The organism is Mycobacterium sp. IS-1496 (assembly GCF_001499995.1).
In the GTDB taxonomy this organism is placed as follows: Bacteria; Actinomycetota; Actinomycetes; order Mycobacteriales; family Mycobacteriaceae; genus Mycobacterium.
The window spans coordinates 57672-113900 of record NZ_LQIU01000075.1 but is presented as its reverse complement, the minus strand read 5'-3'; the positions used below and the strand labels follow the sequence as shown (position 1 = coordinate 113900).

The 56229-nt window shown below is 68.1% G+C and carries 61 protein-coding genes (2 of these 61 running past the window's edge); 28 read left to right on the top strand and 33 right to left on the bottom strand.

All coding sequences use genetic code 11. The features are described from left to right. The 8 genes from AU195_RS24005 to AU195_RS23970 all read right to left on the bottom strand — a co-directional run. Positions 1–673, bottom strand: partial view of an acyl-CoA dehydrogenase family protein gene (locus AU195_RS24005; RefSeq protein ID WP_059161506.1) — the 5' portion only. Its footprint begins 509 nt before the window's first position; only the first 673 of its 1182 coding nucleotides appear in the window; it begins with the start codon at positions 671–673; its stop codon lies off the left edge, out of view. Continuing rightward, complete coding sequence (locus AU195_RS24000) at positions 674–1726, bottom strand: acyl-CoA dehydrogenase family protein (protein WP_059161505.1); 1053 nt, start codon at positions 1724–1726, stop codon at positions 674–676. Next, complete coding sequence (locus AU195_RS23995; RefSeq protein WP_059161504.1) at positions 1726–2559, bottom strand: amidohydrolase family protein; 834 nt, start codon at positions 2557–2559, stop codon at positions 1726–1728. The genes AU195_RS24000 and AU195_RS23995 overlap by 1 nt, the downstream gene beginning before the upstream one ends. Beyond that, positions 2556–4181: an acyl-CoA synthetase gene (locus AU195_RS23990; protein ID WP_059161503.1), complete on the bottom strand. Its 1626-nt coding sequence runs from the start codon at positions 4179–4181 to the stop codon at positions 2556–2558. Before AU195_RS23990 ends, AU195_RS23995 begins: the two co-directional genes overlap by 4 nt. A 1-nt stretch (position 4182) precedes the next feature. Continuing rightward, positions 4183–5388 carry an amidohydrolase family protein gene (locus AU195_RS23985; protein WP_059161502.1) on the bottom strand — a complete coding sequence of 402 codons (1206 nt, stop codon included), beginning with the start codon at positions 5386–5388 and terminating at the stop codon, positions 4183–4185. Then, the gene (locus AU195_RS23980; RefSeq protein WP_059161501.1) at positions 5385–6215 is read right to left on the bottom strand and encodes an enoyl-CoA hydratase; all 831 of its coding nucleotides are present in this window, start codon (positions 6213–6215) and stop codon (positions 5385–5387) included. Before AU195_RS23980 ends, AU195_RS23985 begins: the two co-directional genes overlap by 4 nt. 119 nt (positions 6216–6334) lie before the next feature. After that, entirely contained in the window at positions 6335–7132 is a 798-nt protein-coding gene (locus AU195_RS23975) for an SDR family NAD(P)-dependent oxidoreductase (RefSeq protein WP_059161500.1), read from the bottom strand. Positions 7133–7136: 4 nt separating this feature from the next. Next, a complete protein-coding gene (locus tag AU195_RS23970; protein WP_157531247.1) occupies positions 7137–7898 on the bottom strand; it encodes a crotonase/enoyl-CoA hydratase family protein in 762 nt (253 codons plus the stop codon). Between the two features lie 226 nt (positions 7899–8124). On the opposite strand from AU195_RS23970, the gene AU195_RS23965 reads away from it, so the two are divergent. After that, a complete protein-coding gene (locus AU195_RS23965) occupies positions 8125–8877 on the top strand; it encodes a TetR/AcrR family transcriptional regulator (protein WP_059161499.1) in 753 nt (250 codons plus the stop codon). A gap of 12 nt (positions 8878–8889) precedes the next feature. Here the strand turns inward: AU195_RS23965 and AU195_RS23960 are convergent, their stop codons facing one another. The 3 genes from AU195_RS23960 to AU195_RS23950 form a co-directional block, all read right to left on the bottom strand. Next, positions 8890–10065, bottom strand: a complete 1176-nt coding sequence (locus tag AU195_RS23960; RefSeq protein ID WP_059161498.1) for a thiolase family protein — start codon at positions 10063–10065, stop codon at positions 8890–8892. A gap of 102 nt (positions 10066–10167) precedes the next feature. Next, on the bottom strand, positions 10168–11046 hold the full coding sequence (locus AU195_RS23955) for an enoyl-CoA hydratase/isomerase family protein (RefSeq protein ID WP_059161497.1): 879 nt from the start codon (positions 11044–11046) through the stop codon (positions 10168–10170). Positions 11047–11079: 33 nt separating this feature from the next. Further along, entirely contained in the window at positions 11080–11727 is a 648-nt protein-coding gene (locus AU195_RS23950; RefSeq protein ID WP_059161496.1) for a hotdog family protein, read from the bottom strand. Between the two features lie 181 nt (positions 11728–11908). Between AU195_RS23950 and AU195_RS23945 the strand changes: the two genes are divergently transcribed. The 6 genes from AU195_RS23945 to AU195_RS23920 are packed head-to-tail and all read left to right on the top strand — an operon-like array spanning position 11909 to position 18887. After that, entirely contained in the window at positions 11909–12661 is a 753-nt protein-coding gene (locus AU195_RS23945; protein ID WP_172800711.1) for an enoyl-CoA hydratase/isomerase family protein, read from the top strand. A 28-nt stretch (positions 12662–12689) separates the two neighbouring features. Further along, the gene (locus AU195_RS23940; RefSeq protein WP_059161494.1) at positions 12690–13502 is read left to right on the top strand and encodes an enoyl-CoA hydratase/isomerase family protein; all 813 of its coding nucleotides are present in this window, start codon (positions 12690–12692) and stop codon (positions 13500–13502) included. Beyond that, positions 13499–14281 (top strand): enoyl-CoA hydratase/isomerase family protein, encoded by a 783-nt coding sequence (locus AU195_RS23935; protein ID WP_059161565.1) that lies wholly within the window; start codon positions 13499–13501, stop codon positions 14279–14281. Before AU195_RS23940 ends, AU195_RS23935 begins: the two co-directional genes overlap by 4 nt. After that, entirely contained in the window at positions 14281–15774 is a 1494-nt protein-coding gene (locus AU195_RS23930) for a class I adenylate-forming enzyme family protein (RefSeq protein ID WP_059161493.1), read from the top strand. The genes AU195_RS23935 and AU195_RS23930 overlap by 1 nt, the downstream gene beginning before the upstream one ends. Continuing rightward, positions 15767–17323: a class I adenylate-forming enzyme family protein gene (locus AU195_RS23925; protein ID WP_059161492.1), complete on the top strand. Its 1557-nt coding sequence runs from the start codon at positions 15767–15769 to the stop codon at positions 17321–17323. The genes AU195_RS23930 and AU195_RS23925 overlap by 8 nt, the downstream gene beginning before the upstream one ends. Continuing rightward, positions 17310–18887, top strand: a complete 1578-nt coding sequence (locus AU195_RS23920) for a class I adenylate-forming enzyme family protein (protein ID WP_059161491.1) — start codon at positions 17310–17312, stop codon at positions 18885–18887. Before AU195_RS23925 ends, AU195_RS23920 begins: the two co-directional genes overlap by 14 nt. Here AU195_RS23920 and AU195_RS23915 read toward each other — a convergent pair. The 4 genes from AU195_RS23915 to fabG are packed head-to-tail and all read right to left on the bottom strand — an operon-like array spanning position 18862 to position 22673. Further along, a complete protein-coding gene (locus AU195_RS23915) occupies positions 18862–19530 on the bottom strand; it encodes a GntR family transcriptional regulator (RefSeq protein ID WP_059161490.1) in 669 nt (222 codons plus the stop codon). The genes AU195_RS23920 and AU195_RS23915 overlap by 26 nt on opposite strands. Position 19531: 1 nt before the next feature. Next, on the bottom strand, positions 19532–20722 hold the full coding sequence (locus AU195_RS23910) for an acyl-CoA dehydrogenase family protein (RefSeq protein ID WP_059161489.1): 1191 nt from the start codon (positions 20720–20722) through the stop codon (positions 19532–19534). Continuing rightward, positions 20719–21933: an acetyl-CoA C-acetyltransferase gene (locus AU195_RS23905; RefSeq protein WP_059161488.1), complete on the bottom strand. Its 1215-nt coding sequence runs from the start codon at positions 21931–21933 to the stop codon at positions 20719–20721. Before AU195_RS23905 ends, AU195_RS23910 begins: the two co-directional genes overlap by 4 nt. After that, positions 21933–22673 (bottom strand): 3-oxoacyl-ACP reductase FabG, encoded by a 741-nt coding sequence (fabG, locus tag AU195_RS23900; RefSeq protein WP_059161487.1) that lies wholly within the window; start codon positions 22671–22673, stop codon positions 21933–21935. The genes AU195_RS23905 and fabG overlap by 1 nt, the downstream gene beginning before the upstream one ends. Positions 22674–22793: 120 nt before the next feature. On the opposite strand from fabG, the gene AU195_RS23895 reads away from it, so the two are divergent. Both AU195_RS23895 and AU195_RS23890 read left to right on the top strand, forming a co-directional pair. After that, complete coding sequence (locus AU195_RS23895) at positions 22794–23963, top strand: acyl-CoA dehydrogenase family protein (protein WP_059161486.1); 1170 nt, start codon at positions 22794–22796, stop codon at positions 23961–23963. Then, a complete protein-coding gene (locus AU195_RS23890; protein WP_059161485.1) occupies positions 23960–24778 on the top strand; it encodes a mycofactocin-coupled SDR family oxidoreductase in 819 nt (272 codons plus the stop codon). The genes AU195_RS23895 and AU195_RS23890 overlap by 4 nt, the downstream gene beginning before the upstream one ends. On the opposite strand, the gene AU195_RS23885 is transcribed toward AU195_RS23890, so the two are convergent. From AU195_RS23885 to AU195_RS25850, 5 genes are all read right to left on the bottom strand, one after another. Continuing rightward, positions 24765–25706 carry an alpha/beta hydrolase gene (locus AU195_RS23885; RefSeq protein ID WP_059161484.1) on the bottom strand — a complete coding sequence of 314 codons (942 nt, stop codon included), beginning with the start codon at positions 25704–25706 and terminating at the stop codon, positions 24765–24767. The genes AU195_RS23890 and AU195_RS23885 overlap by 14 nt on opposite strands. Then, complete coding sequence (locus AU195_RS23880; protein WP_059161483.1) at positions 25703–26335, bottom strand: TetR/AcrR family transcriptional regulator; 633 nt, start codon at positions 26333–26335, stop codon at positions 25703–25705. The genes AU195_RS23885 and AU195_RS23880 overlap by 4 nt, the downstream gene beginning before the upstream one ends. Positions 26336–26337: 2 nt before the next feature. Next, positions 26338–27690, bottom strand: a complete 1353-nt coding sequence (locus AU195_RS23875) for a flavin-containing monooxygenase (RefSeq protein ID WP_059161482.1) — start codon at positions 27688–27690, stop codon at positions 26338–26340. 82 nt (positions 27691–27772) lie between these two features. Further along, positions 27773–28225 carry a MaoC family dehydratase gene (locus AU195_RS23870; protein WP_059161481.1) on the bottom strand — a complete coding sequence of 151 codons (453 nt, stop codon included), beginning with the start codon at positions 28223–28225 and terminating at the stop codon, positions 27773–27775. Positions 28226–28270: 45 nt separating this feature from the next. Next, positions 28271–28411, bottom strand: coding sequence for a hypothetical protein (locus tag AU195_RS25850; RefSeq protein WP_157531246.1), 141 nt, complete (start codon positions 28409–28411; stop codon positions 28271–28273). A 993-nt stretch (positions 28412–29404) separates the two neighbouring features. On the opposite strand from AU195_RS25850, the gene AU195_RS23865 reads away from it, so the two are divergent. The 3 genes from AU195_RS23865 to AU195_RS23855 are packed head-to-tail and all read left to right on the top strand — an operon-like array spanning position 29405 to position 34106. Next, the gene (locus tag AU195_RS23865) at positions 29405–30154 is read left to right on the top strand and encodes a hypothetical protein (protein WP_059161564.1); all 750 of its coding nucleotides are present in this window, start codon (positions 29405–29407) and stop codon (positions 30152–30154) included. After that, positions 30154–32280, top strand: a complete 2127-nt coding sequence (locus tag AU195_RS23860; protein WP_059161480.1) for an Rv1355c family protein — start codon at positions 30154–30156, stop codon at positions 32278–32280. The genes AU195_RS23865 and AU195_RS23860 overlap by 1 nt, the downstream gene beginning before the upstream one ends. Continuing rightward, positions 32277–34106: a putative bifunctional diguanylate cyclase/phosphodiesterase gene (locus AU195_RS23855; RefSeq protein WP_059161479.1), complete on the top strand. Its 1830-nt coding sequence runs from the start codon at positions 32277–32279 to the stop codon at positions 34104–34106. Before AU195_RS23860 ends, AU195_RS23855 begins: the two co-directional genes overlap by 4 nt. On the opposite strand, the gene AU195_RS23850 is transcribed toward AU195_RS23855, so the two are convergent. Next, positions 34068–34937 (bottom strand): FAD-dependent oxidoreductase, encoded by an 870-nt coding sequence (locus tag AU195_RS23850; RefSeq protein WP_059161478.1) that lies wholly within the window; start codon positions 34935–34937, stop codon positions 34068–34070. The two genes, AU195_RS23855 and AU195_RS23850, sit on opposite strands and share 39 nt — an antisense overlap. 393 nt (positions 34938–35330) lie before the next feature. Between AU195_RS23850 and AU195_RS23845 the strand changes: the two genes are divergently transcribed. Then, entirely contained in the window at positions 35331–36008 is a 678-nt protein-coding gene (locus AU195_RS23845) for a TetR family transcriptional regulator (protein WP_059161477.1), read from the top strand. Between the two features lie 54 nt (positions 36009–36062). After that, complete coding sequence (locus AU195_RS23840; protein ID WP_059161476.1) at positions 36063–36713, top strand: ScbR family autoregulator-binding transcription factor; 651 nt, start codon at positions 36063–36065, stop codon at positions 36711–36713. Between the two features lie 6 nt (positions 36714–36719). Here the strand turns inward: AU195_RS23840 and AU195_RS23835 are convergent, their stop codons facing one another. After that, the gene (locus AU195_RS23835; protein WP_172800710.1) at positions 36720–37082 is read right to left on the bottom strand and encodes a PAS domain S-box protein; all 363 of its coding nucleotides are present in this window, start codon (positions 37080–37082) and stop codon (positions 36720–36722) included. Positions 37083–37232: 150 nt separating this feature from the next. Between AU195_RS23835 and AU195_RS23830 the strand changes: the two genes are divergently transcribed. Continuing rightward, positions 37233–38465, top strand: a complete 1233-nt coding sequence (locus tag AU195_RS23830; RefSeq protein WP_059161474.1) for an acyl-CoA dehydrogenase family protein — start codon at positions 37233–37235, stop codon at positions 38463–38465. Then, positions 38466–39608 (top strand): acyl-CoA dehydrogenase family protein, encoded by a 1143-nt coding sequence (locus tag AU195_RS23825; RefSeq protein WP_059161473.1) that lies wholly within the window; start codon positions 38466–38468, stop codon positions 39606–39608. A gap of 22 nt (positions 39609–39630) precedes the next feature. On the opposite strand, the gene AU195_RS23820 is transcribed toward AU195_RS23825, so the two are convergent. Together AU195_RS23820 and AU195_RS23815 are read right to left on the bottom strand one after the other, a co-directional pair. Then, on the bottom strand, positions 39631–40254 hold the full coding sequence (locus AU195_RS23820; protein WP_082703198.1) for a nucleoside/nucleotide kinase family protein: 624 nt from the start codon (positions 40252–40254) through the stop codon (positions 39631–39633). A gap of 102 nt (positions 40255–40356) precedes the next feature. After that, on the bottom strand, positions 40357–41331 hold the full coding sequence (locus AU195_RS23815) for a mechanosensitive ion channel family protein (protein WP_502687378.1): 975 nt from the start codon (positions 41329–41331) through the stop codon (positions 40357–40359). A gap of 189 nt (positions 41332–41520) precedes the next feature. Here AU195_RS23815 and AU195_RS23810 point away from each other — a divergent pair, with 189 nt between their 5' ends. Further along, positions 41521–42174 carry a hypothetical protein gene (locus tag AU195_RS23810; RefSeq protein ID WP_059161470.1) on the top strand — a complete coding sequence of 218 codons (654 nt, stop codon included), beginning with the start codon at positions 41521–41523 and terminating at the stop codon, positions 42172–42174. A 1-nt stretch (position 42175) separates the two neighbouring features. Here AU195_RS23810 and AU195_RS23805 read toward each other — a convergent pair whose 3' ends face one another. Genes AU195_RS23805 through AU195_RS23790 form a run of 4 tightly spaced genes read right to left on the bottom strand, consistent with a single transcriptional unit; the run spans position 42176 to position 46374 of the window. Beyond that, on the bottom strand, positions 42176–44557 hold the full coding sequence (locus AU195_RS23805) for an excinuclease ABC subunit UvrA (RefSeq protein WP_059161469.1): 2382 nt from the start codon (positions 44555–44557) through the stop codon (positions 42176–42178). A gap of 3 nt (positions 44558–44560) precedes the next feature. Next, positions 44561–44971 carry a VOC family protein gene (locus tag AU195_RS23800; protein ID WP_059161468.1) on the bottom strand — a complete coding sequence of 137 codons (411 nt, stop codon included), beginning with the start codon at positions 44969–44971 and terminating at the stop codon, positions 44561–44563. A 4-nt stretch (positions 44972–44975) separates the two neighbouring features. Next, positions 44976–45356 carry a helix-turn-helix transcriptional regulator gene (locus AU195_RS23795; RefSeq protein ID WP_172800709.1) on the bottom strand — a complete coding sequence of 127 codons (381 nt, stop codon included), beginning with the start codon at positions 45354–45356 and terminating at the stop codon, positions 44976–44978. A 49-nt stretch (positions 45357–45405) separates the two neighbouring features. Beyond that, entirely contained in the window at positions 45406–46374 is a 969-nt protein-coding gene (locus tag AU195_RS23790) for a PE-PPE domain-containing protein (RefSeq protein ID WP_082703189.1), read from the bottom strand. Between the two features lie 145 nt (positions 46375–46519). On the opposite strand from AU195_RS23790, the gene AU195_RS23785 reads away from it, so the two are divergent. Further along, positions 46520–46693 carry a helix-turn-helix transcriptional regulator gene (locus AU195_RS23785; protein ID WP_231737667.1) on the top strand — a complete coding sequence of 58 codons (174 nt, stop codon included), beginning with the start codon at positions 46520–46522 and terminating at the stop codon, positions 46691–46693. Between the two features lies 1 nt (position 46694). Here the strand turns inward: AU195_RS23785 and AU195_RS23780 are convergent, their stop codons facing one another. Beyond that, on the bottom strand, positions 46695–46910 hold the full coding sequence (locus AU195_RS23780) for a hypothetical protein (RefSeq protein ID WP_059161466.1): 216 nt from the start codon (positions 46908–46910) through the stop codon (positions 46695–46697). An 85-nt stretch (positions 46911–46995) separates the two neighbouring features. On the opposite strand from AU195_RS23780, the gene AU195_RS23775 reads away from it, so the two are divergent. The 4 genes from AU195_RS23775 to AU195_RS23760 all read left to right on the top strand — a co-directional run bounded on the left by AU195_RS23775 (position 46996) and on the right by AU195_RS23760 (position 50406). After that, positions 46996–47397, top strand: coding sequence for a nuclear transport factor 2 family protein (locus AU195_RS23775; RefSeq protein WP_059161465.1), 402 nt, complete (start codon positions 46996–46998; stop codon positions 47395–47397). Between the two features lie 86 nt (positions 47398–47483). After that, positions 47484–48044, top strand: coding sequence for a hypothetical protein (locus AU195_RS23770; protein WP_059161464.1), 561 nt, complete (start codon positions 47484–47486; stop codon positions 48042–48044). Between the two features lie 21 nt (positions 48045–48065). Then, positions 48066–49385 (top strand): Dyp-type peroxidase, encoded by a 1320-nt coding sequence (locus tag AU195_RS23765; RefSeq protein ID WP_059161463.1) that lies wholly within the window; start codon positions 48066–48068, stop codon positions 49383–49385. 7 nt (positions 49386–49392) lie between these two features. Next, complete coding sequence (locus AU195_RS23760; protein WP_059161462.1) at positions 49393–50406, top strand: hypothetical protein; 1014 nt, start codon at positions 49393–49395, stop codon at positions 50404–50406. Between the two features lie 27 nt (positions 50407–50433). Here AU195_RS23760 and AU195_RS23755 read toward each other — a convergent pair whose 3' ends face one another. After that, entirely contained in the window at positions 50434–50925 is a 492-nt protein-coding gene (locus AU195_RS23755; protein ID WP_286149469.1) for a hypothetical protein, read from the bottom strand. Positions 50926–51056: 131 nt separating this feature from the next. Then, the gene (locus tag AU195_RS23750) at positions 51057–51425 is read right to left on the bottom strand and encodes a heme-binding protein (RefSeq protein WP_059161461.1); all 369 of its coding nucleotides are present in this window, start codon (positions 51423–51425) and stop codon (positions 51057–51059) included. Positions 51426–51825: 400 nt separating this feature from the next. Between AU195_RS23750 and AU195_RS25525 the strand changes: the two genes are divergently transcribed. The 5 genes from AU195_RS25525 (at position 51826) to AU195_RS23740 (ending at position 54391) form a co-directional block, all read left to right on the top strand. After that, on the top strand, positions 51826–52200 hold the full coding sequence (locus tag AU195_RS25525; protein ID WP_082703188.1) for a hypothetical protein: 375 nt from the start codon (positions 51826–51828) through the stop codon (positions 52198–52200). Positions 52201–52844: 644 nt separating this feature from the next. Then, positions 52845–53120 carry a hypothetical protein gene (locus AU195_RS26075; protein ID WP_059161460.1) on the top strand — a complete coding sequence of 92 codons (276 nt, stop codon included), beginning with the start codon at positions 52845–52847 and terminating at the stop codon, positions 53118–53120. Between the two features lie 265 nt (positions 53121–53385). After that, entirely contained in the window at positions 53386–53592 is a 207-nt protein-coding gene (locus tag AU195_RS25515) for an excalibur calcium-binding domain-containing protein (protein ID WP_286149468.1), read from the top strand. A 200-nt stretch (positions 53593–53792) separates the two neighbouring features. Beyond that, positions 53793–54026, top strand: coding sequence for a PASTA domain-containing protein (locus AU195_RS25510; RefSeq protein WP_082703197.1), 234 nt, complete (start codon positions 53793–53795; stop codon positions 54024–54026). An 8-nt stretch (positions 54027–54034) separates the two neighbouring features. After that, positions 54035–54391 carry a DUF732 domain-containing protein gene (locus AU195_RS23740; RefSeq protein ID WP_059161459.1) on the top strand — a complete coding sequence of 119 codons (357 nt, stop codon included), beginning with the start codon at positions 54035–54037 and terminating at the stop codon, positions 54389–54391. A gap of 79 nt (positions 54392–54470) precedes the next feature. On the opposite strand, the gene AU195_RS25845 is transcribed toward AU195_RS23740, so the two are convergent. Then, positions 54471–54881 (bottom strand): DUF2510 domain-containing protein, encoded by a 411-nt coding sequence (locus AU195_RS25845; protein ID WP_172800704.1) that lies wholly within the window; start codon positions 54879–54881, stop codon positions 54471–54473. Positions 54882–55026: 145 nt separating this feature from the next. Next, a complete protein-coding gene (locus AU195_RS26420; RefSeq protein WP_059161457.1) occupies positions 55027–55254 on the bottom strand; it encodes a tyrosine-type recombinase/integrase in 228 nt (75 codons plus the stop codon). 887 nt (positions 55255–56141) lie between these two features. Between AU195_RS26420 and AU195_RS23725 the strand changes: the two genes are divergently transcribed. Further along, on the top strand, positions 56142–56229 hold the beginning of the coding sequence (locus AU195_RS23725) for a Fic family protein (RefSeq protein WP_059161456.1). It continues 1121 nt past the right edge of the window; only the first 88 of its 1209 coding nucleotides appear in the window; the start codon lies at positions 56142–56144; its stop codon lies beyond the right edge, outside the window.

Sequence of the window (56229 nt, the reverse complement as noted above, 5' to 3'; positions counted from 1 at the left end):
AGCGGTCGTCGACCCGCACGTCGCTGTAGTAGACGATGTTGGTGCGGTCGCCGTCGACGGTGCGGATGCCCTGGATCTCGATGCCCGGCGAGTCGAGCGGCACCAGGAACATCGTCAGGCTCCGGTGTTTGGGCGCCGTCGGATCGGTGTTGGTGATGAGGAAGACGTACTGGCAGTTGTGCGCCCCCGTGGTGAACATCTTCGAGCCGTTGATGATCCACGTCGATCCATCCGCTTCCCGCACCGCACGGGTCTTGCAGGTCGCGATGTCGGATCCGCCTTCGGGTTCGGTGTAACCGAGGCACAACCGCACATGACCGCTGAACACCCGCGGCAGGACTTCTTCGCGGACCTCGGGCGTGGCGAACCTGTCCACCGAGCGCGCCACCATCGACGTCGTCCCCCACGTCACCCACGGCACGTGGAACCGGCGCTTCTCCTGTTCCCAGATGCGCCTGCGGACACGGCTGAAGCCGCCGTCGGCCTCCGGCTTCCACTCGCGCTCGAGGTATCCGGCCGCGCCGAGGGCCAGGTGGACGCCTTCGTCGAAGTTGTCGCCGGTCTCGCGGTCGCGCCGTTTCACCTCCTCGGTCACGTGCTCACGCAGGAAGGCGCGCACCTCGTCACGAAATCGCGCATCCTCGTCGGACAGTTCGACCCGGGAGAAATCCATCTACTCGCTCCGTCCTGCGCGGCTCTCACGCTCGGCGACGATCGCGGCGATGCGTTGGGCGGCCAGCCCGGGATCGCCGCCGGCCAGCGGCCATCCGCGGGCGCGGACGAGATACGCCGTGGCCGCCGCCTCCGCCGACACCCCGAGGCCACCCTGAACGTGCACGGCCATGGTCGCGGCCTTGGCGGCCTCCTCTGCCATGAACACGAACGCCGACGGCGCGAGTTCCGGACGTTCGTCGGGTTCGTTGTCGAGGAACCAGGCGGCGCGCCGTACCAGGTTGCGCCCGCCCTGCACGACGATCGCGATGTTGGCCAGCGGGTGCGAGATGCCCTGAAGCGTCGAGATGGGCACACCGAGCGTGTACCGGTTCTTGGCGAACTCCGCGGCGATGGTCATGGTCTCTTCGACGAGTCCGACGAGCGCGGCCGCGGTGAGCAGCCGCCATTCCATCAGCGCGCGGCCGTAGGCGGCGACCGCGTCCGAGCCTGCGGCAAGGACCGTGCGGGTGTCGGCCGAGCCCGGATCCACCCACGCCATCGGGAGCTTGCCGATGTTGTCCACGCGCCCCGGGCGGGTGCCGAAGCCCAGCCGCACGACCTCGTCGCCGTCCCGCACGATGATGTGGTCGGCGATCGATCCGCCGGTGATCAACCTCGGCCCCGGCGCTGCTTCGAGGCGCAGGTCGATGGCGGCCAGTTCCTCCCCGGCGACGACGCCGGATTCCATCCCGTCGAGCGCGGCCAGCAGGCGGGCGGCCACCAGGTGCTCGATCCACGGCACGGGTGCCAGTGAGCGACCGATCTCCTCGGCCACCAGCGTCAGATCGACCAGCGTCGCGCCGTCACCGCCGGCCGACTCGGGCAGCGCCATCGTGGTCGCACCCATGGCGCACAACCGTTCCCACAGGCTCTTGTCGAAACCGGACGCTTCGGCGGCCCGCACGGTCTCGATCGGGCAGTGCGTCTTGAAGAACTGCCGGTAGGCGGACTGCAGGTCGACGTGGTCCTCGGAGAGGCTGTAGTCGAGTCTGCGCAGTTCGTAGCGGTCCATCACAGCTCCTGTTCGGAGAAGAAGAACTCCTGGGCGTTGTTGTACAGGTAGTTCTCGAGCACGTCGAGGGGGAGATCCAGCGCCAGCGCCTCGGGTACCACGCGGCTCTGGCGCAGCACCGGCCAGTCGGAGGCGAAGATCACCTTGTCCTTGCCGCGGGTGCGCATGTAGTGCAACAGACTGTCGGGCAGGCGTTTCGGGGACCACGCCGAGGTCATCAACCGCAGGTTGCGGTATTTGATCATCAGCCGGATCGCCACGTCCCACCACGGGTCGGCGCCGTGGATCATGCAGAGCTTCAACTCGGGAAAACGGACGCACACCCGGTCGAGGTGGATGGGGTTCTGCACCTCGCCGGGGATCGGCGGGCCGGGCAGTCCGGTGTTGACGCACAGCGGCAGACCGAGTTCGGCGCACTTGGTGTAGAGCGGGTAGTAGACGGCGTCGCTGGGTGGGTACAGGCCGTCGCCCCAGAAGCTGGGCCCGACAACGGCATACGCGACGGGTAGGTCGGTGGCCACGGCCTGCAGTTCACGCAGCGACGGCATCGGCCGGAGCAGGTTGATCCCGCCGACGGCGAGGGCGAACCGGTCGGGCCGTTCCTCGACGAACTTGCGTGCGGTGACCGAGGGTTTGGCCAGGTTGTCCATCAGGACGGCCTTCTCGACACCGTGCTCGGCCATCTCGTCGAGCAGCGCGGGCAACTCGACCTGGTCATAGAGCGACCGCGGGCCCTTGAAGTAGTCGTCGCGGACCTTGAGCATGAACTCGGGTTGCTTGGCCGTCTCGCCGAAGTGCACGTTGACGAGGCAGTCCAGGACCTTCGGGCTCACAGCCGGCCCGTCATCGAATCCGGTTGTGCGACCTGGCTCTTGGCCCATCGGTAGTCGGCTTTCCCGTTACCCAGCCGGCGCACCCGGTCGACGAAGATGAACTCTTTCGGGGCTTTGAACCGGGCCAGGGCCGATGTGCACGCCTCGCGCAGCGCCCCGGGCTCGAGGTCGACACCCGGCTGCTTCTCGATCAGCGCGACGATCTCCTGCCCCCAGCGCTCGCTGTCCCGGCCCACCACCAGGGCGTCGGCCACACCGCTCTGTGCGCGCAGCACTTCTTCGACCTCCTCGACGAACACCTTCTCGCCGCCGGTGTTGACCACCAGTGCGTCCCGCCCGAACAGGCGCAGGGTGCCGTCGGCCTCCAGCGCCGCCCGGTCCCCCGAGATGACGACGCGGCGTCCGTCCACCCGGGGGAAGGTGCGCCGCGTGGCGCCGGCGTCGTCGAAGTATCCCAGCGGGATCCGCCCTTCCCTTGCCACCCAACCGATCTCGTCATCGCCGGGCTGCAGGAACCGGCTGCGGTCCTCCGAGAGCACCACGACGCCGTCACGACGCTCGAACGTGTCCTTCCGGTCGTCGCGCAAACTGCGCCCGAACGCCATGTTGCCGGTCTCCGAGGACCCGTATCCGTTGATGAGCGTGATCTGCGGGAGGAGTTCGAGCAGTGCGTCCTGATGGCGCTGATTGGTCGCCGCACCGCCGGTGCCGATCGCGAACAGCGAGGACAGATCGTAGTGGCGGCGGCGCAGTTCGGCGATCAGTGGCCCGGCGTACGCGTCCCCGACCATGGTCATCAGGCCGACCTTCTCCCGCTCGGCGGTGGCCAGCACCGCGGCCGGGTCGAGGGTGGGTTTGTCGTAGAGGATCACCGTCTGGCCGTTGAGCAACGCGGCGAACGCGGTCCACATGCCGGCGGCGTGCATCAGTGGGGACACCGCGAACCACGGCGGGCCCGCGTGCTGGACCTTGTCGTGGATCTCGGAAACCGACTCGTGGTCTGCCCCGTTCATCGACACCACGTAGGTGTCGGACTGTCGCCACATCACGCCCTTGGGACGGCCCGTGGTGCCGCCTGTGCAGATCATCATCACGTCGTCCGGTGACGGGGTGACCTGCTGGTCCGCCTCACCGCCGGCGAGCGCGTCCTCCAGTGGGACCGCGCCGGTCAGCTCGGGCACTTCGCTGCCGTCGTCGATCGAGATCATCACGTCCACCCCGTCCCGGGGCAGCACGTCGGCGAACTTGGCGCCGAGCGAGCGATGGTAGACGACCGCGCGCGGGCGCAGGTAGCCCAGCAGTTCGTCGACCTCGTGCGGGGTGTAGTTGAAGTTCACGTTGACGGGTACGGCGCGCGCCTTGAGGGCGCCGATCACGATGTCCGGGTACAGGTCGTTGTGCATGATCAGGGCGACCCGGTCCTGTCCGCACTCCCACCCGTCGAGCGCGGCACGCTCCTGATGGGCGCCGATCCCGTTGGCGAGCAGGTAGTTCGCGAGTCGGCGAGTGCGGTCGGCGGTCTGCGCGTAGGTGCTCCTGCGCTGGCCGCAGACCGTCATCAACCGGTCCGGTATCGCTTCGGCGATGGCGTCGACGACACCGCCGATGGTCCACTCCCCCATGTCAGGCCGTGGTGACGTGCGCGCCGACGAGGGTGAGGGCGTTGTCGCGCATCACCTTTCGGGTGTCCTCGGCGCTGAACTCCGGGAACTGCGGGATGTCGGCGGTGAAGGTCATCGGGTCGGCGAGACCTTCGCCGTGCGGCCAGTCCGAGCCGAACAGGATCTTGTCGACACCGATGGTCTCGGCGAGCAGTTTCACGTCGTCCTCGTAGTACGGCGCGATCCAGACGTTGTTCTTGAGCTGCTCCACCGGGTCTTCCTTGTAGTGGTAGGGCACCGTGTTCGCGGACTTCTTGAGCCGCTTGATCAGCCGGTACACGAAGTAGGAGCCGTTCTCGATGCTCGCCACCTTCAGCGTGGGGTGGCGGGTGAACACCTGGTGCACGATCATCGAGGCCATCGAGTCGTGGATGGCCCGATCGTCGAGTAGCACCTGGTCCAGTGGGTCCTTCTTGCCGAAGCCCTCGAACGTGGCCTGCCCACCCCACAGCGCCGCGATCGCGAGGTACCCGCTGTCGGAGAGGTGGAAGACCACTGGGACGCCGGCCTCGGCGAGCCGGGCCCACACCGGATCGTGGACCGGGTCGCCCAGTGAGCGCGGCTTGACCAGCCCCGGCACCGGCGCCGGCCGCACGCACACGATCCTGGCGCCGCGGCTCAGGACGAATTCCACTTCCTCGACGGCCTTCTCGGGATCCGCGAGGGAGATGACGGGCGCGGACAGGATCCGGTGGTCGGGGCGGTCGAACCCCCAGTCCTCGTCGAGCCACAGGTTGAAGGCGTGCACCGACGCCATCGTCGCCTCGATGTCGTGTTTGAGCGCCTCCTCCACACCGCAGGCGAAGGTGGGCAGCATGAACACCGTCTCGAGGTTCTGCTTGTCGAGGATCTTCACGCGCGCGTCACGGTTCTGGTACTCGGGGTGGTCGGCCATCCGGTCCACCTTCATCAGTGACGCCGGGTCCACACCCTCGGGGATCTCGCCGCGGAACAGCAGATCGAGACAGCCCGGCTCGATGATCGGGTCGAACGTCGGGTTGGGGATGAAGTGGTTGACCACGCCGCCCATGACGGCGAAGGTGCGCTTGCCCTCGGTCAGCATCTGCACGCCGCGGCGCTTGAACTCCTTCGGCAGGTGGCGCGTGAACGCGTCGAGCGGTTCGTAGTAGTGGTTGTCGACGTCGATCGCCCTGTAGTCGAGTGTCATTGCGGTCCCTCCTGCAACATCGGAAAACTCGGCGCCCGCTTCTCGAGGAAGCTCACGATCCCCTCGATGACGTCGGGGCGCAGCAGCGATTCACCCATCAACTTCTCCGCCCGGGCACTGGCGTCGACGACGTCGCGCTCGGCGTCCCCATAGGTCTGTTCCTTGATGACGGCCAGCGACGCCGGCGAGCAGTTCGCGGCGATGTCCTCGGCGTACGCGACCGCGCGCGCCATGAGCTCGCCGGGTGCGACGACCTCCTTGACCAGACCGAGGTGGGCTGCCTCGTCGGCGTAGAAGGTCCGGCCGCTGAGCAACAGGTCCATCGCGGCGCCGAACCCCACGAGGCGCGGGAGGATCCACGAGATCCCGTACTCGGCGATCAGACCGCGGCGGGCGAACGACGTCGCGAACTTCGCAGCGTCGGCGGCGAATCGGACATCGCACATCAACGCGTGGGTCAGCCCGATGCCGACGCAGGATCCGTTGACCGCCGCGATGACCGGCTTGCGCAGTGCGGTGAGGAAATGCGGGTGGCGCTCCCCGACGATCTTGCTGACGTCATGGTTCTGACCGTTGCCCAGTGCGTCGCCGATGGTGGCCATCGACCCCAGATGCGCTCCGGCGCAGAACGCGCGACCGTTCCCGGTGAGCACGATCACCCGCACCGCCGGGTCCGCCTCGGCGCGATCCATCGCGGCGTAGAACCCGGCCGAGATGTCACTTCCCCAGGTGTTGAGGCGTTCGGGACGGTTCAGCGTGACGACGGCGACGCCGCTGGGCCTGACGTCGTAGAGGACGGCATCCGGGTCGGCATCCCCAGCAGTCACCGCATCGGCTCCTCGTGGTCGGCGCACCTCGCATTAGGTACTCATACTGTATACCTATCGGTAGCGCATTCCACAAGAACGGCGGTCCCTACGTCGGGGCAGGTCAAGGGCGTTGTCCCTCAGGTGAAGTCGCTGCCGCCGTCCACGTTGACGTTCGCCCCGGTCATGTACGAATTGCGCCGGGACGCGAGGAACGCCGCGACCGGCCCGATCTCCGACGGCAGACCGGCCCTCGGCAGGTGTGCGGGATGGCCGAAGTGTTCGGTGATCGCCTCCATCAATTGGTAGGGGTCACCGCCGTCGACACCGACCGACTCCGCCCACCCGGTGAGCGCCTCGGAGGCGATGCTGCCCGGCGAGACGACGTTGACCAGGATCTCGTCCCGGGCGAGCGTGAGCGACAGGTTCTTCGACACGCTGGTCACCATCGCTTTCGCGGCGGTGTACGCGGGCAGGATGACGCTCTGCCGCTGCGTCGACTGGGCCGAGAAGTTCACGATGCGGGCCCACGACGCCCTGCGCAGCAGCGGAAGCGCGGCGCGTACGCACCGCACCATCCCGAGGACCCCGCTTTCGACGGCCGCGCGCCACTGGTCGTCGGACAGCGATTCGAAATCCCCTCGGACGTCGGGACCGACGGTGTTGACGAGGATGTTGAGCGCGCCACCCCACCGACCGGCCACCTCGGCGAACGCGTGCTCGACCTGTTCGGGCTCACCGATGTCGACGACGATGCCGACGGCGTCGGCACTGCCGCACTCGGCCAGTTCGGCCGCGGCACAGTCCAGCACGTCCTTCGACCGGCCCATGAGCGCGATCTTCGCGCCGTCCTCCGCGAGGCATCGGGCGGTGGCCAGGCCCATACCGCGACCGCCCCCCACCACCACCGCGGTGGCGTCGGTCAGTCCGAGGTCCATCGCCTCAGGTACCGCTCCAGTTCGGCGCCCGCTTCTCGGCGAACGCGATGGCGCCCTCCTTGGCGTCGTTGGACGAGAACACGGGAATGATGAGTTCCATTTGTTTGGACCACATCTCGGACTCGCTCCACTCCGCGGAGCGGACCAGGATCTCCTTGGTGACCGCGACGGCGAGCGGACCGCTGGCCGTGATGCGTTCGGCGAGTTCGACGGCACCGGCGAGCGCCTGCCCCGGTTCGGTCACCTTGTTGACCAGACCCCAGGCGGCACCCTGTTCCGCGGTGAAGCTCTCACCGGTCAGCGCCAACTCGAGGGCTTTCTGGTACGGGATGCGGCGCGGCAGTCTCAGTAACCCGCCACCGGCGGCGACGAGGCCGCGTTTCACCTCTGGGATACCGAACTTCGCGGTGGCCGACGCCACGACGAGGTCGGTGGCGAGCACCACTTCGGTGCCGCCGGCGAGGGCGTATCCCTCGACGGCCGAGATCAACGGCTTGCGGGGTGGCCGTTCGGTGAAACCGATCCCGCGGCCGGGGATGTCGACCCGCTCACCGGCCGCGAAGGCCTTGAGGTCCATCCCCGAACAGAAGTTGCCGCCGGCGCCGGTGAGAATCGCCACGGAAAGGCTTGTGTCACTGTCGAGTTCGTCGACCGCGTCAGCCAGGCCCTGGCTCACCGCGAAGTTCACGGCGTTGCGGGCCTCCGGCCGGTTGATGGTGATGATGAGTGTGCGCCCCCGGCGCTCCAACAGAACCTCGTCCGACACCGCTTCGCCTTTCGCTCGCCCGGCAACTGCCAGAAAAGCGTACTATATGCCTTACTGTTGAAGGGCGGCGTGTCTCCGATGGTCTTCCCCGAACGCTCGACCACGACCCGACCGGTAAGGTCGACGGCACCGGCCGGGCTGTGGCGCGGAGGTGTCGCCGCAGATCACACCGCCTCGGCCGAGATATCCCCAAGCGCATCATCGAATTTTCGACGGAGGTACGGCGGTGGCCAGACAAGCGGCAGCTGAGAAGCGGCAACGCCGCGAACGCGGGTCGATCAACCCCGAGGACATCATCAAGGGCGCATTCGAACTCGCCGAGGACGTGTCTGTCGACAACCTGAGCATGCCGTTGCTGGGTAAGCACCTCGGGGTCGGCGTCACGAGCATCTACTGGTACTTCCGCAAGAAGGACGATCTGCTCAACGCGATGGCCGACCGGGCACTACGCCAGATCGCGTTCGAGGCGCCCTACGTCGACGCGGCGAACTGGCGCGAGTCGCTGCACAACCACGCGCACAACATGCGCAAGACCTTCCTCGCGAGTCCCATCCTGTGCGACCTCGTGCTGATCCGCGGCGCACTGTCGGCCAAGGCGCTGCGACTCGGCCTCGAACAGATCGAGGCCGCGGTGTCAGGACTGGTGGGTGCCGGTCTGTCACCCGAGGATGCGTTCGACACCTATTCGGCGGTGTCGGTTCACGTGCGCGGTTCGGTCGTGCTCGCCCGCCTGTACGAGAAGACCCGGTCGCTGGAGAGTTCCGAGTTCCGGCTCGACGACTCGTCGACGGTCGACCCCGAGACGACCCCACTGATGGCGGAGCTCAGCGGGAAGGGTCATCACGTCGGCGTCCCGAACGACATGAACTTCGAGTACGGGCTCAACTGCATCCTCGACCACGCCGCCCGGCTCATCGACGAGGGCGCGAAGCCGGCGAAGAAGGCGGCCGCGCGACGCAAGAGCACCGCGTCGCGCTAGCCGTCGACCGCCTCAGACCTCGACGACGACCGCGCCGCCCTGACCGCCGCCGGCGCACATCGCCGCGACGCCGATTCCGCCACCGCGACGCTGCAATTCGTAGACCAGGGTGGTGACCATGCGCGCGCCCGAGGCCGCGATCGGATGGCCGAGGCTGCAACCGCTTCCGGAGAAGTTGACCTTCTCCTCGTCGAGGCCGTACTCCCGGCAGGCGGCGATGGGCACCGAGGCGAACGCCTCGTTGATCTCCCACAGCGCGACGTCGGCGGGGGTGAGCCCGGCCCGGTCCAGAACCTTGCCGATGACCTTGACCCCACCGAGCCCGGTGTCGCGAGGCGCCACACCGACCGAGGCCCAGGCACGCACCTTCGCCATCACCGTCAGACCCTCGGACTCGGCGTAGCCACGCTCGACGAGCACGGTGGCGGCGGCGGCGTCGTTGGTGCCGCTGCTGTTACCGGCGGTGATCGAGAAGCCCTCGATCTCGGGGTGCAGCACCTTGAGGCCCGCCAGCTTCTCGACGGTGGTGTCGCGCCGCGGATGCTCGTCGACACTGAAGTCGACCACCGAGCCATCCGGCTGGTCGACCTTCAGCGAGACGATCTCCTCGGCGAACTTGCCGGCATCCATCGCGGCGATGGCCCGCTGATGCGAGCGGGCCGCCCACGCGTCCATCTCCTCGCGGGTGATGCCTGCGGCCTGGGCGGTGTTCCACCCGACGGTGATGGACATGTCCCGCGTCGGCGCGTCCGGCGTCTCGACATGGGTCGGCGGCATCCAGCGTTCCTCGAACTTGAGTTCCGGACCGGGGATGCGCCAATTCACCAGCGGCGTCATCGACAGGGACTGCACACCGCCCGCGACCAGCACCCGCTCCATCCCGGATCCGATCTGCGCCGCGGCGTTGCCGATCGCGGTGAGGCTGCCTGCGCAGTGCCGGTTGACCGACTGGCCCGGCACGTGCTGCAGCCCGGTCGCGTCGGCGGCGTAGCGTGCGAGATCGCCACCGCCGTAATGAGATTCGGCGAAGATGAGGTCGTCGATGGCGTTCGGGTCGACCCCGGAACGCCGGATGGCCTCGGGAAGCACCGTGGTGATCAGTGTCTCCGGCGGGGTGTTGACCAGGGTGCCCTTGAAGGAGCGCCCGATCGCCGTGCGGACGGCGCCGACGATGACGGGTGTGGACATATGCTCGACCTCGGTGTGTCAGGCCGCCGCAGCGGCGCATGCAGATATGGCGACGTTTACAGAAACGGTATCAGTTGTAAGGCGATGCGACCACCGGCAGGGTCACTCCGCGTTCGGCTCCGGCACGTGGAAATGCTCATCACGCAGCCGGAATGCCTCTTTGGTGCCGTATTGGGCGCGGGTCTTGACGAAGTTGAACTCCCCCGGCGCGAACTGCAGGTTGGTGCCGTAGGCGTGGAACAGATAGCTGGCCACTTCTTCACCCTGGTACGCCTGACTCTGTTCGACCAGCCGGAAGGCCTCCTTGGCGATCACGACTCCGTCGGCCGGCATCTTGGCGGCCTTCTGCGCCCAGTAGCGCGCCCGCGCGGGCACCATCGCGTCGTCGCACGTCTCGGTGAAGATCCCGAGGTGCTCCACGCTGCCGGCGTCGACGATGTCGCCGGTCAACAGCATGCGGCGGGCCAGCACCGGACCGAGCCGGTGGAAGAACATGTGCAGGCTGCCCAGCGCCGGCCCGAGGAACCGCGTGGCCGGCATCCCGATCTCGGTGCCGCGCCCGATCACCGCGATGTCGCACATCAACGCGATCTCGAAGCCGCCGCCGAGGGCATAACCGCTGACCTCGCCCACCGTGACCTTCGGGAAGCCCATGAAGTTGTGGTAGAAGCCGAACGATCTGCGGTCGACGGTGAGCCGGCGCCGCTGACTCGGTCGGCTCTTCTGCTGCGGCCTGTCCTTCTCGCCGTACCAGCCGTAGGCGTTGTTCATGTCGGCGCCCGTGCTGAACACCCCGCCGGCCCCGCGCAGCAGGACCACGGTGAGGTCATCGTCCTCGGCGACCCGGTCCAGGTGGCGGGCCAGCGCGTCACGCATGGCGGCGTCGTAGGAGTTGCGCCTGGCGGGATTGTTGAGCGTGATCGTCGCGATGCGGGTCTCATGGTCCGCCTCGAACAACACCCGGTCGTCGGGGTCCGTCATCGTCGTCGCCTTTCCGTGTTCACCACCGTGCCGTCACATCCGCCGCCGCCCGAAGCGCGAGCCCGCGAGCCGGTCCTGCGGCAGGGCCACGGTGTCGGCCTCGCCCGTGCACAGCACGTCGCCGTCGAGCAGCAGCCGGGCGGTGGAGGTCAGGCCCCGCTCCGTCTCGGCGCGCGTGACGTCGAAGGTCAGTTCGGCCAGCACCGGGGTGGGGCGCCGGTAGCGCACGGTCAGCGACCGTGTCTTGCCCGCCACCCCGACCGCACAGCTCTGGTGCTGGGTGACGCAGTCGAAGAAGACGCCGAGGAAGCCGCCGTGCACGAGCCCCGGCGGCCCCTCGAAGGCCAACGCGAATGTCACTGTGCCCTCTGCGGTCTCGGCGTCGATGTGGTCGAAGCGGTACTCCGGGAAGCAGGGGTTGTACGCGCCGACGTCGAAGGCGTGTTGCAGGTACACCCGTCGGTGCTCGCCGCCGTCGCCGAGGCGGGGAGCGCGGTCCGGCGGGGCGGCCGCCGACAGCCGGCTCTCCCACTCGGTGAACCGGGCCAGCATCTCGTCCACCGCCGGGTGCGGCGCCTCCTGCACCAGCAGCAGGTCGGTCAGCCGCCGCATCGCCGCAGCCGCCGCCATGGTCTGCGGCAGCGGGTCTTCCCCGTACCGGCGATCGACGTTCGCGGACATCGTCGGTGGCGCTCCCCTGTTTCGTCGAGGTCGATTTCGCTATGTTGTACGGGACAGAACTCGTAGCGCCTACTGTAGGGCTAACCATAACTACAGCGGAAGGGCGGGCAGGCCGGTGGGGCAACAGGACGGCGCGGCCGCACCGGACGGGTCGGTGGCCACGCACCGTGACGGCGCCGCAATGGTACTGACGCTGGACCGCCCGCAACGCCGGAACGCGTTGAGTCACAGGATGATCGACGAGCTCGTCGCCGCACTGACGGCTGCGGCGACCGATGACTCACTGCGCGTCGTGTACATTCGCGGCGCAGGCGGGGACTTCTGCACCGGCGCCGACTGGGTGGCGACCAACGCCGCGGAGCGGCGGCCGCGCACCGGTGACGTGGTGAGACGGATCCCGCACGGCGCGAACCGGGTGATCGAGCTCGTCCACACGCTGCATCTGCCCGTGGTCTGCAGCGTGCAGGGGTGGGCGGTCGGCCTCGGCTGCAATCTGGCGCTGGCCGCCGACTTCACCGTCGCCGCCACCGACGCGGTCTTCTGGGAACCCTTCGTGCAGCGCGGGTTCGCGCCCGACTCGGGGGCGAGCTGGCTGTTGCCCCGGCTGGTCGGGCTGGCCCGGGCCAAACGGATGTTGCTGCTGGGCGAGAAGGTCGGCGGCGCCGACGCCGCCGCATGGGGTCTGATCCACCTCGCCGTGCCGCGCGAGGAGGTCGACGCCGCCGCCGCCGCGCTGGTGGCCCGCCTCGCCGGCGGGCCCACTGTCGCGATCGGCCTGGCCAAACAAGCCGTGCACCAGGCACTGCACACGCCGCTGGGCCAGGCCATGACCCAGGAGCTGTTCAACGTCGAGCTGTCCAGTCGCACAGCCGACTTCAAGGAGGGCCTGGCTGCCTTCCGGGACAAGCGCGATCCGGACTTCCAGGGCCGATGACCCCCGACCACACCACGGAGGAGCCGCGATGACGAACGGTTCGTACGACACGATCAAGTACGAGGTGGACGGACACACCGCGACCATCACGCTGAACCGGCCCGACGCTCTCAACGCGCTCAGCCCCCACATGATCACCGAACTGCGTGCGGCCTACGACGAGGCGGAGAACGACGACGACGTCTGGCTGCTGATCGTGACCGCCACCGGCCGGGCCTTCTGCACCGGCGCCGACGTCAAGGAGATCCCCGAGGACGGCAAGGTCCTCAACGAGCGCCCGTTCCTGTCCACCTACGAGCAGTGGGAGGCCCCGCAGGAGGGCACCCCGCCGTTCCGCCGGATGGCCAAACCGGTGCTCGCGGCGATCAACGGGATCTGCTGCGGCGCCGGACTGGACTGGGTGACCACCGGTGACATCGTGATCGCCTCGGAGCAGGCGACGTTCTTCGATCCGCACGTCAGCATCGGGCTGGTCTCCGGGCGCGAGGTCGTGCGCCTGGCCCGCGTGCTGCCGCGCTCGGTGGCGCTGCGCATGGCGATCGTCGGCAAGCACGAACGGATGAGCGCCCAGCGGGCTTACGAGCTCGGCATGATCAGCGAGGTCGTCGAACACGACCGGCTCCTCGAACGCGCCCACGAGATCGCCGGCCTCGTCACCCGCAACGCGCCGCTGGCGGTGCGCGGGACCCGGCTGGCCATCCTCAAGGGTCTCGACCTGCCGTTGCACGAGGCCGAGATGCTCGGCGAGGCCTTCCGTGAACGCAACCTGCACACCGAGGACTCCCTGGAGGGACCCAAGGCGTTCGTGGAGAAGCGCACCCCGGAGTGGAGGTGCCGATGACCTTCGAGACCATCACGCTCGACGTCGACGCCGCCGATCACGTCGCCACCATCACCCTCGACCGTCCGGAGCGCTTGAACGCGTTCAACCGGACCATGTGCGAGGAGATGGCCGAGGCGTGGCGCACCGTCAAGGCCGACGACGCCGTGCACGCGGTGGTGCTGCGCGCCGCCGGGGACCGCGCGTTCAGCGCGGGGCTGGACATCACCTCGTCCTACGGCCAACCCGACAACGTCTGGAACCACGAGGATCCCGGCGAGCTGCTCAGCCCGAAGTGGCAGAAGATGTGGAAACCGGTGGTGTGCGCGGTTCAGGGTATGTGCACCGCGGGGGCGTTCTACTTCCTCAACGAGGCCGACGTGGTCATCTGTTCGGCGGAGGCGACGTTCTTCGACTCCCACGTCAGCGCCGGATTGGTCTGCGCCCTGGAACCCATCGGCCTGATGCGCAAGGTCGGGTTGGGTGAGACGCTGCGCATCGCGCTGATGGGCAACGACGAACGGGTCGGCGCCGAGACCGCGCTGCGCATCGGCCTGGTCACTGAAATCGTTGCCCGAGAACATCTCTGGTCACGAGCTCACGAGATCGCCGCGACCATCGCCGCCAAACCGCCGTCGGCCACCCAGGGCACCGTGAAGGCCATCTGGGAGTCACTGGACAGGCCGTACCGGGCGGCGATGGAGCAGGGGCTGATCTACACCCGGTTGGGCAACCCGATCGGCCAGGCCGACCTCGCCTCGCGGCCCGCGCAGACCCGCCGCGAGCCGACGGTGCGGTGATGACCGCCCACCGTCTGAGCCGGCGCATCGCCCACGTCCTCGACCTGCGGCCCGAGGCCGACGCCGTCGAGTACGAGGGCCAGTGGTCGTCCTGGGCGCAGATCGGCGAAGCGGCGCGGCGGATCCGGGATCTCGCCATCCGCCACGCCGGTGACGCACCGCAGGTGGGCATCCTGCTCCGCAATCGGCCGCCACATTTGGCGGCGCTGCTGGGGGTGCTGCTCGCCGGCGGCACGGTGGTGGTGATCAACCCGTCCCGGGGCGACGGCCGCACCCGGGCCGACATCGCCGACCTCGCGCTGCCGGTGCTCGTCGGCGGGCCCGACGACCTGGCCGCACTGGTTGCCCCGGCCCCCATGACCACGGTGCTGTCTCTCACGGCGCTGTCGCGGGATCCCGTCGTCGACGCCGCCGCACACCCCGCAGTCGACACCGCGAGCCGCCCGGGGGTGGCGGTGCGGATGTTGACCAGCGGCACCACCGGGCCACCCAAACGCATCGACCTCACCTACGACATGCTCGCCCACAGCGTGCTCGGGCCCGAGCCGGACGAACAGCGTCGGGGCATCGCGATCGTCAACGCCCCGCTCGTGCACATCGGCGGGGTGTTCCGGGTGCTGCAGTGCGTGACCGAGGCCCGGTCGTTCGCACTGCTCGAGCGGTTCGACCTGCAGCGATGGGCCGATGCGGTGCGCCGGCACCGGCCGCGCGCGGTGTCGCTGGTCCCCGCCGCGCTACGGATGGTGCTGCACTCCGACCTGACCCGCGACGAGCTGTCGAGCATCCGTGCCGTCACCTCCGGCACCGCCCCGCTGTCGGCCGACGATGCCGACGCGTTCACCGAGAAGTTCGGCATACCGGTTCTGACATCCTATGCCGCAACGGAATTCGGCGGCGGGGTGGCGGGTTGGACGTTGGCCGACCATCAGCGCCACTGGCATGACAAACGCGGCAGCGTCGGGCGTGCCAGCGGCGGCGCGCACCTGCGGGTGGTCGCCGGGGACGGTACGCCGCTGGGCCCCGACCAGCCGGGTCTACTCGAGGTCAGGCCGGGCCAACTCGGACCGGACGCCGCCTGGATGCGCACCACCGATCTGGCCCGCATCGACGCCGACGGCTTCCTGTGGATCCTCGGCCGCGCGGACCAGGCCATCATCCGCGGCGGGTTCAAGGTGATGCCCGACGACGTCCGCGCCGCGCTCGAGGGACATCCGGCGGTGCGGGGAGCCACCGTGGTCGGCCGGCCCGACAACCGGCTCGGCGAAACCCCCGTCGCGATGGTCGAACTGCGCGACGGTGCAACCGCGGGCGGCGACGAGTTGACCGCCTACCTGCGTGGCCGGCTCGCCCAGTACGAGGTGCCGACCGAGATCGCCGTCGTCGACGCGATTCCGCGGACCCCCTCGGGCAAGGCCGATCTGGGCGCCGTGCGCGGCTACTTCGACACCGCGGCCGAGCCGCGGATCGACACCGCGGCCGTCGACCGTGGGTGAGCCGTGCACCGTCGCCGCGGTGCTGCGACGCTGGGCGGTCGACCGCCCGCAGCACCCACTGCTGATCTGCGACGACGACCGCCTCGACTACGCAGATGCCGAATGCCGCTCGGCGCGGGTGGCCCGCGGCCTGCTGGCCCTCGGCGCGGGGAAGGGCACGCACATCGGCCTGCTGCATCCGAACGGGTCGGGATTCCTCGTCGGCATGCTCGCCGCCGCCCGCATCGGGGCCGTGGTGGTGCCGTACAGCACCTTCGCCACCGCACGCGAGTTGACGGAGCAGTTGCGTCACAGCGACACCGAGATCCTGTTGGCGGCCGGCGCCTTTCGCGCACACGACTACACCGCGCGGCTGCGCGAGGTGCTCGGCTCCGAGCTGCCGGCCGGTGAGCGCCTACACTGCCCCGCCGTCCCGCATCTGCGCCGCGTCTTCGTCGACCGGGACCCCGACGGCACCGTCGACGCCGGTCTGCTGACCGCGGTCGAGGACGACGTCGACGGCAGCGACCCGTTGACCATCGTCTACACCTCCGGATCCACCAGTGCACCCAAGGGCGTCGTCCACACCCACGCCGCGCTGATCGAGCACCAACGCAACCTCAACGCGATCCGCGGCCTGACCTCCGACGACCGATTGTTCTGCAACTCACCGTTCTGCTGGATCGGCGGGATCGCGTTCTCGGTGCTGGCCACCCTGGTGGCCGGCGCGACGCTGGTGTGCTCGAACGCCGAGGACCCGTCGAGCACCCTCGACCTGCTGGAGGCCACCCGGCCCACCATCACCAACGGCTACGTCGCCGGGATCACCGCCCTGGCAGCGCATCCCAGCCTGCCGCACCGTGACCTGACGTCGCTGCGGCGAGGCAACCTCTACCCCATCATGGCGCCCGAGGCCCGTCCCGCCGATCCCGACCTGCGCCACCACATGCTGGGCATGACCGAGACGGGCAGCGTCGTCCTGCTGCACCCCGACGACGGCGATCAACCGGAGCACCGCCGCGGCTCGTTCGGCGTGCCCGCGCCCGGATTCGACACCAGGATCGTGCACCCGGACACCGGCGCCCCGGTCGAAGCCGGCGAGGTGGGTGAGTTGTGCGTGCGCGGACCGTATGTGATGCAACGGTATTACAAGCGCACCCGTGAGGAGTGCTTCGATCCCGACGGATGGTTCCACACCGGCGATCTGGTGCGCACCGACGACGACGGGCTGTACTACTTCCTCGGCCGGCGCGGTGCGATGATCAAGACCGCGGGCGCCAATGTGTCACCGGTCGAGGTGGAGCGCGCGATCAGCCGGGTCACCGGCGCACAGGCCCACGTCGTCGGTCTCCCCGACCGTGACCGCGGACAGGTGGTGGCCGCGGCGGTGGTCGTCGACGACCCCGCCGTGTTCGACGCCGAGGCACTGCGTGTGGCACTGCGCGAGGAGCTCTCGGCGTACAAGATTCCCCGCCACGTCACCGCGCTGACCCGCGACGAGCTGCCCGTGTTGTCGAGCGGCAAGGTCGACCTCCCCCGGCTGACGGAGATGATCCGTGTCGAACGGTGAGTTCACGGTCGACCGGTTGTTGCGCCGCAACGCCGCCGCGCATCCGGACAAGCTCGCCGTCATCGACCCGGCGTCGCGGGTGACGCACAGCGAGCTCGAGCGCACCACCCACACGCTGGCCGCGGCTCTCGCCGGCGCGGGGATCGGCAAGGGAACACGTGTCGGGCTCGTCATGCCCAACGGCGTCCAGTGGGTGCAGATCGCGTTGGCGCTGAACCGGATCGGTGCGGTGCTGGTACCGCTGAGCACGCTGCTGGCGCCGCGTGAACTGGTCGCCCAGCTGCGCACCGCGGCGGTGCAGACGCTGATCACCGTCGAGGAGTTCCGTGGCCACCGGTACCTCGACGACCTGTGCGCCGAACTGGGTGTGCCGCAGGTCGACGAACCGCTCCGTCACCGCGAACTCCCGGCGTTGCGCCGGATCTGGAATCCCGACCGGCTGACCGCCGCGGAGACCGTCGCCGAGGAGATGGTCGACGCGCTCGCCCACGCGGTGACACCCAGCGACACCCTCGCCGTCATGTTCACCTCCGGCAGCAGCGGACCCCCGAAGGGTGTGGTGCACTCGCACGGCAACGCGCTCGGCGCCGTCGCCGTGGGTCTGCACGCCCGCTGCATCGACGCGGACACCCGGCTGTATCTGCCGATGCCCTTCTTCTGGGTCGGCGGGTTCGGCAGCGGCGTGCTCTCGGCGTTGGTGGCCGGGGCCACGCTCGTCACCGAGCCGGTCCCGCAGCCGGAATCCACGCTGCGGCTGCTCGAGGCCGAACGCGTCACGCTGTTCCGCGGGTGGCCCGATCAGGCCGAAGCCCTGGCGCGGCAGCGGCATTCGGTAGGCGCGGACCTGTCGGCGCTGCGGCCGGGCAGTCTCGAGGCGCTGTTGCCGCCCGACCAACGGGGCCGACCGGGTGCGCGGGCGAAGCTGTTCGGGATGACCGAGGCGTTCGGACCGTACTGCGGCTACCGCGCCGACACGGACATGCCCGAGATCGCATGGGGCAGCTGCGGTCGACCGTTCGCCGGCATGGAGGTCCGCATCGTCGACCCGGGAACCGGCGCCCCGTTGCCGGCCGGCCACATCGGCGAGATCCACATCCGCGGACCGCACGTCATGCGCGGCATCTGCGGGCGCAGCCGCGAGGACGTCTTCACCGCCGACGGGTACTACCCCACCGGCGACCTCGGCCATGTCGACGACAACGGGTTCATGTTCTACCACGGGCGGTCCGACGACATGTTCAAGGTCAGCGGCGCGACCGTGTACCCCAGCGAGGTCGAGGCGGCGCTGCGCACCCTCGACGCCGTCGCCGCGGCCTACGTCACCAACGTGCCCGCTGCCGGCATCGACCAGGTGGGCGCGGCCGTGGTCTGCGCGGGCCCGACGACACGCGATGAGCTGCGGGCGCGAGCCAGGAAGGTCCTGAGCGCGTTCAAGGTACCGACGGTATGGCTGCTGCTGGACTCCGACGACGCCGTACCGCGGAAGGCGACCGGCAAGATCGACGTGCGTGCGCTGCGGGATCTGCTGACCGGCGCGGTCACTGCACCACGCCGCGGGTCCTGAGGTGCTCGATGAGCGGTTCGGCACCCGATGCCAGATGCTCGGACATCGCGGTCCGTGCCAGGGTGTCGTCGCGCTCCGCCAGCGCGGACAACAGCTGCCGGTGGTGCCGCATCGACTCGGCGGGCCAGCTCTCGATCGTGGGGAACACCGACTCAGGGGCGTAACGCGTGATCAGCGACATCATCTGCGCCAACTTCGGTGAGTCCGCCGCGACGTTGATCGCCCGGTGGAACTCGTGGTTGAGCCGCACCGCGGCTTCGCCGTCGTCGCGCCGGTAGGCGTCTTCGAGCGCGTCCTGGATCGCGGTGAGCGCACGCAGCTGCTCGTCGGTGATGTTGTGCGCCGCGCGGGCGGCCAGTTCACCGCCGACGTACGCCTGGACGTTCGACACGTCGGCGATGTCGCGACCCGTGACCGGCAGTACGACGAAGCCACGCCGCGGCTGTTGCGCGAGAAGCCCTTCCGCGCGCAGCTCGAACAGCGCCTCACGCACCGGCGTCACGCTCACCCCCAGTTCGGAGGCGAGTTGTTCGAGCCGGATGTATCCGCCGGCCGGGTAGGTACCGTCGAAGATGCGCCGACGGACGAATCGCGCGACGTCCTCCGACAGCTGAGGGCGGGCCGGGAAATCGGGTGCGGACACGTCAGATCCGGTAGTCGGCGAGCAGACGCTTGCTGATGATGTTCTTCTGGATCTCGCTGGTGCCCTCCCCGATGAGCAGGAACGGCGCGTCGCGCATCAACCGCTCGATCTCGTACTCCTTGGAGTAGCCGTAGCCGCCGTGGATGCGGAAGCTCTGCTGGGTCACCTCCGCGCAGAACTCGCTGGCGAGGTATTTCGCCATCCCCGCGGCGACGTCGTTGCGCTCACCGGAATCCTTGAGGCGGGCGGCGTTGACCATCATCAGGTGTGCCGCTTCGACTTTCGTCGCCATCTCGGCCAGCTGGAAGGCGATCGCCTGATGTTCGGCGATCGGCTTGCCGAACGTCTGTCGCTGCTGGGCGTAGCGCACCGCGAGTTCGAACGCGCGCAGTCCGACGCCGCAGGCCCGCGCCGACACGTTGACCCGCCCGACCTCGACGCCGTCCATCATCTGGAAGAAGCCCTGCCCGGGCTGCTCTCCCAGGATGTCGGCGGCCTTCGCGCGGTAGCCGTCGAAGATGAGCTCCGTGGTGTCGATGCCCTTGTACCCCAGCTTGTCCAGCTTGCCGGGAATCGTCAGACCGGGCACCACTTCACCGAAGCCCGTGGGCTTCTCGACGAGGAACGCGGTGAGGTTGCGGTGTGGTTTGTCCGCACCCTCGTCGGTGCGGACCAGCGCCGCGACCAGAGTGGAACTGCCGCCGTTGGTGAGCCACATCTTCTGGCCGTCGATCAGGTAGTCCTCGCCGTCGCGACGGGCGCGGGTCCGGATCGCGGCGACGTCGGAACCCAGTTCGGGCTCCGACATGGAGAACGCGCCCCTGGTCTCACCGGTGGCCATGCGCGGCAGGAACCGCTGCTTCTGCTCGTCGGTGCCGTGCTGGCGGATCATGTAGGCGACGATGAAGTGGGTGTTGATCACCCCCGAGACGCTCATCCACCCCCGGGCGAGTTCCTCGACGCACAGCGCATAGGTCAGCAGCGATTCACCGAGGCCGCCGTACTCCTCGGGGATCATCAGGCCGAACAGGCCCATCTCGCGCATCGCGTCGACGATCTCCTGCGGATAGGTGTCGGCGTGCTCGAGTTCCTGGGCGTTCGGGATGATCTCCTTGTCCACGAACTGCCGCACGGTGGAGACGATCTCGGTCTGGAACTCGGTCAGACCCAGGGTCTGGGCGAGGCGGGTCATGCGGCCACCCGCTCGAAGACCGCGGCCAGGCCCTGTCCGCCGCCGATACACATCGTCATCAGCCCGTAGCGGCCCTGCCTGCGGGTCAGTTCGCGGGCCAGGGTGGCGAGCATCCGTCCGCCCGTCGCCCCCACCGGGTGTCCCAGCGAGATCCCCGACCCGTGCACGTTGGTGCGCTCCATGTCGGCGGCGGTGAATTTCCACTCCCGCATGACGGCGAGCGCCTGCGCGGCGAACGCCTCGTTCAGTTCGATCAGGTCGATGTCGGCAAGGTCCAGGCCCGCCCTGGCCAAGGCGGCCTCGGTCGCCGGCACCGGCCCGATGCCCATCACGTCGGGCGCCACCCCGGCCAGGCCCCACGACACCAGCCGCACCAGCGGTGTCAGGCCGAGTTCGGCGGCCTTCTCCGGGGTGGTGACCACACACATCGACGCCGCGTCGTTCTGGCCGCTGGCGTTGCCCGCGGTCACGGTGGCCTCCGGATCCTGTTTGCCCAGAACGGGTTTGAGCCGCCCGAGTGTCTCGAGCGTCGTATCCGCCCGGGGGTGCTCGTCGGTGTCGACGATGTCCTCACCGCGGCGGGTGCGCACGGTCACCGGGATGATCTCCTCGGCGAAGACGCCGTTCTTCTGGGCGGCGACCGCCCGCTGATGCGAGGCGACCGCCAGTTCGTCCTGTTCGGCCCTGGAGATGCCGTACTCGCGGCGCAGATTCTCCGCGGTCTCGAGCATGCCGCCCGGGACCGGGTGATTTCGGCCTCCGGCGGTGGTGCGTCCGCGGGCCAGCGCATCGTGCACGGCCACGCCGCCACGTGCGCCTCCCCAGCGCATGTCGGTCGAGTAGAACACCACGTTGCTCATGCTCTCCGCGCCGCCCGCGACCACCAGGTCGTTGTTGCCGCTGCCGACCTGCAGGCACGCCTGCAGCACCGACTGCAACCCCGATCCGCAGCGCCGGTCCACCTGCATACCGGGCACGGTGACCGGAAGCCCGGAGTCCAGGGCCACCACCCGTCCGATGGCGGGCGCCTCGCTGCTGGGATAGCAGTGTCCGAGGATGACGTCGTCGACCACCGCGGGATCGATTCCGGTGCGGCCGAGCAGACCCGTGAGGGCGGCCACCGCGAGATCGACCGCGGTGAGGTCTTTGAACATGCCGCCGTACCGGCCGATCGGGGTACGGACGGGTTCGCAGATGACGGTGTCGCGCATCAGATGTGCCGTCCGCCGGTGACTTCGAGCACGGTGCCGGTCATGTAGGACGACAGGTCCGAGGCGAGGAAGAGAGCGACCTTGGCCACCTCGGCCGGTTCGCCGGCCCGGCCCATCGGCACCTCGGCGAGTTTCCGGTCCCAGATGTGCTGCGGCATGGCCTCGGTCATCGCCGACCGGATGAGACCGGGCTGGATCGCGTTGACCCGCACGCCGAGGTGCGCGAGTTCCTTCGCGGCGGCCTTCGTCATCCCGACGATCCCCGCCTTCGCGGCCGAGTAGTTGGTCTGTCCGATCAGGCCCACCTTGCCCGAGATCGACGACATGTTGACGATCGCGCCGCGCTTGTTCTCGCGCATGATCGCCGCCGCGGACTTCAGCCCGTTCCAGGTGCCCTTGAGGTGGACGGCGATCACCTGGTCGAACTGTTCCTCGGTCATCTTGCGCAGGGTGGCGTCGCGGGTGATGCCCGCGTTGTTCACCATGATGTCGAGGCCGCCGAAGCGTTCCACCGCCGCGGCCACGAGCGCGTCCACTTCGTCGGCCCGGGTGACGTCGCAGCGGACGGCGGTGGCCACCTCGGCCCCGCCGAGGCGCTCGGCCGCGGCGTCGGTGGCGTCGAGGTCGAGGTCGCCGAGCACCACGCGCGCCCCTTCCGACACGAAGCGCTCCGCGATCGCGAAACCCAGTCCCTGCGCACCGCCTGTGACGACCGCGGTCTGTCCGGTCAGCAACGACACTCGATCACCTGCCTGACTTGTCGGGGCCTCCGAGGGGCCCGGTCGACGTACATCATATTTCATATACGATATTGGCGGCCAGCCACCCCAGGGGCCGCCGACTGCGACTGGAGGTCGTCGATGAGCGAAGTCAGTGACGAGGATTTCCGCGAGATCCTCGCGCAGACAAGGCATTTCGTCCGAACCGCGGTGGTCCCGCGCGAATCCGAGATCCTCGCCGGGGACAAGGTCCCCGACGATCTGCGGGACCAGGCGAAGAAGATGGGGCTCTTCGGCTACGCCATTCCGCAGGACTGGGGCGGGCTCGGACTGGACCTGACGCAGGACGTCGAACTGGCCATGGAGTTCGGCTACACCTCGCTCGCGCTGCGCTCGATGTTCGGCACGAACAACGGCATCGCCGGACAGGTGCTCGTGGGCTTCGGCACCGACGAGCAGAAGAAGCAGTGGCTCGAGGGCATCGCGTCCGGTGACGTGGTCGCCTCGTTCGCTCTGACCGAACCCGGCGCGGGCTCGAACCCGGCCGGGCTGCGCACGAAAGCCGTGCGCGACGGGTCCGACTGGGTCATCACCGGCCAGAAACGCTTCATCACCAATGCCCCGACGGCGAACCTGTTCGTCGTCTTCGCCCGCACCCGCCCGGCCGACGACCAGGGCGCCGGCATCGCGGTGTTCCTCGTGCCCTCCGACGCCGAGGGCGTGGAGGTCGGCGTCAAGGACGCCAAGATGGGCCAGGAGGGCGCCTGGACCGCGGACGTGAACTTCACCGACGTCCGCGTCCCCGCGGCGGCACTCGTCGGCGGCAACGAGGACATCGGCTACCGCGCCGCGCTCATCACCCTGGCCCGCGGCCGCGTCCACATCGCCGCGCTGGCCGTCGGCGCGGCGCAGCGTGCGCTCGACGAGTCGGTGACCTACGCCGCGACCGCCACCCAGGGCGGCACCCCGATCGGCGACTTTCAACTGGTGCAGGCCATGCTGGCCGATCAGCAGACCGGGGTGATGGCCGGGCGCGCACTCGTGCGCGATGCCGCCCGCAAATGGGTGACCGAAGAGGATCGCCGGCTCGCACCGTCGGCCGCGAAACTCTTCTGCACGGAGATGGCCGGCCAAGTCGCCGATCTGGCGGTACAGATCCACGGAGGGAGTGGTTACATGCGCGAGGTTCCTGTCGAGCGGATCTACCGCGATGTGCGGTTGTTGCGACTGTACGAGGGCACCAGTGAGATCCAGCGCCTGATCATCGGCGGCGGTCTGGTGAAAGCCGCGCAGCGGGCGGCGAACTCGTGACCGGCCGCCTGGCGGGCAAGGTCGCGTTCATCACGGGAGCCGCGCGCGGCCAGGGTCGCGCCCACGCGGTTCGACTGGCCTCGGAGGGCGCCGACATCATCGCCGTCGACATCGCGGGCAAGTTGCCCGACTGCGTGCCCTACGACCACGCGACGCCGGAGGACCTCGCCGAGACCGTCTCGCTGGTCGAAGCGACCGGCCGCACGATCGTGTCCGCGGTGGTCGACACCCGCGACCACGACGCCCTGCGCGAGACGGTCGACGACGGTGTCGCCGAACTGGGCCGCCTCGACGTCATCGTCGCCAATGCCGGCATCACGGCGCCGCAGCCGTGGGACACGATCAGCCCGGCGGACTTCCGCGACGTCACAGACGTCAACATCACCGGCACCTGGAACACCGTGATGGCCGGCGCCCAGCACATCGTCGACGGCGGCGGAGGCGGTTCGATCATCCTGATCAGTTCCGCCGCCGGTCTGAAGATGCAGCCGTTCATGGTGCACTACACCGCCAGCAAGCACGCCGTGACCGGCATGGCGCGAGCGTTCGCCGCCGAACTCGGCAAGCATCGGATCCGGGTCAACAGCCTGCATCCCGGCGCGGTCGCGACGCCGATGGGCACCGGCGACATGGTGGACGGGCTGATGCGCGCCGACGCCACGAACCCCGGCCTGATGAACATGGTCACCCCGTTCATCCCGGACATCGCCCAACCGGAGGACATCGCCGACGCGGTGGCGTGGCTGGCCAGCGACGAATCCCGGTTCGTCACCGCCGCGGCCATCGCCGTCGACTGCGGGTCTACCCAGTTCTGACGGTTTCCGCCGGGGACTGCCGCGCGAACGTCCGGTCGAGGAACGCCGCCTGATCCGTCGCCGCCCGGTCGTGCCAGTCATGGCCGGGCCACACGTCGAAGTGGTCGCACGGATAGTGGTGCACCTGCGCTCCGGCCTGCACGGCGGTCTTGGCGATCGACTCGGCGGGCACGAAGCGGTCGAAGTCGGCGATCTGGACGAGCACCGGGACCCGAATCCGCTTGGCATCGCGGGCCGTTCGGACCTTCACCAGTTCGATCCCGATCGCGGCGTCGATCTCGTTGCGCCATGTCGGGCCGGCGATCGACAGGTAGCTGTCGTAGGCGCCGTCGAGGGCGAGCGCACCCGGCTCTCCCGGGCGCGCAGCCAACGGCATGAGCGAGGGCGCCCGCCCACACGCGACCGCGACGCGGCTCTTGACGCCCACCAGCGACCAGCGCAGCGCGGTAAGGGGTTCGCGGTGTGCGACGGCCGCCCGGCTCGCGGCCAGCCCGCTGGTGAGCGGCGTCATCGCGATGACGGCCGCGACGTCGGCCCGGCCCGCCGCCACCCGGATCACGTGACTACCGGAGAACGACGAGCCCCACAGCACCACCCGGGCGGGGTCCACGCCGGGCAGGCGCTGCGCCGCCACCACCGCCGCGTGGAAGTCCTCCAGTTGACGGAGGACCGAAACACTCTGGCGCGGTTGACCGTCCGAGGCACCGAATCCGCGGTAGTCGAACGTCAACACGTCGGCGCCCGCGGTGCACAACCGGTCGGCGAACGGTTCCAGACCCGAGTCCATCGTCCCGCCGAAACCGTGCGCCATCACCACGACCGGCCGCCCGTACGGCCCGCTCAGCCGCTCGGAGTCGCTGCGGAAATGCCTTGCCGCGCATCGGGTGTCCATCGAGGTGAAGGTGATCTCGTCGGCGTGGGTGGTCATGTGTCGGGGTGCTCCTCGCTGTCGGTGATGCCGTAGACCGAACTCAGCCAGACCGCCGCCGCCCCCTGCCGTAACTCATCGGCCGTCAAGGGGCCGCCCAGGGCGAGACGTTCCAGCATGCGGTCGTTGAACTCGATCAACACGGTGGCCAGCACACCGGCGTCGACGCCGTCCGGTGCGATTCCCGCCGAACGCTCGGCGCGGATCATGTCGGCGATGGAGTCGACGAACGACTCACGGGCGTCGTCCCAGATCGATCGCACGGCTGGGCTGGATCCGCGCACCTCGAGCATTGCCTGGAACAAATGCCGATGGCGCTCACACAGGTCGAAGAGTCCGGCGAGCATCGTGTGGACGCGGACCCGCGGCGAACCCGGTCCGACGGTCAGCGCCTTGTTGACCGCGCGGGTCTCGTCGAGGATGCGCTCGGTCAGCGCCGCCACGGCGGCCGCCTTGTTCTCGAAGTAGAAGTAGAACGCCGACCGCGTCACACCGGCTTGTTGTGCCACCTCGGCGATGTTCACCGTCTCGACGCTCGACTGTTGCAGCCAACCGTCGAGCGCGTCGAGGATCGCGTCGCGGCGCAGATCGCTGCGCTGCGCGGGCCGCCGATCCGTCGCCGAACGCACTGTCAGCCCGCCGCTTCCGCGAACGCCGGCCGCTGTCGCCGCGCCCGCTCGGCCCCGGCGGCCAGTTCGCGGGTGCGGATGTCGTGTTCGTAGACGAAGTAGTCGACCTGCTGGGTGTGCCGTGGCCGGTCGGTGCAGTGGCCGGCGTGCAACCGCTGGTCGGCGTCGATCACCCGCTCCATCTCCGAGGGGCCGGGTAGGGCGTAGCGACCCACCGCGTATGCGGCCAGCAGCCGCGACTGGCATTCCACGAACGGGAACAACGTCGGCACGGACTGGGCGAACCCGATGAACACGACGTCGTCGACACCCGGGAGGAACATGCGCTTGTAGAGCCGGATCTGGTTGTCGGGCGCGCTGATGAACGCCGGATCGAAGAACGGGAAGGTGATGTTGTATCCGGTGGAGTAGACGATGGCGTCGAAGTCGTCGCTGGTGCCGTCTTCGAAATGCACCGTGTGTCCGTCCAATCGGGTGACATTGGGCTTGGGGGTGACGTCGCCGGAGCCCAGACGCAGCGGCAGTTCCACCGACTGCGTCGGGTGGGCCTCGAAGAGTTTGTGGTTGGCCGGCGGCAGGCCGTAGCTCGTCGGGTCCGTGCCCAGCATCGGCGCGATGAGCTGTAACGCCTTGCGCTGCCAGGACAGCGGCAGGTGGGGCGATGTGCGGAAGAGCTGATCGCCGGGTCGCCCCGCGATGAACTTCGGCACGATCCAGGCACTCGACCGCGTCGACAGCGTCACCGTGTTCTGCAGCGACCTGGCCGACAGCTCCACGGTGATGTCGGCGGCGCTGTTGCCCAGGCCCACCACGAGGATGCGCTTTCCCGTCAGCTCGAGCGGGGTGTGCGGGTCGATGTAGTGGTGCGAGTGAATGGATTCGCCGGCGAACTCGCCGGGAAAGTCCGGCCAGCGCGGATCCCAGTGGTGCCCGTTGGCGACCACCAGCAGATCGAACTGGCGCCGCTCCCCCGCCTGGTCCTCGATGTCCCACCCGCCGGCGGACTTTCGTTCGGCGCGCACCACGCCGTTGTTGAACTCGATGCCGTCGAGCAGGCCGAACGCCTCGGCGTAGTCGTCCAGGTACGCCTTGATCTGGGTGTGGTGCGGGAACGACGGGAAGTGCTCGGGCATCGGGAAGTCCTTGAACGACAACCGGTGCTTCGACGTGTCGATGTGCAGTGAGCGGTACGCGGAGTTGTGGCCGTTGGGGTTGCCGAACGCCCAGTTGCCGCCGATCCGGTCGGAACTCTCGAAGGTCGTGTGAGGGACGCCGTAGTCCTTGAGCATCTTGGCGGCGGTCAGGCCGCTGATGCCCGCTCCGATGATCGCTGTGCGTGGCGACGACTGACCCACATGGACTCCTCACCGAGTGATGAGGAGCACATTAACGACGCGATGTGACGCGCGTCAACGAGAACTGACAGATGTCAGACGCTCAGCCGATGAACCGCACGATCGACTCGGCGACGGCGGCCGGCTTCTCCGCCCCTTCGATCTCCACGGTGATGGTGGTGATCGCCTGGACGGCGCCGTCGAGGCGGTCCACCTTGCTGATCTCTCCGCGGGCCCGCAGCCGCGCGCCCACCTTGACCGGGTTGATGAAGCGAACTTTGTTGTAGCCGTAGTTGATCGCCATCGCGATGTTGCCGACCGTGTACAGCTGGTGGCTGAAGTGCGGGAGCAGCGACAGCGTCAGCAGTCCGTGCGCGATGGTGCCGCCGAAGGGGCCCTGGGCCGCCTTCTCGGGATCGACGTGGATCCACTGGTGGTCGTCGGTGGCGTCGGCGAACAGGTTCACCCGGTCCTGTGTGATGTCGAGCCATTCGGTGGGGCCGAGTGAGGTGCCCTCCGCCGCCGCGAGCTCGTCCAGTCCATTGAAGGTCTTCACGGGTGTCTCCTCTCCGGCGCGGACGCGCCACTGCCGCTTCGCACCCTACGGTTCACCGCCCCGCCGATCGACGCCGGGCACGCCGACGAGCCGCCCTGCCCTCGGAAAGACCTCAATTCGAATTTGCCAGAATTGCACCCATTCGAGCGTTTCGGTGAAGACATCTCCATTGTCGCGCGGATCCATATCGGCAATGGAAACCGAGAACTACGGCCACTCTTTCCCCATTCGGATCCGGCGCTGGACCGTGGTCGGCGCGCACGTTCGGCGTCGCGCGCGGACACAATCGCCGACGCCGCGGAAATCCGGCATCGACGTTCTCGACACCGAGAGCAATCGCGAGGTATTGCCCTGCGCAAGTATCGCGGCGATTCGGCCGCGCCCGTCGCGCCGACCGCGAGGCGGGGAGGTCACGGTATTCGCCGACGACCCCAGGGGAAATGCGTCGGTGACGGCCCGCCGCTCCCGGCGGCGACGAGCAACCCGGACGCGCCGCCACGACCAGACCCGGCCGCTCGGCCCACCCCCGCGAGCCGCGCGGGGCGCACACCTGCGAGCGCAGCTTCGAGCCACGCGAGAGCGGCGAGAACCGTGGCGGCGAGTGACCTCCTGGCAAACCCCCCGCGCCACGGCGACCGGCGGGTGTTCCGCGGGCGCGAGCGCTGAATGCGCGCACCCTCGGACGCCGGAGAATCAACGGTCGAACCTGTGCACGCGGCCCTCGGAGCGCCACGGCGCCGGGGCACCGAGCGCTCGCCGCGTCGGGGTCGTGCGCGGCGGGCACGCACAAGGCCGGCGGCCCGCGGGCCTCCCGCCGTCATGTGGGCGTGACGAGCCTCACAACCTGGCTCGGCCGGCAAACAGCAAGAAACGTCTGTTCAGGGCGCAAACACGGGGGTATGTCGGTCAGTGCAATCGCAAAGTTCGCCGGATCGGACCGTCGGACAAACGACCAGCGAAGACCGGCGAATAGCCGATTGCCATAACTGAACTTGCGTGCACAAACAGGAACCGGCGGGCAGTACGGATAACGCAATACTGGACAAGTTTCACTCGCTAGCTGGAATGGAACCCACTATGAGCGGGATACTCGAGTTCGCGTATTCGCAACACCGCGCGACCCGCACCACGACCATCCGCCGCCTCGCCCCGAGGCGGCAGCCCGAAGGACGGACACCCATGCCTGCTGCCCAGCTAGACACCCCCACCCCCGGGCTTCTGGAACTGGACCGGAACCCGACCTGGTTCGACGACGCAAGCCAGTGCACCATTGTCCTGGCTCAGCCCGCCACCGAGCCCGAACTGTGGGCCGAGTATGTTCGCGGGGCGCAGCTCAGCTATCACAAGCACGGTGTCGAGCGCGCGCTCGACACCGGCGCTCTCGAGCGCGGAGACGACACCGCTCTGTTCTGCGCAGGCATCAACAAGGCCGGCCAAGTGGTCGGCGGCGTCCGCGCCAAGGGCCCCTACACCGCGGTCGACGAGTGCCACGCGGTGGTCGAGTGGGACGGCCAGCCCGGTCTGGCCGCGGTGCGCAAAATGGTCGGTGATCGCCTTCCGTTCGGCGTGGTGGAAATCAAATCCGCCTGGGTGAGTGACGACCCCGAACAGAGCCGAGCGCTCACCGACGTCCTGGCTCGCGTACCCCTGCATTCGCTGATCTTGCTCGACGCGCAATTCGCAGTCGCCACGGCCGCGGCATATGTCCTCAATCGCTGGTTATCCTCGGGCGGTGTGCTCGCCGCCAAGATTCCCGCGACTCCATATCCGGACGCCCGTTATCAAACCAAGATGATGTGGTGGGACCGACGCACTTACGCCAATCACGCCGATCCCAAGCAGGTTTCGACGTTCTTCGCCGAAACGCGGCAGGTGACCGCGCAGCTTGACGGGGTCGGCGAACTCACGGCGGCGGCTTCGTCCAGCTGATGACGGGCTTCACCACTGATCCGACTTCCTTCACCGCCACGGTCCTCACCGACGACGACCACGACGCACTCGCGACGTTGCGGTCCGCTCCAGGGATCGAATTCGTCGACCGCGCCGCGGAACTGCTCTCGGCGCTGGCCGAACTGCGTCCGCCGGCCGACGCGGATCTGACCGGTGAGCCCACTCGGTGGGCGTACTTTCCGTGGCGTCGCACGGTCGTGGCCGTCCTCGGCCCTCGCGCGCACCGGCGGCTCCGGCTCGACCGCAACCGGAATCTGATCACCGCGGCCGAACAGCAGCGGCTCGGACGGCTGCGGGTCGGCGTCATCGGCCTCAGCGTCGGCCACGCCGTGGCCCACACGCTCGCCGCCCAGGGAGTCTGCGGTGAACTGCGACTCGCCGACTTCGACGGGCTCGAGGTGTCGAACCTCAACCGCGTACCCGCGAGCCTCGTCGACGTCGGGGTGAACAAGGCGGTCGTGGCCGCCCGGCGGATCGCCGAACTCGACCCCTACCTGCCGGTGCGGGTGGTCACCGACGGCATCACGCCGGCCACCGTCGAGCAGTTCCTCGACGGGCTCGACGTGGTGGTGGAGGAGTGCGACTCGCTGGACGTGAAGGTGCTGGTGCGTGAGCACGCCCGGGCCCGTCGCATCCCGGTCCTGATGGCGACCAGTGACCGCGGCCTGCTCGACATCGAACGCTTCGACCTCGACCCGGCACGGCCGCTGCTGCACGGACTGCTCGGCGACATCGACTCGGCGGTCCTGTCCGGGTTGACGAGCAAGGACAAGGTGCCCTACGTACTGCGCATCCTCGATGCGCACGCGCTCTCGCCACGGATGGCCGCGTCGTTGGTGGAGGTCGGCACCAGCCTGACGACGTGGCCACAGCTCGCCGGTGAGGTCGCGCTTGGCGCGACCGCCGTCACCGAGGCGGTGCGCCGCATCGGTCTCGGCGAGCCGCTGTCCTCGGGCCGCATCCGCATCGATGCCGCCGCCCTCCTCGACCGCGTCGAGGACCCGCTGCGCCGCACGGCGATCGACGACACCGACGAAGATGCGGGGCCCGATCCGGAAGCGGACTCCGTCGCCGAGAAGGTCGCCGCCGCAGCGGTCCGGGCGCCGTCGGGCGGCAACGCGCAGCCGTGGCAGATCGCACTGCAGCCCGACGCCGTCCACCTGTGGGTGGCCCCCGAGGCCACCACCGCCATGGATGTCGCGTACCGGGGTAGCGCGGTCGCGCTGGGTGCGGCGGTCTTCAACGCTCGGATCGCCGCGGCGGCCCATCACCGCGCCGCCGACGTGGATCTGGAGCGCGGCGACGAGCGCACCCCCCTGCGGGCCGTCGTCCGGCTGGGCCGGGCCGAGGACGCGGACCTGGCGCGTCTCTACCCCGCGATGTTGCGCCGGGAGACCAACCGGCACCACGGATCCGGCACACCGCTCGGCAGCGCCGCAGTCCGGGCGCTGAGCGCCGCGGCGCTGGCGGAGGGCGCCCGCCTGACACTGCTCACCGACGCCCGTGACATCGCCGAGGCCGCCGGGATCCTCGCGGCGACCGACCGGATCCGGTATCTCACACCACGTCTGCACTCGGAGATGTTCTCGGAACTGCGGTGGCCGGGGGATCCGGCGCCCGATTCCGGTATCGACGTGCGCACCCTGGAGTTGGGAGCGACCGACCTCGTCAAGCTCGACATCCTGCGCCGGGGCGAGGTCATGGCCCACCTGGCCCGGTGGGAGGCGGGGTCGGCGCTGGGCGACGACACCTATGACCGCCTGACCTCCAGTGCCGGGCTGGGTGTCGTCATCGTCAGCGGGCACACCCTGCAGGACTACCTGCGCGGCGGCTCGGCCACCGAGGCCGTGTGGATCGCCGCCGAACAGCACGGCGTCGCAACCCATCCCGTGTCACCGGTGTTCCTCTACGCGCACGACGACCACGAGCTCGCCGAACTCTCCCCGGGGTTCGCCGGTGAACTCGGCGAACTGCGACGTCGGTTCCGCGCGCTGACCGGCACCGGCGCAGACGAATTCGAGGCGTTGGTCCTTCGCTTCTCCATCGCACCCCGACCGTCTCGGCGCAGCAGACGCCGCAGCCTGACCACACCGGCACCGGCATGACAGCGGGAACGGAGACGACCGTGCCGAGAAACCACGAGGTCCTCGTGACATCGGTCGCAACGGACCTGATGGCGGTCACGGCGGCGACCTCCGTCGAGGTGAGCGAACGCGTACTCGGCGACCTCGTGTCCTACTTCGACGTCGATCTGAGCTTCCTGCGCCACAACGACCACCGCGTGCACGCATCCGAACTGGTCGCCGAATGGCCACCGCGCACCGACACCGGGGGCCTCGACCCACTCAAGGTCGTCTACTTCTCCGACGCGGATCCCGTGTTCGCGCAGACCGAGCATCTGTGCGAGCCCGCCATCCTGCGACCCGATCCCGCGGACCCTGGTGGTGTGCGCGGGGCGGCCACGGTCGCCGAGGTCCCGTTGCGGTCCGGTGACGTCACGACCGGGGTCCTGGGCTTCGTCAAGTTCGGCGAACGTGTATGGCAGCAGGACGAACTGAACGCGCTCACCGCGATCGCGTCGCTGTTCGCCCAGGTGCAGGCCAGGATCGCCGCCGAGGAGCGCCTGCGGTACCTCGCCGACCACGACGACCTGACCGGTCTGCACAACCGTCGTTCCCTGCTCGGCCATCTCGACGATCGGCTGGCGGTGGGGCGCCCCGGTCCGGTGGCGGTGCTCTTCTTCGATCTCGACCGGCTCAAGGCGGTCAACGACTACCTCGGCCACATCGCCGGTGACTGGTTCATCCGGATCCTCGCCGAGCGCCTGCAGCAGGGTGACGAGGACAAGTTCATCGCCCGCCTCGGCGGTGACGAGTTCGTCGTCGTTCCCGCCGCACCGATGAGCGCCGACGCCGCGGAATCACTCGCCCACCGATTGCAGGCCGTTCTGCGGGAACGGGTTTCGATAGACGGCGAGATGCTGACCCGGACCATCAGCATCGGGGTGGCCGTCGGCATGCCCGGTTGCGACACGACCTCGGATCTGCTGAGCCGGGCGGACCAAGCGGTGTTGAGCGCCAAAGGGGCCGGCGGCAACTGCATCTCGGTCTTCAGCGAGGAGATGTCGCAGGAGATCGCCCTGCGCAACGACATCGAGTTACACCTTCAGAACGTCATCGACAGCGGCGCCCTGGTTCTGCACTATCTGCCCGAGGTCGACATCCGCACCGGTGAGATCCTCGCGACCGAGGCTCTGGTCCGCTGGCAGCATCCGACGCGCGGACTGCTGTCCCCCGACCGGTTCATCGGGGTGGCCGAGTCCATCAACCTCGCGGGGGAACTGGGACGGTGGGTGCTGCGCAACGCCTGCGCCGAGTTCGCCCGCTGGCGCGCGGCCGGCGTGGGCAACGGAATCGTGTTGCGGGTCAACGTTTCTCCGGTGCAGCTGGTCACGGAGGGCTTCGTCGAATCCGTGGCCGAGGTGATGGCGGACTTCGGCCTGGAACGCGGCTCGGTCTGCCTCGAGATCACCGAGAGCGTGGTCGTGCAGGACATCGACACCACGCGGGTCACCCTCGCGGGGCTCAAGGACGCCGGGGTCCGGGTCGCGATCGACGACTTCGGAACGGGTTACAGCGTGCTGTCGCTGCTGAAAACGCTGCCCGTGGACACCCTGAAGATCGACAAGGGCTTCGTGCAGGATCTCGGCTCCAACGCAGGCGACCTGGCGATCGTCCGTGCCATCGTCGCGCTCGCGGACGCGTTCGGTCTCGAACTGGTGGCCGAGGGAGTCGAAACCGAGGTCGGCGCACGGACTCTGCTGCACCACGGGTGCCACCGCGCCCAGGGGTTCCTGCTGTCGCGTCCGGTGCCCGGCGCGCAGATGGAGCGGCTACTGGCCGGAGGGCGGGTGTCCGTTCATTTCTCGTGAGCGCCGGGGTTCGGCGCGGTTCCGCCGGGATTCCCGCATCGCCTTCGGGAGCTGCCGGTTGCTGCTCGAGCATGTCGCCGAGGGGGTCGTGGCGGGCGGGGCGGCCGCGAGCAGTTCGACGCGGGCGAACCGGCTGCCGATCTCACTGACGAGAGCCACCTCTGCCTCCTCGTCACCGCGTTCGTAATCAGCCACGCTGTGCCTGACCCGCGGCGCGAGGGTGACTCCGTGCCGGGACCGCACCGCGTAGGGACCCTCCGCGGTCTCGAGCACCGCACCGACGACGACGCCTTCCTCGAAGACGATCCGCTGCAGGCGGGCATCGGAGGCGAAGTCGATGTCGCGGATCCGTGCCTCACCCTCGAGCCACCTCGCGATCGGCACCGGACCGCCCTGGGCCGGCAGCGCGATCCTGCCGACCGGTTTCACCTGGACGGGACGGTTGTCGAGGGTCCGCATGGTGGTGGTGCGCCAGTCGGTGACCCTGGTGTGCATCAGCGCGTACGGCGAGAGCAGGCACTGCTCGGTCCACTTCCTGAGCCGGGCGCCGTAGAACGGTGCGGCCCTGCGTCGCTCGGCCGCTGTCAACGGCCGGACCGGACGCACCGGCACATCGACCGTCGGCCGCGGAACGGTCGAGAGACCATCGGTCAGCGCGGCGAAGTACGCGAGGGTCTGCTCGTCCTCCACCTGGTCAGCCGGCCATCCCCGGCCGCCGGTCGTCGATGCGGCGACGAGTACGTCGACCCCCGCGTCGGCTGCCACGACCGCGCTGGCGAGCGCACCGACGACACCACCCACACACAGCACGTCGACTTCGTGGTCCCACATATGCGTTAAACACCTCGCCGTTGCTCGGAAATGGTCCGCCGATCGGTACGGCGGCAGGTCAAGTCACCTCGCACGGCTGGAAGGTGGGTCGCCACGGCCTGTGCAGGGATTCGAGGGGGTTTGCCAGAACAGGCCGTGGCAACCGGACGAAGGTACCATCGCCACCCGTGGAGCGAAAACGGGGACGCCAAGTCATCGCCGGCACCCTCACGGGGGCGCACGCCGGGCGCGGGCACCGGGGGCGAGATACTTGCAGTCATCACGACCTGAACGTTACATACCTTTTGGCTGTTTTGCACCTGGACGGATAACCTGAAGTATGACGTCTGCCGCGGACAGACGCGGCGTCCGACCACCCGCCAGCGCGCGGCTTAGTGAATCCCGAGGGCGTGAGTGGCCGAGCAGGTCGACCGGAGAACCGACGCGACGCGTCAGCAGATTCTTGGCGCTGCCGCCAGACAGTTCGCGCTCAAGCCCTACGGGCTGGTCAATCTCGATGACATCCTCTCCGATGCCGCGGTCACCAAAGGCGCCATGTACCACCACTTCCGGTCCAAGTACGCCCTCGCGTCGGCGCTCGTCGACCAGTGGCTCGAATCGAATCTCCGCATCATCGACGAGACGGTGGCGCTGCGACGGTCGGGAATGGAGACGCTGGTCGACGTCACTTTCGGGACCGCGCTGGACGACATCGGCCGGCACGTCGCGCGGGCAGGGCTCAATCTCCTCGAGTCCGTCGGCCGGACCGACGGCCTGCGTCGGCGGGCGTTCGACGCGTCCCGCACCGCGCTGACCCCGCTCGCGCGCCGCGCGGTCGACGAAGGTGACGCCGCCGCCACCGTGGCGCCCGACGACGTCGCCCGCGTGGTGATCTTCCTGTACCTGGGCGTCCGTCAGGCCAACCACCTCGACGAACCCGCCGCGTTCCTGGGCGACCTGCAGCGGGCGTGGACGCTGATGCTGCCCGGGCTCGCGGCCACCGAGCGGCTCGGGTACCTCACGACGTTCGTCCGCCGGCGCAGCGCCTTGGCGATCAAGCGGGCCCGGCCGTTGTCCACCGATACGCTATGACGGCGGGCCGGCGCGCAGTGGCGACGGATTTCGTCCGGAGGTGGGCAACAGGACATGATTCGCCAAGCACGTTCTGAGGCGACCAGGCGCAAGATCATCGACGCAGCTGTCGACCTGTTCAGCGAACGTGGTTATCCCGGAACCGGACTCGGTGACATCATCGAGCGCGCCCAGATGACCAAGGGTGCGCTCTACTACCACTTCGACTCGAAGGAAGCGCTCGCGGCGCAGATCGTGGCCGAGGGCAGCGCCCGGTTGCTGGCCACCTTCGACGCCATCAGTGAATCGTCGTCCCCGGCGCTGGAGAGCATCATCCACGGGACGTTCCTCGTCGTGGATCAACTCTGCACCGACAAGGTGGCCCGGGTCGGGATCGTGCTGATGCGTGTCTTCGCCGGGTTCAGCGAGTCCGCGGGAGGCACCTACGGCGGGTGGCTCTCGGCGATGGCCGAGGATGTGGCGCGGGCCCGCGACGAGGGGGATGTCCGCGAGGACGTCGACATCGTCGCGGTTGCCGAGACCTTCGTCGGCGCCTTCGTCGGGGGAAGCCTGCTCTCCGACGCCGCTTCCGGCGGGACCGACCTGCGTGAGCGCGTCACGCGCCTCTTCGGGCTCGTGCTGCCTGCCATCGTCACCGACGAAAGCCGCGAGTACTTCGCCGAGTTCCTGGCTCGGGAGACTCGTCGGCGGCCCACCGGTGACTGACGTGCCTCAGACCTCTTCCGCCCACAACCGTTCCGTGAGGTCGGTGAACGTCGCCAGCGCCACCGGATCGTCACCGCGCACCAGCGCGGATTTGCTCATCCGGGCCCGGACGATGGACCCGTCGCGGTGCACGAGCTCGACGACGAGGTCCGCGTGCGCGCGGACCACCATCACCGCGGAGTCCTCGACGGGGAGGCGATGGAAGATCTCCGTGAAGTGCGCCGCGGTCACGTCCTCGGTGCGGTAGCCCACCATGTCGGCGAACGCCCCGTTCGCGAACAGGATGGCGCCGTCCTCGGCGATCGCGAGGACCGGGACCGGGAACCGCTCGAGCAGCACCAGCGCGGGCATGTCCCGCAGCAGCGACATCGGGGATCGATCGTCCTGGCCGTCTCGTCGCCGCTCCATCGAAGAAGTATCGCCCGCGCGCCGAGGGGCGACATTGTGAGGCCCAGGTGATCACGACTTGACTAACTAGGTTTACTCTGTGGGAACGCACACTGCAGACGGGGGTGACCCATGGACTTGACCTGGTCGGATCGCGATCTGGCGTTCCGCGACGAAGTGCGCGGCTTTCTCGAGGAGAAGCTGACGCCGGAACTCCGGCGGGCGGGCCGCTTGATGACCAGCGTCTACGCCGACCATGGCGCGAGCATGGAGTGGCAGCGGATCCTGCACGAGCGCGGCTGGGCGGCGCCCGCATGGCCCGTCGAGCACGGCGGCTGTGACTGGAGCCTGACCCAGCACTACATCTTCAGCCGCGAGTCCACGCTCGCGGGCGCCCCGTCGCTGTCGCCGATGGGAATCCGGATGGTGGCGCACGCCATCATCAAATTCGGCACGCCCGAGCAGAAGGACCACTTCCTCCCGCGCATCCTCACCGGCGAGGTGTTCTTCTGCCAGGGCTACTCCGAACCGGAGGCCGGCTCCGACCTCGCCGCGCTGACCATGGCCGCCGTCGACGACGGTGACGACCTGGTGTGCACGGGCAGCAAGATCTGGACCACCCATGCGGCAGAGGCGAACTGGATGTTCGCGCTGGTGCGGACCACCCGCGCGCCGAAGAAGCAGCAGGGCATCACGTTCGTCCTCATCGACATGACGACCCCCGGCATCGAGATCCGGCCGCTGGTGATGACCTCGGGCGAAGAGGTTCAGAACCAGGTCTTCTTCGACGAGGTCCGCGTGCCCAAGAGCAACGTCATCGGCGAGATCGACGACGGCTGGACGGTCGCCAAGTACCTGCTCGAATTCGAGCGCGGAGGCGGGTCGTCCGCGCCCGCGCTGCAGGTGCTCGCCGAGGAGATCGCCACGGTCGCCGCCGAACAACCCGGCCCCGACGGCGATCGGCTCATCGACGACGCGAGATTCGCCCAGCGACTGGCTGATGCGCGGATCCGCACCGACGTCCTCGAGATCCTCGAGTACCGGGTGCTGGCCACGGTCGCCGCGGGCGGCAACCCCGGGTCGGCGTCGTCGATGCTCAAGGTCCTCGGCACCGAACTGAGCCAGGATCTGACCGAACTGGCCATGGCCGCCGCAGGACCGCGTGCCCGCGTGTACCAACCGCATGCCACGTGTCCGGGCGGACCGGTCGCCGAATACGAACCGCCGGCTGACGGCTATGTCAGCGGCGAACCGTGGCAGGCGGTGGCTCCGCTGCGCTACTTCAACGACCGTGCCGGCTCGATCTACGCCGGCAGCAACGAAATTCAACGCAACATCCTGGCCAAGGCAGCATTGGGACTATAGATGGACTTCTCGCTCACCGAAGAACAAGAACTGCTGCGCGACGGGTTGACGAAGTTCCTGTCGACCCGCTACGAGCTCGAAAAGAGCCGTGCCGCAGCCAAAACCGGTGCGGGGTGGCAGCCGGACATCTGGCGCGGGTTCGCCGAGGAGCTGGGCATCCTCGGTGCCACGCTGCCGGAGGAGGCGGGCGGCATCGGCGGCGGTGCGGTCGATGCGATGGTGATCGCCGAGGCGCTCGGCCACGCGCTGGTGGTCGAGCCGTTCGTCGACACCGTGGTGGTGTCCGGGGGGCTGCTGCAGCGCGCCGGCGGCGACACCGCCTCCGCCGTGCTCGAGAAGATCGTCGAGGGCACCGCACTGGTCGCGCTCGCCGCGACCGAGGCCACCTCGGGCGACAACTGGCGCGACGTGTCCACCACCGCGGAGAAGGACGGGGCGGACTGGGTGCTGCGCGGCGAGAAGGTCGTGGTCACCAGCGCACCCTTGGCCGGCTACCTGCTGGTCTCCGCGCGCACGTCGGGTGGCCGCGGCGACGAGCAGGGCATCTCCCTCTTCCTCATCGACCTCTCGGCGGTGCGGGACGGTCTGACCACGCACTCCTACCGCACGATCGACGACCGCCGCGCCGCGGACATCTCGTTCGACGGGGTGCGGGTACCCGCCGCGGCGCTGCTCGGCGACGAGGGCGGGGCCTGGCCGTCGATCGCGCGGGCCCGTGACGAAGGGGCCGCGGCCGTCTGCGCCGAGGCCGTCGGCGCGATGCGCAGAGTGCTCGCCGACACCGTCGAGTACTGCAAGCAACGCCATCAGTTCGGCACCCCCATCGGCAGCTTCCAGGTGCTCCAGCACCGGATGGTCGACATGCACATGGAGGTCGAGCAGTCGGTCGCGGCGACGTTCCTGGCGGTGCTGCACCTCGACTCCGCCGACGAGGTGCGTGCCCGTGCGGTTTCGGCCGCCAAGGCCACCATCGGGCGCGCGGCGCGCTTCGTGGGGCAGAACGCCGTTCAACTCCATGGGGGCATGGGGATGACCGAGGAACTCGCGATCGGCCACTACTTCAAACGGCTCACCGCACTGCAGTACGAGTTCGGCTCCACCGACCACCACATCAGCCGGTACGCGCAGCTGACGCGACCCTGACCCACCGGGCCGACGACGCCCGTCAGCGACCGTCTGAAACCGATTTAGGCACCACCACGTCGAAGATGCGGTCACATCGGTCACGGGTGCCGGCGATGAGGTCGGCATTCGGGTCGTCGACCGTCTCGACCCAGCGTTGCGCTTCGGGGCCGCTGCGCCCGCCCGCGGCGTGGCGGGCGAGCAACCTCGCGCGGCGGACAGCCGGGAGGCTGTCGAGGTAGTACAGCCGGTCGAGCAGTGCCGCGACACCCTCCCACACGCCGAGATAGTTCCCTTCGGTGACCACCACCCGGGATTCGGCGGGCACCACGCGGCCCGCCGCCACCGGTTCCTCGAGGGCCCGGTCGAAGTCCGGGACGTAGACATCTCGGGCGCCGTGGGCTGCGGCGACACGGGTCAGCGTCGCGCGGTAGCCGTCCACGTCGAAGGTGTCCGGTGCACCCTTGCGCGAGCGCTTACCCAGGCGGTCCAATTGCGCGTTCGACAGGTGGAATCCATCCATCGGCAGGTAGCTCGCCACCGCCCCCACGCGCTCGGCGACCCGCTGGGCGAACGTGGACTTCCCGGTACCGGGCGGTCCGGTGATCCCGATGATGACCCGTCCTGCGCCGCCGTCGAGGAGTGCCCGTGCGTCCGCGACGACCATGCGCAACGCCTCGTCAGCGGTCACCACCTCCGGCGATGCGCCGCGTGGATGAACCTCGTCGGAGTCCACCCACGCGACTATAAGCGCGCTGCCGTACCGGCGTTACTGCTGACCACCGCGGTCGGTGCCGTACGGGTACTGCTGTCCGTATTGCTGTCCGCCGGGCGCACCGGTGTGCCGGCCGCCGAGCGGATCGTCGTAACCCGGTTGCTGGCCGGGCTGGTAGGGAGCGGTCGGCGGACCCGACTGCTGACCACCCGACTGCGGATACTGCGACCCGCCCGGGTAGCGAGGGTCGCTCCCGTACTGCGGGTCGCTCCCATATTGCGGCGCGCCCTGTGAATACCCGGGCTGTCCGGCTCCCTGCTGACCACTCCCCTGGGTGTAGTCCGGTTGCGAGGGGCTCGCGGCCGGGATCATCGTCGTCTCCCGGTTGCGGTTGTCGAGGTGCGCGCGCATGTTGCGGCCCTCGTCCTCGGCCCGCGACAGGTAGTTCTCCCAGCGCTGCTGCATCGGCTTGATCAGGCCGCCGCCGACGCCGACGACGAGGATGCCGCCGACGGTGCCGAGGATGGCGATCAGCACCGGCAGGGTGACGGTCAGCGCGATACCGACCTGGTTCAGCGCGGCGATGACGCCGAGCGCCAGGATGGCGATGCTCGCGATGTTGGCCAGCAGTCGGCCGTAGGACAGACCGCTCAACGCGTTGGACACGATGTCGCGGACCGCCGCGGCGATGGCCGCCGCGACCACCACGATGATCACCGCGACAAGCAGTTTGGGCAGGAACGAGATCACCCCGGCGATCAGCGCGCTGATCGGGTTGGGGCCGAAGACGCCGAACGCGAGTTGCAACACGACCAGCAGGAGCGCGTAGTAGACGATCTTGCTGACGATGGTCGATGCGTCGTAATTGCTCTGCGCCAGCGCCTTCTTGACTCCACCGCGCTCGACGGCCCGGTCGAATCCGACTTTCTCGAGGATCTTGTCGATGGCCTTGGCGATCAGCTTCGCCAGGATCCACCCGATGATCAGGATGACGAGGAACGCCACCAGTTTCGGCGCGAAGTTCGCCACCGACCTCCACATATCCTTTAGGGCGTCTTCCATCGCTTCAACTCCGTTGTTCGTGGCTCCCCGCGGCCGTTGATGGTGTAGTTCTCGGTACCCGAGTTCCGCCCGAATAAACCGAAGCGTCAATTCGGCGGGGTCCAGCCACCTCGGAGACGACGCAACCCCTTGCGTCTACAACTACTCTCGTCAGTCATGGGGGCACCTTCTGCACCGCCGGGATGGGATCCGGACCCGCATGCACCGAGTCCGCCTCGGACCGGCGCGAGGTGGAAGGCGCCGGCAGTCGCCGGCGCCCTCGTGCTGTTCGCCGCGATGCTCACCGGCGTGACCGCGTTGCGCGACGCGGTCGGCCCGCAGGACACCCCGCCTTCGGCGCCGGCCCGCGGATCGGTCACCGCGACGCCCACCGTGCTGCAGGAGGGGTGGGGCGTCCGCGCGCCGACCCGCGCAGCGATCGAGGCGATGTGGGAATGGGTCACCGCCTCCTCCGGCACCCTCGACACCGTCACGACGGTGACCCACCAGGTCCGGCCGCAGGTGCAGGACGCCCTGACCGCCCGCGATGTCGGGGACATCAGGTTCTACTGCAGCCAGATGGTCGCGCCGATCACCGTCGAGATGTCCGCGATCGTCGACACCCCCGATCCCGACCTGACCCGGGCGATGCAGACCGTCGTCGACAGTGCGCGCGACGTCGAGGCGCGCTGCGCGGCGCTTGCCGAACCGCCCGATCAGGCGTCACTCGACGGCCTGCACGCCGCGTTCGGCCGCGTGGCCTCGGATTTCGACGCGGTGGTGCGGATCGTCGACCGGGACGCGACGATCATGCAACGCGCGGGCCGGTGATTCAGACGCCGACGTATTCGGCGAGGTGTTTGCCGGTCAGCGTCGTGCGCCCGGCGACCAGGTCGGCCGGGGTGCCCTCGTACACGATGCGGCCGCCGTCGTGTCCCGCCCCGGGACCCAGGTCGATGATCCAGTCGGCGTGGGCCATCACTGCCTGATGGTGCTCGATGACGATCACCGACTTCCCGGCGTCGACCAGCCTGTCGAGCAGCGCTAGCAGCTGTTCGACGTCGGCGAGGTGAAGTCCGGACGTCGGCTCGTCGAGCACGTAGACGTCCTTCTTGTCGGCACCGGTGTCCCCCAGCCGGGTGGCCAGCTTGAGACGCTGCCGCTCGCCGCCGGACAGTGTGGTGAGCGGTTGACCGAGGCTGAGGTACCCGAGCCCCACATTGGCGAGCCGGTCGAGCACCTTGTGCGCAGCGGGGGTGCGGGCGTCGCCCTCTGCGAAGAACTCGAGTGCGTCGGCCACCGACATCTCGAGCACGTCGGCGATGTTGCGGTCGCCGAGGGTGTACTCGAGGACCGAGGCCTGGAATCGCCTGCCCTCACACTCCTCGCACGGTGACTCCACCGTGGCCATGACGCCGAGTTCGGTGTAGATGACGCCGGCACCCTTGCACGCGGGGCAGGCGCCTTCGGAGTTGGCGCTGAACAGCGCCGGTTTCACGCCGTTGGCCTTGGCGAACGCCTTGCGGATGGGGTCGAGCAGTCCCGTGTAGGTGGCGGGGTTGCTCCGGCGCGAACCGCGGATCGCACCCTGGTCGATCGACACGACCTCGTCGCGGCCGGCCACCGACCCGTCGATGAGCGAACTCTTCCCCGACCCCGCGACCCCGGTCAGCACCACGAGGACCCCGAGCGGGATGTCGACGTCGACGTCGCGCAGGTTGTTCGTCGTGGCACCGCGGATCTCCAGGGCGCCCTTCCCTTGCCGCACAGATGCTTTCAACGAAGCCCGGTCGTCGAGGTGGCGCCCGGTGAGTGTGCCGCTGCGGCGGAGCCCGTCGACGGTGCCCTCGAAGACCACCTCGCCGCCGCCGCTGCCCGCGACCGGGCCGAGGTCCACGACGTGGTCGGCGATGGCGATCGTCTCGGGCTTGTGTTCGACGACGAGCACGGTGTTGCCCTTGTCCCGCAGTCGAAGCAGCAGGTCGTTCATCCGCTCGATGTCGTGGGGATGCAGGCCGACGGTCGGTTCGTCGAAGACGTAGGTGACATCCGTCAGCGACGACCCGAGGTGACGGATCATCTTCGTGCGCTGCGCTTCTCCCCCGGACAGCGTGCCCGCGGGCCGGTCGAGCGAGAGGTACCCGAGGCCGATCTCGGCGAACGAGTCCAGCAGGTGACGCAAGCCGTCGAGCAGCGGACCGACAGACGGTTCGTCCAACCCGTGGACCCACTCGGCGAGATCGCTGATCTGCATCGCGCACACGTCGGCGATGCTGCAGCCCTTGATCTTCGACGACCGCGCCTCCGCCGTGAGCCGGGTGCCCTCGCATTCGGGGCAGGTCGCGAACGTCACCGCCCGCTCGACGAACGCGCGGATGTGGGGTTGCATCGCGTCGACGTCCTTGGACAGGAAGGACTTCTGAATCGTGGGGATCAACCCGGCGTAGGTCAGATTGACCCCGTCGACCTTGATCTTCGTCGCCTCCCGGTACAGGAGGTCGTCCAGTTCCCTCTTGGTGTACTTGCGGATCGGCTTGTCGGGGTCGAAATACCCGCAGCCGCGGAAGATCCGGCCGTACCAGCCCTCCATGCTGTAGCCGGGGATGGTCAACGCACCCTCGTTGAGTGATTTGGTGTCGTCGTAGAGCGCGGTCAGGTCGAAGTCGGAGACCGCGCCGCGACCCTCGCAACGCGGACACATCCCGCCGGTGATCGAGAACTCGCGCCGCTCTTTGACCGTCCTGCCGCCCTTGTCGAACGTCACCGCCCCCGCCCCGCTCAGCGAGGCGACGTTGAACGAGAACGCCTGCGGCGAACCGATGTGCGGGTCTCCGAGGCGGCTGAACAGGATTCGCAGCATGGCGTAGGCGTCGGTCGCCGTGCCGACCGTCGAGCGTGGATTGGCGCCCATCCGTTCCTGGTCGACGATGATCGCCGTGGTGAGCCCTTCGAGGACGTCCACGTCCGGTCGGGACATCGACGGCATGAACCCTTGCAGGAACGCACTGTAGGTCTCGTTGATGAGGCGCTGGGACTCCGCGGCGACGGTGCTGAACACCAGCGAGCTCTTACCCGACCCGGACACCCCGGTGAACACGGTCAGCCGGCGTTTCGGCAACTCCACGTCGATGTTCTTGAGGTTGTTCTCGCGCGCACCCACGACGCGGATGACGTCGTGGGTGTCGGCGGCGTGCTTGGTCGTGTTTCCCGCCATGGTTCAGGGCAGCTCCTGGATACGGATCATGGTGCCCGCGGGGTCGCGGACAGCGCAGTCACGGACACCGTACGGCTGTTGGGTGGGTTCGGAAACGATGTCGGCCTCACACGCCTGCAACCGTTCGAACGTGGCGTCGAGGTCTTTGGTGGCCAGGACGATGATCGCGTAGGTGCCCTTGGCCATCATCTCGGCGATGGTGCGGCGCTCTTCGTCGGTGATCCCGGGATCTGCGGCCGGCGGGTGCAGGACGATCGACGTGCCGGGTTGGCCGGGCGGGCCCACGGTGATCCAGCGCATCGTGCCGCCGCCGACGTCGAGGCGGACCTCGAACCCCAGGACGTCGCGGTAGAACGCCAACGACTGCTCGGGGTCCTCATGCGGGAGGAAGGTGTTGTGAATCGTGATGTCCATGGACTCACCGTAGGTGCGGCTCCGCCGCGGGTGCTTCTCGATTCCTGACCGGTCTGGTCACCACTTTGGTCACGCACGTCGGCGGCTCGTGCGTCGTGCCGGCCAGCCGCCGGCGGTAGACACTGGGCGGGACACCGACGAGCTCGGTGAACCGGGTGCTGAACGTGCCCAGTGACGAACAGCCCACGGCGAAGCAGACATCGGTGACGCTGAGGTCGCCGCGGCGCAGCAGCGCCATCGCCCGCTCGATGCGACGCGTCATCAGATAGCTGTACGGCGACTCGCCGTAGGCGAGCTTGAACTGGCGACTGAGGTGGCCGGAGGACATGTCCACGCCGCGCGCGAGGGCTTCGACATCGAGGGGTTGCGCGTAGTCGCGATCCATCCGGTCGCGGACCCTGCGCAGGCGCTTCAGGTCGTCGAGTCGACGCTCATCAGGAGCCACCCGCGGATTTTACGACTGGCGGCTGACCCGCAAATGCGTCGACGCCGTCGCGACCGTCGGCGGCGTCATCCGAGCGGGCGCCGTCCCGCTGCGACGCCGTCGGTTCGTCGGCCCCTGACACCGTGTTCCGTTTGGTGTCGTTGCGCTTGTAGCCGGAATCGACGACCGGTCGCAGGTGCCTGTCGACCTCGTCGACGATGCGGCGGTCGACGCCCAGCTGACGCAACGGCTTGGTCAGCGGCAGTTCCTTCGTCGGGACGAGGTACGAGGTGGTCTTGCCGCCCTTCGTGTTCGTCGTCTCGGTGATGTTGCCCTTCGGCACGTCGGTCAGGTCCACCCCGTAGTTCGGGTGCAGGTAGACCACGCCCATGACGGCGTTCGCGGTCGAGAGCAGGTTGAGAGGACGGTCCGGGAAGTCGGCGATGCCGTCGTACTCGCGGGTGACATAGACGGTCTCGTACGGGGTTTCGACCAGCGGAGCCGGTCGGCTGATCCCGATGCCAGGGACGCGGACGCCTTCGGGAACCCAGTTGGCGATGCCGCCGGAGGGCCGGGCCGGGTCACCGATGTAGACGAACCGCACGTCGTTCTTGGCCGGGCGCTGGTTCTCGGGAAGCGTCATGATGCGCCGCTCCTCCTCGTGTACAACGAGGCTGCCCTGGGAGACGCCCACGAGCGATTTGCGCCCCGTGGTCGTGGTGACCGCACCGCCGAGTTCCCTCGCGCCCATGGCGACCGATTCGTTCATCAGGATCGGTGACGCCGGGTAGCCGACGCCCACGAGCGTGTCGTCGCGGCCGGCGTAGACGTCGTTGCGCAGCCAGGTCATCTGGGACTGCGTGGGCGTGCCGGGCCAGCCCGTGCCGCCGACGTAGAGGGCCGTGTCCGCCGACGCGGGGACGGCGGTCGCGATCGCGAACGAGGCCGTGGCGGTAGCAACCTTAAGGGCGCCTTTCATGGCGGCACCCTAACCCCTTTAAGGGTGGTGCTAGCAACCTATGCTTGCGTAGAAAAATACAGTTCAAACGAACCATTTGCACCAGTAAGAAGAACTGGTTTCCTCTTTAAGGACGACTCCTCGTGGTCGGGTAGGCTCACGACTCGTGGTGCTGCATTTCATGTCGCGGGGCGAGATCGCCGAGTATCTCGGCGTCAGCCTCGCGACGGTGAAGGGCTACGTCGACTTCCCGGAACCCGACGTGACCGTCGGGCGCAATCAGGGGTGGGCCCGAGAGACCGTCGACAGGTGGGTGGCCTCGCGGCGCCGCGCGAAGTGACCTAGCTCGGCCACTGTTCGATGATGCGGCCGTCGCAGCGGAGCTGGACGGCAGTGTGGCGCTGAGCGCCAACAGCCTGCAGCGTCTCGGCGTACATCCGCCGAGCCTCGGCCTCGTCCGCACCGTCAGTGGTGGTGGACTGCAGATCCTCGTCCGAGGGGTGCTCGATGCCCTCCTCGGCGGGCGCCACGACCACGACATCCCATTTCGCTGTCATGCGACCAGTATCCGGGATCGATCGCCGTCGGTAGTCTGAGCTTCGCTGCCCCGACGCGTCGGGCGGCGAGTCGAGGAGGACCGTGATGACTGGTTCCGATGATCCGATGGTGGTGGTGCGGGAGTACGTCGACGCCTTCAACCACGGGGATGTGACGGCGATGGCGGCCGTCTGCGCCGATCCGATGCAGATACTCGACGGGATGTCTCCGCATGTCTGGCAGGGGCCGAGGGCAGCCGAACAGTGGTGGGCCGACGCAGCCGTCGAGGCTGAGCACTTGGGAGCCTCCGGATACCGGATCGCGCTCGGCGATCCGCGGCATGTCGACGTCACGGGTGACTACGGATACGTCGTCGTACCCGTCACCTTCGAGTACGACCTCCGCGGCGAGCACGTCACGCAATCTGATGCGCTCTTCACCGTCGCACTTCGCAGGATCGACGGCTCGTGGCGGCTGACCGCCTGGGCGTGGGCGAAGGGTCTCTGATCAGTCGACTTATCGACGCTGAAACGCGCTCTGAGATCGCATCCACGGAGTAGTGTCCGGCTCACCGGGCGAGGGTTGGAGGGCGCATGCCGATCACCGATCATGACTGGAGCAGGCCCGCAGCGGTGGCGATCCCCGCCGAGGGGTACTTCGAACTCGAACGGGGTCGCTACGGACCGGTCTTCCCGAGAACCCCGGCGTGTTACGGGTTTTCGATCATCGCCAAGGTCAAGGACGGTCGCGAAGGCGCCATCCGCGAACACGGCAAGATCATCGAAGCCGCGATCGCCGATTCGCCCGAGTTCCTCGCACCCCTGCGTCTGCACTATCTGCGGTGGCTGCTGTTCGACGTCGGGGCGGGACTGCACTTCCAATATCAGGGCATCTTCGACACCGATTTCGACAAATACACCGAGGATGCCGTCCAGCTGTTCAGCCAGAGCGGTATCTGCACGGTGTTCACCAATCTCGAGGGCTTCCCGGAGGACTGGAAAGAGAATCCGGAAAGCTTCGTGAAGTTCGTGCGCGAGCATCACTTCCCGAGCTTTCTGGAATACGGCGAGTACCCGTACGCGACAGCCGACGAGATCAAGAAGGCACTCCGGTTGAAGGACGCCTTCTCCGTCATGCTCGACCAGATGCAGTGATCGCTCACAAGGCCGCCACCCATGCTCGAACTCGACGACATCCAGCACATCCTGTTGACCCGCACGCCGGCGATGACGGGCCGCTACGAGTTCCTGTCGTTCGACGACCCGGTGGGCGCTCGCGCGTGGCTGTCCGAGTTGATCGATCGGGTCGATTCCGCCTCGGCGGCCATGGCCTCGATGGACAGTTCCGAGCGGTGGATCACGCTGGCCTTCACCTGGAACGGGCTGCGTGCGATGGGGCTTCCCGAGGATTCGCTCAACTCCTTCCCTGACGAGTTCCGCGAAGGCATGGCGGCGCGTGCCGACATCCTGGGAGACACCGGGCGCAACGCCCCCGAGCACTGGACCGGCGGTCTGGCCGATGACAAGCTGCACGCCATCGCCATCCTGTTCGCCCGCACCGACGCCGAGCACCGGCGTTGCATCGGCGAGCACAACAGACTGCTCGACCGGTGCGCGGGTGTGAAGTCGCTGTCGTATCTCGACCTGAACGCGACACCGCCGTTCAACTACGCTCACGACCACTTCGGATTCCGCGATCGGTTGTCGCAGCCGGTGATCGAAGGTTCGGGTGAGATGCCGACACCGGGTTCGGGCGCGCCGCTGAAACCCGGCGAGTTCATCCTGGGCTACCCCGACGAGAACGGTGTCACGGCCGATTCGCCGCAGCCCGAGGTGTTGTCACGCAACGGCAGCTACATGGCCTACCGGCGGCTGCAGGAGCACGTCGGGTTGTTCCGCCAGTACCTCCGCGACAACGCGGACACGGCCGACGACCAGGAGTTGCTGGCCGCGAAGTTCATGGGCCGATGGCGCAGCGGCGCCCCGCTTGTGCTGGCGCCCGAACGCGATGATCCCGAGCTCGGTGCCGACCCCATGCGCAACAACGACTTCAACTACAAGACCATGGATCCCCACGGGTACGCCTGTCCGCTGGGATCGCACGCCCGTCGTCTCAATCCCCGCGACACCGCCCACAACATGAACCGGCACCGCATGATCCGCCGCGGCGCCACCTACGGGCCGGCGCTACCGGACGACGCCCCGGATGACGGCGTGGACCGCGGTATCGCCGCATTCATCATCGGCGCCAGCCTGATCCGCCAGTTCGAGTTCGCGCAGAACGTCTGGATCAACGACAAGGCATTCCACGAGCTGGGCAACGAGCACGACCCGATCTGCGGCACCCAGGACGGCACGCTGGAGTACACGATCCCGAAGCGGCCGATCCGCAAGGTGTTCAAGGGACTACCCGCGTTCACCACGCTCACCGGCGGTGCGTACTTCTTCCTGCCCGGGATCCGCGCCATGCGATACCTGGCGTCACTCGACAGTTGAGGCACCTATGAGCCCCCTCGCGCCGGCACGCACCTACAACCAGAGCCACATCGCGCGCGGTCACGACGGCAAGCGACGCATGAGCATCTACTGGACGTGGAGCTATCCGTGGGAGGCGCAACGCGATCCCGCCGAGATGTACAACCGGTTCTCGACGATCACCGAAGTGCGGAATGTCGCATGGCCCGGTTACGAGACGCCGGAATACGACGAGGCGCACTTCCTCCAGGGCATCGCGGGAACACTGGAGCTCTTCCACCGCTCGACGTTGACCTTCCAGCACCTCGCGGAGGAGGCGACCGGCCACCCGGTCGCCGTGTTCCAGCGCATCGATCAGGCGGGCTACAGGTTGCCCATCGACGAGCGGATCCTGGCCGACACCGACACCCTCATGGTGTTCGGGCTCGATCACATCCTCTCCGAGCAGGAAGCGGCGCCCGAGGAGATCGCCGCGATCCGGGAGTGGCTGACCCGGGAGGGGACGTGCCTCCTGCTCGCCCCGCACCACGACGTCGGCTTCACCGAGGATTTCGCTCAACGACAGGTCGAGTACGAGCACCACGGCGACCCGCTGGTACCGCGCCAGCAACGCTTCGGCCAGTACACCCGATCACTGATGCGCGGCCTGAACGTGCCGGTACACAACAGGTGGGGTCTGCGACCGGCCGTTGTGAACGGCACCGGAGACATCGCGCCGATCAGCGGATTTCGCGATCTCGACGCATCACGCCTGCTCGACGATGTGACCACCTTCAGCTTCCACCCCCACCTGCCGCATTACGAGCTGACGGCGCCCGAGAGCGACGACCTGCGCGTCCTGGCCCGCCAGCGCATCGACCCCGACCGCCCGCACCCCTTCACCGCCGAGGGGAACAGCGAGTTCAACGCGCTGATCTGGATGCCGCCGTCGGGTGAACGTGCGGGCGACATCGTGCTCATCGACTCCACGCATTTCACCACCCTCTTCGGCGGCACCGAGAGCCTGCGCAACCTGTGGCACAACCTCGCGACGATGACATGACCCCCGACCTGTCGTGTCGGTCGTAAATCACGGCTGTCGGTCGACCCCCTCAGCCGGGTCGCTTCGATGCCGACGGACGAATGCCAAAAAGTACGCCTGCATCACCGCGAAGATGAAAGCCGTGCTGATGCCGAACAGCAGGACGCCGTTCACTGCCTCCAGCGCACTGATCAGACGCAGCCGGTCGGGCAGCACCAGTCCCCGTACGTCGAGCGAGACCATGGTGCCCAGGGAATAGACCGACGCGTCCGTGAACGAGTCGAACGCGCCGAGCCATCGGTAGGCCGACGCCCACAGCACGCCGTCCAGCCCATGCAGAACCGCGAGCGTCAACGCGACGAACGCGATATTGCCGCTCACGATGGGAATGGCCCGCCCCGGACCGAGATCGTCCGTCCCGACACGGGTCCGGATCCTCGCCTCCATGCGAAAAGCCATGACCACCACTCCGGTCGTGTGGATCGCGATGGTGAGCACAATGAGCGACAGACCCACGACCCAACTCGCCAGGTCCACCATCCCTCCCTTCGACCAGCCGTCGACCGAACGCGTGAATCACCTGTCCGACAGAGGTTTTGACAGCGAGGGGCGGGCGCCCGCGAGCACTTCCAACCAGCGCGCGCTCACAAGCTGTCCGACCGGATTCGACGTCACCTACACCGGTCGAGGAAGTCTGTTGCGGGTTTTCGGATGGCTTCGAGCTCGGCCCGGACCTGCGGATTGGCGTCCATGTACTGCTGCACCTGTGGACGCATCTCCTCCCGCGGTTGGCCTTTGAGGGTCGCGAAGAAATCGTTCACGGGGGGATGCGTGTACAGATAGGCCGAGACGGCCGCGGCCACCCCCGCCCTGACACCGGCCCAGTCCGCGGGTGAACAATTCGGCGGTGCGGGTGGGGGCGGCGTCGGCGGCTGGGCGGCAGCCGCTCCCCCGCCGAGAACCGCCGCACCGGCCATCACCAGAGAGCTGACCGCTCCCACTACTGCCCGGCGGCCAAAACGCCCTAACGGCAACGTCATTGCTGCTTCTCCTTCAGTGGGTCATCGCATTCTGATCCCGCTGTCTATCGGACCGAGTCGTCCATGGGCGGGCGACCGGTCCTGCGTGACACGGGGGGCGCAGCGCATTGACACCGACACGAGATCGCTGGGATCGCCGCAGTCTGGGCTGATCCCGGCCTCTTGTAGCACTGAAGTCATCGACGGCTACTTCCGCGATTCAGAGGTGGTGAGGCTCCATGCACCCTAGAGCCCACGATAAATCCACCGACCGAAGCGCGTGGGCATATTCGCCATCGCGGAGCCGATCGGCCATACGCGTCATCGTGGCGGCAATGAATTCGAATACAGCGCTGATTCGCACACCCTGGGCCGCACGCGCTCTTAGACTTCCTGGAGAGGCGACCGAGAGAAGACGTCCATGAAGCCTTGGGTACAACGCATCGCCGTGTCCGCCGTCGGTCTGACAGCTATGTCACTGATCGAGTTCGCCTCATCACCCGTCGGCCGCGCTCAACCGCCACCACCGCCACCACCGCCGTGTCCGCCGGGCATGTTCTGGAACTACGCCACGGTCGTCTGCGAGTGGCCGCCGGCCCCCGTGGTCTACGTCGACCCATGGCTGCCCGTCTATGTCCCGGACATCGTCGATGTCGATCTCGACGTCGACATCCCGGTACCCGGCCCTCCCGGCATCGGGGCGCCGGGGCGGCCGGACATCGGGCGACCAGGGGCCGGACCCGGACCTCGACCTCCCATGCCACGGCCCCGTGGCGGCGGTGGCCGGCGGCGCTAGGTTCACCGTAGAGACACCCGCTGACGAGGTTCCCCGCCCCGAACAATGGTCGAAGCGGGTTTCCAGGAGAGTGGAGCTAAGGGGATTCGAACCCGTTGTCAACGGCTCGAAATCGCTGTTGCTCAGCGCGAATATCTAATTCTCGGGCCCGCTGACGTCCTCTCGTCGACCAGCGGAAACCCGGACGGGTGTGGACCAGGTCCACATGGCGATCGCGGTATTCGCCGCATGCGAGAGCATCGGCAGCCGCCGGGGATCGAACTGCGTTTCGGGCATTGTTTCCGCAGGTCGCACCTTTGCGTGGCTGCAGGAGTTCGCATGGCGATGCACCTACTTACACAGGTCGCCGCGAAGCTGCCCGGACCGTGTCGCTCGATACCCCCGGGCTGTATGCCTGCTCCGGTAAATCTTCGAGAATCCCGATTCGGATCGGATCCGTATACCTGCGTGACGCCGAACCGGCGGGGGCGGCCCCGCCAAGCCCGACCACCGCGGCTGCACCGACGGTTCCACCGCCCGTCACCATTACGCTGGCGCCACCCCCGCCGCCTCCCGCCCAGCCAAGGCCGCCCGCGGCTGTCACGCTGCCAAGTCGCAGTGGAAGCGTCTTCGTCAGAACGCGATCCGGCAAGACCGTCTGTCAGGTGACCGCTGGCGACGTCGCGTGCAGTATCGACTTCATCAGACCCACACCAATTCTGAGCGGCCTACCCGCCACCGGTATCAGTGTCACCGCACGAGGCGACTGGGAATGGCTAGTCAGAGATCCGGGCGATCCCGACTTCGAGACCCTCGACTACAGGACCACCTACCGCGCGCTCGGGTGGACCGTCGCCTCAGCGAGTGATGGCACCACGTTCACCAACGACGCGACCGGGCACGGGATGACGGTGAGCGTTGAGGGCTTTACACCGTTCTGAGTGAGAACCGGTGGTCTGGCAGCAGCGTCCAACCTGTATGCGACATCGACGTCACTGACTCCGACTACGACTGATCGCTGCGGTGCGCGCGGCATGCCGGGAGGCTGGCATGCCCTGTCCCCGGTCGACGGTGCTCGATGAGCGCAACCAGAACTGCCCGTAGCTGACGTATTTCGCAAACGGTACAGGCCACTTGTGATGCGACCCACTTTCTGGTTACGCTCGCATTCTCAGGTGACTCTCAGGTCGCCAAAAAGCCGTCTACGTGGGGGAACACTTGATCCGCATCCTGATTTGCGCTGCCGCAATTATCGCGGGCGCGCTCGGCGCCGCACCCGTTGCGACCGCTCAGCAATACTTCGCAAACTGCACACAGGCACGGGAAGCCGGTTACTCGAACATCCCTCAGAGCGACCCGCACTATTGGCCCGCCGGGGATCGTGATCAGGACGGTATCGCGTGCGAAGGCTGAACTGGGCAGTCGGCGCCACAGCGGCAGCACTGTCTCTCACAGCATGCGGCGGCGGCTCATCGACACCGGAGACTGTCACGGTCACTAGTCCTGCCGAGGTAATACAGTCGCCCGCCGTGGCTGCGCCATCGTCGTCCTCCGCCCGGCCTGTAAACCCTGCGCCGGCGGCGCCAGCGGCGCCTGCCGCGGACTCCTGGGTGATGCCGAACCTCATCGGGCAGAGCTTGCAAGATGCGCAGGACACGCTCCAGTCCGTCACAGGCAATCCGCTATTCGTAAGCACATCAACCGATTTGACAGGCAAAGGCCGCAACCAGATGATGGATGCCAACTGGCAGGTATGCATCTCGACGCCACCGCCCGGAGCGACTTTCACTAAGGGGATGGGCGTTGATTTTGGGGTCGTCCGTATCGACGTGGAGCAATGCCCGTGACGCCTCGCGTGACGGCGAAGATCGCTGCGCTGCTGGCGACAACTGCTGTCGCGTCCGTGGCGCTCGCTGCGCCAGCAACAGCTGACGAAGCCAGCTATCTCGCCAGCCTCAGGAACCGCGGCGTGTACGGCGTATCGACGTCCACCGCGCTCGAAGTCGGCCACTTCTATTGCTCTCAACTACGGCAGGGCCGCCGCTACAACGCCGTGTACTCAGACATCCTCGACTACGTGGGAATAAGGCTCGGCCAGCCGCACGGAACCGTGGGCAATCTCATGGGCGCAGCGTGGAACAACCTATGCCCAGAGTTCGGAAAGCTAGCGCGCAGCACCGATTTGGAATACATCGCGCCCAGGTATCGCTAGCTTCCACCGGGCGACGCTTAGACCTGACCGTAGCCATGAATTGTCGAAGGCCTAACCCGCCTAACCCAGGGACGTAGCCCTAGCGTCCCTCGAGATTGTCGACGCAAACGTCGACGAACACATCAAAACCCTCTGAGGAATCGCTGTAACCGTTGTGCCGCCACGCGGCCTCGCATTCCTTTCGAGCTTCGCTCTTCCATGGCTCTGCCATCGCGATCAAGGTGGTTATCACGATCACCAACACGACCGAGCCGACTAGCAAAAGCGCTCTGCGGGTGTCATCCATGGCGTTCCAGGTAGGCAGCCAACGCTCGTAGTACCAAGCGGGCGCCTTCCCTGACGGCCTTGCCGGTTGCGGAATCGATCTTGCCGTGGCTGGCTGCCCCTGGGTCTCGATGCGTTGCCGACGACCGTGCCACCGCACGCCGTCCCAATAGACCTCGGCTTTAGCGTCGTTCGGATCGGGATACCACCCCGCCTTTTGAGACAAGAGACTCCCCCTTCGAGCTGTCAGCAATTCTCGCGAGCGTATCGCGGCGGAGTTTACGGGTGACGGCTCTTTCAGCGCTCCACGCCCAGCAAAATGCCCGTAGCGGCCATCACGATCGCGCACGCGATTTGTCCGAATCGGCAGCTCATGTCGTGACGGAACGGTGATCCGCCGGCGAGGGTGACCCCAGCACGGCGCCGATCGCGTTCGCGGCGGCTTGGGCGCTGCGCCGGTCCAGGTGCCCGTAGACGCCGACCGTTGCTTGGATCGACTCGTGGCCGAAGTGCTGCTGCACGACGGGCAGCGGGATGCCGGCCTGAATGAGCCACGACGCGCAGGTGTGTCGAAGGGCGTAAATCCGCGGCTGGTTCATCAGCCCGTCGGCCGTGGCGTGTCAGGGCCGGGCGCCAGACGCGAGGGTTGAAGCCGTGGATGCGGGCTGGGCCGCCGGCGCGGTTGACGAACAGCCACTCGTGGGTGAAGTCGAGCTTGTCAAGCACTGACGTCGGCATGTTGATAGTGCGCACCGACTTGCGGGTCTTCGGCACGCCGATCTGGTAGCCGCCGTCTTCTCCCGTCTCCCACGCACGGCTTACCCGCACGGTGCCCTCGGTGCGGTCGACGCCGGCCGGCTTGAGTGCGGTGGCCTCCGACCACCGGCAGCCGGAGGCGACGAGGAACTCGACCAGCGGACGCCAGTGCTCGGTGAGCGCGGCGTGCAGGAGATCTAGAATTCAGTGCGGTAGAGGAACACCATCTCCTTGCGGTCCCACCGCGGCAGCCGGTTGCCGTCGCACGGGTTGGAGTCGATGTGGCCTATCTTCACCGCGGCGTCGAGCGCGCCGGCGAGGTACCCGTGCTTGTTGGCGATCGTCTTGCCCGAGGCCCCGGTGTGCCTTCGCGGGGCCCAGCTTGGACGAGGTCCTCGAACCTTGGCGCCTCGGCGTGGTCGTCGAACGGCACCGATGTCTCGCGGCCGCTATGGCGAAACCGCACTTGGGAATAGATAGAGCCGTCCTTGCGGCGGCGGAACCCAACCGACATGGCCGGATTGTATGTGGAGCGACCGACGTGGACCGGACGGGAACCGCGATACGTAGGCCGGTGACCTGCGTGAATGGGTGGAGCTAAGGGGATTCGAACCCCTGACCCCCACACTGCCAGGACCGGGCAGTGGTCCGCGAACATCCAGCCGTCACATGATGCTAGCGGGCGCACGATAGCATCACTTAAAGCACGAAGTGATGCTATCTTCGATGTGTGGCATCAGCCGAGGAGGGCACCGCGCTCACGTACGAGACATTGACGTGGGACGCGCCCGTCGAGGCCGGTTACGGACTCGCGGACC

Coding starts and splice junctions, on each gene's coding strand:
- AU195_RS24000 (WP_059161505.1), bottom strand. CDS start 1,726: ATGGACCGCTACGAACTGCGCAGACTCGACTACAGCCTCTCCGAGGAC.
- AU195_RS23990 (WP_059161503.1), bottom strand. CDS start 4,181: ATGGGGGAGTGGACCATCGGCGGTGTCGTCGACGCCATCGCCGAAGCG.
- AU195_RS23985 (WP_059161502.1), bottom strand. CDS start 5,388: ATGACACTCGACTACAGGGCGATCGACGTCGACAACCACTACTACGAA.
- AU195_RS23975 (WP_059161500.1), bottom strand. CDS start 7,132: ATGGACCTCGGACTGACCGACGCCACCGCGGTGGTGGTGGGGGGCGGT.
- AU195_RS23960 (WP_059161498.1), bottom strand. CDS start 10,065: ATGTCCACACCCGTCATCGTCGGCGCCGTCCGCACGGCGATCGGGCGC.
- AU195_RS23955 (WP_059161497.1), bottom strand. CDS start 11,046: ATGACGGACCCCGACGACCGGGTGTTGTTCGAGGCGGACCATGAGACC.
- AU195_RS23950 (WP_059161496.1), bottom strand. CDS start 11,727: ATGTCCGCGAACGTCGATCGCCGGTACGGGGAAGACCCGCTGCCGCAG.
- AU195_RS23945 (WP_172800711.1), top strand. CDS start 11,909: ATGGTACTGACGCTGGACCGCCCGCAACGCCGGAACGCGTTGAGTCAC.
- AU195_RS23940 (WP_059161494.1), top strand. CDS start 12,690: ATGACGAACGGTTCGTACGACACGATCAAGTACGAGGTGGACGGACAC.
- AU195_RS23935 (WP_059161565.1), top strand. CDS start 13,499: ATGACCTTCGAGACCATCACGCTCGACGTCGACGCCGCCGATCACGTC.
- AU195_RS23930 (WP_059161493.1), top strand. CDS start 14,281: ATGACCGCCCACCGTCTGAGCCGGCGCATCGCCCACGTCCTCGACCTG.
- AU195_RS23910 (WP_059161489.1), bottom strand. CDS start 20,722: ATGACCCGCCTCGCCCAGACCCTGGGTCTGACCGAGTTCCAGACCGAG.
- AU195_RS23905 (WP_059161488.1), bottom strand. CDS start 21,933: ATGCGCGACACCGTCATCTGCGAACCCGTCCGTACCCCGATCGGCCGG.
- AU195_RS23895 (WP_059161486.1), top strand. CDS start 22,794: ATGAGCGAAGTCAGTGACGAGGATTTCCGCGAGATCCTCGCGCAGACA.
- AU195_RS23885 (WP_059161484.1), bottom strand. CDS start 25,706: ATGACCACCCACGCCGACGAGATCACCTTCACCTCGATGGACACCCGA.
- AU195_RS25850 (WP_157531246.1), bottom strand. CDS start 28,411: ATGGATCCGCGCGACAATGGAGATGTCTTCACCGAAACGCTCGAATGG.
- AU195_RS23865 (WP_059161564.1), top strand. CDS start 29,405: ATGCCTGCTGCCCAGCTAGACACCCCCACCCCCGGGCTTCTGGAACTG.
- AU195_RS23860 (WP_059161480.1), top strand. CDS start 30,154: ATGACGGGCTTCACCACTGATCCGACTTCCTTCACCGCCACGGTCCTC.
- AU195_RS23855 (WP_059161479.1), top strand. CDS start 32,277: ATGACAGCGGGAACGGAGACGACCGTGCCGAGAAACCACGAGGTCCTC.
- AU195_RS23850 (WP_059161478.1), bottom strand. CDS start 34,937: ATGTGGGACCACGAAGTCGACGTGCTGTGTGTGGGTGGTGTCGTCGGT.
- AU195_RS23840 (WP_059161476.1), top strand. CDS start 36,063: ATGATTCGCCAAGCACGTTCTGAGGCGACCAGGCGCAAGATCATCGAC.
- AU195_RS23835 (WP_172800710.1), bottom strand. CDS start 37,082: ATGTCGCTGCTGCGGGACATGCCCGCGCTGGTGCTGCTCGAGCGGTTC.
- AU195_RS23830 (WP_059161474.1), top strand. CDS start 37,233: ATGGACTTGACCTGGTCGGATCGCGATCTGGCGTTCCGCGACGAAGTG.
- AU195_RS23825 (WP_059161473.1), top strand. CDS start 38,466: ATGGACTTCTCGCTCACCGAAGAACAAGAACTGCTGCGCGACGGGTTG.
- AU195_RS23820 (WP_082703198.1), bottom strand. CDS start 40,254: ATGGTCGTCGCGGACGCACGGGCACTCCTCGACGGCGGCGCAGGACGG.
- AU195_RS23810 (WP_059161470.1), top strand. CDS start 41,521: ATGGGGGCACCTTCTGCACCGCCGGGATGGGATCCGGACCCGCATGCA.
- AU195_RS23805 (WP_059161469.1), bottom strand. CDS start 44,557: ATGGCGGGAAACACGACCAAGCACGCCGCCGACACCCACGACGTCATC.
- AU195_RS23800 (WP_059161468.1), bottom strand. CDS start 44,971: ATGGACATCACGATTCACAACACCTTCCTCCCGCATGAGGACCCCGAG.
- AU195_RS23795 (WP_172800709.1), bottom strand. CDS start 45,356: ATGGATCGCGACTACGCGCAACCCCTCGATGTCGAAGCCCTCGCGCGC.
- AU195_RS23790 (WP_082703189.1), bottom strand. CDS start 46,374: ATGAAAGGCGCCCTTAAGGTTGCTACCGCCACGGCCTCGTTCGCGATC.
- AU195_RS23780 (WP_059161466.1), bottom strand. CDS start 46,910: ATGACAGCGAAATGGGATGTCGTGGTCGTGGCGCCCGCCGAGGAGGGC.
- AU195_RS23775 (WP_059161465.1), top strand. CDS start 46,996: ATGACTGGTTCCGATGATCCGATGGTGGTGGTGCGGGAGTACGTCGAC.
- AU195_RS23770 (WP_059161464.1), top strand. CDS start 47,484: ATGCCGATCACCGATCATGACTGGAGCAGGCCCGCAGCGGTGGCGATC.
- AU195_RS23765 (WP_059161463.1), top strand. CDS start 48,066: ATGCTCGAACTCGACGACATCCAGCACATCCTGTTGACCCGCACGCCG.
- AU195_RS23760 (WP_059161462.1), top strand. CDS start 49,393: ATGAGCCCCCTCGCGCCGGCACGCACCTACAACCAGAGCCACATCGCG.
- AU195_RS23755 (WP_286149469.1), bottom strand. CDS start 50,925: ATGGTGGACCTGGCGAGTTGGGTCGTGGGTCTGTCGCTCATTGTGCTC.
- AU195_RS23750 (WP_059161461.1), bottom strand. CDS start 51,425: ATGACGTTGCCGTTAGGGCGTTTTGGCCGCCGGGCAGTAGTGGGAGCG.
- AU195_RS25525 (WP_082703188.1), top strand. CDS start 51,826: ATGAAGCCTTGGGTACAACGCATCGCCGTGTCCGCCGTCGGTCTGACA.
- AU195_RS25510 (WP_082703197.1), top strand. CDS start 53,793: ATGCCGAACCTCATCGGGCAGAGCTTGCAAGATGCGCAGGACACGCTC.
- AU195_RS26420 (WP_059161457.1), bottom strand. CDS start 55,254: ATGAACCAGCCGCGGATTTACGCCCTTCGACACACCTGCGCGTCGTGG.